This window comes from Pyxidicoccus sp. MSG2, assembly GCF_026626705.1.
In the GTDB taxonomy this organism is placed as follows: domain Bacteria; phylum Myxococcota; class Myxococcia; order Myxococcales; family Myxococcaceae; genus Myxococcus.
Map to the genome: position 1 here is coordinate 3,156,760 of NZ_JAPNKC010000001.1, position 57,671 is coordinate 3,214,430.

Genomic DNA, 57,671 nt, shown 5'->3' on the forward strand with positions numbered 1-57,671 from the left:
ACAAGTGGGGCCTGGAGCCGGCGACGCTGTCGGTGCTGGAGGCCAAGGGCCACAAGGTGCGCCGGGTGGACCAGTGGGGCGACGCGGAGGCGGTGTTCGTGGACCCGAAGACGGGCCTGCGCTACTCCGCGAGCGACCCGCGCAACGAGGGCGTGGCCCTGGGGCAGGACTGAAGCCTTGCCAGAGCCCGTTCCCATCTTCGACGCGCACCTGCACCCCGAGGGCCTGACGGACCAGGACCTGGAGTCGATGCGTTTCTTCGGAGTGGAGCGGGCGCTGGTGGTGGCGCACCACTTCCCGGAGCCCACGTCCAAGGCGCTCTTGCGCCACTTCGACGACCTGGTGGAGCGCCAGCTCCCCCGGCTGGAGCGCGTGGGCATCCGCGCCTATGCCGCGCTCGGCGTGCACCCGCGCTGCATCCCCCGGCGCGGGCTGTCGGAAGTCCTCTCCGCCCTGCCCGACTACTTCCAGGGCGGCCGCGTGGTGGCCCTGGGCGAGACGGGGCTGCACGTGGGCGGCGAGGAGGAGGAAGAGGCCTTCCTGGAGCAGCTCGCGCTGGCCCGGAGCCTCAAGCTGCGCGTGGTGGTGCACACGCCCACCGTGGACAAGGAGCGCCACACGCGGCGCATCCTCACGCTCTTGCGCCAGTCCGGCGTGCTGGCCTCGCGCGTGCTGGTGGACCACGCCAACGCGCGCACGGTGCGCACCATCCTCGAGGTGGGCCACTGGGCGGGGCTGACGCTGCACCCGGAAGCGCTCAAGGCCGAGCGCGCGGTGGCGGTGGTGCGGCGGCTGGGCAGCGAGCGGCTGGTGCTCAACTCCGACGCGGGCGACGGCGCGGGGGACATCCTCGGCCTGGCGCGCCTGGCCAACCTCCTGGCCAAGGCCAACCTCTCCGAGCGCATCGTCCACCGCATCGCCCGCGACAACGCCATCCGCTTCTTCCAGGTGAGCAGCTGAGCGCCTGCCTCCCTGCTCGCTGCAACTTCTCACAGCCAGAGAGCCGACCCGGGTAGCGGCGGCCCTGCCTGCGGATTTCTTCGACGAATTGGCGCGCTCGTCGTCATTCCAGGAGGACCTTGCAGCGGAAATACCCCACGCCCCCACCCGTTGCCCCAGCCCCTGTTCAGGGAGGGCATTTGCGTCTCACGCTCGTCATCATCGTCACCCTCGCGCTCGCGGGGTGCGCCGCTCGCCCCTCCTCCCTCAAGCCCGCCCCGCCCATTGGAGCCGCGCGGCTGGAGCCCGACGCGGGGCGCCATCTCGCCACCACCCCCGAGCGCTTCCTCGCGGCCTGCGCGGAGGACATCCAGCGGGCCCGGGCCCACGTGGAGGCGCTGTTGGCCCTGCGCCCGCCGCGGGACACGGTGGAGGCCCTCACCTCCTACGACGACGCCATCGCCCTGCTGGACGACGCCGTGGCGCGCTCCGGAATCGCCGCCAACGCCCACCCGGACGCCACCTTCCGGGAGGCGGGCCGCACGTGCGAGCAGGAGGTGGAGGCGGCGCGCACGGACCTCTCGCTGGACCACCGCCTGTACGAGGCGCTGGCGGCGCTGGAGCTGGACGGGCAGGACGCGGCCACGCGGCGCTGGGTGGCGCGGGTGCTGCGCGACTTCCGGCGCGCCGGCGTGGACCGGGACGCGGCCACGCGCCAGAAGCTGCGGGAGCTGCACGAGCAGCTCACCTGGCTGGGCCAGGAGTTCGGCCGCCACATCCTGGAGGACGTACGGCACGTGGACGTGGCGCCCCAGGCGCTGGAGGGGCTGCCCGAGGACTTCGTGCGCGCACACCCGCCCGGAGCGGATGGCCGCGTGCGCATCACCACCGAGACGCCGGACTACCTGCCCTTCATGGCGTACGCACGCGGCGACGCGGCCCGCGAGGCGCTCTGGCGCGTCAACCGGCTGCGCGGCCACCCGGAAAACCTCGAGACGCTGTCGCGCCTGCTCGAGACGCGCCACGCGCTGGCCACGCTTTTGGGCTACCCCAACTGGGCCGCCTATGCCTCCGAGGACAAGATGGTGCGCGGGCCCCAGGCCGCCGCGGACTTCATCGAGCGGCTGTCCACCGCCGCCGAAGCGCGCGCGCGCGACGACTACGCCGCGCTGCTCGCGCGCAAGCGGAAGGACACGCCGGGCGCCACCGGGGTGGAGCCCTGGGAGCAGGCCTTCCTTGAGGACCGCGTGCGCGACGAGCAGTACCACTACGACTCGCGAGAGGTGCGCTCGTACTTCGAATACACCCGGGTGAAGCAGGGCCTGCTGGACATCACCGCGCGCCTCTTCGGGCTCACCTACCGCCGCGTGCCGGACGCGCCCGTGTGGCACCCGGACGTGGAGGTCTGGGACGTCTACGAGGGCGGCACGCGGCTGGGTCGCTTCTACCTGGACATGCACTCGCGCCCGGACAAGTACACGCACTCGGCGCAGTGGGACCTGGCCACCGGCCGCGCCGGGAAGACGCTCCCGGAGGGCGTGCTGACGTGCAACTTCCCCCGGCCCGGCGCCCACCCCGCCCTGCTCCAGCACAGCGAGGTGCGCGCCTTCTTCCACGAGTTCGGCCACCTGCTGCACCACATCCTCGGCGGCCGCACGCGCTGGGCCGGCCTGTCCGGCTCCCGCACCGAGCGCGACTTCGTGGAGGCCCCCGCCCAGGTGCTGGAGGAGTGGGCCTGGCGCCCCGAGTCCCTCCAGCGCTTCGCCCGGCACGTCGTCACCGGCGAGCCGCTGCCCGCGGACACCATCGCCCGGATGCGGCGCGCGGATGCCTTCGGCAAGGGACTGTGGCTGCGCCAGCAGCTCTTCTACGCCGCCGTCAGCCTCCAGCTGCACACGGCCGACCCGGCGAACCTGGACACCACCACGCAGGTGAAGGCGCTGCAGGAGCGCTACCTGCCCTTCCGCACCGCGAGCGACGCCTACGTCCACCTCTCCTTCACCCAGCTCGACGGCTACTACTCCTCCGCCTACTACGCCTACCTCTGGTCGCTCGTCATCGCGCGGGACTTGCTCACGCCCTTCCAGCAGCACGGGCTGATGGACCCCGCCACCGCGCGGCGCTACCGGGACGCCGTGCTGGGGCCGGGCGGCTCCAAGGACGCGGCCGACCTGGTGAGGGACTTCCTCGGCCGCGACTACGGCTTCAGCGCCTACACCCGCTGGCTGGACGGCGCCTGACGCTCCACGCCAGAGGCTGTAAAAGCACGGGGCCCCGCGATGTGAATCGCGAGGCCCCATGTGTTGTGAATCGGTCAATCCCCGTCAGCTCCGCCAACGCGGAGTGAGGAGTCAGTGCACCGCGGGTGCGAGCGTGGACGTCTCCGGCTGCAGGGTGATGGCCTGCGCGTCGGGATCCAACCGCACCTGCACGGGCACGCCCTGGAACCGGTACTGGGCCAGGGAATCCGCCGCGCCGTCGAGCAGAAGCTGGTAGCGCTCCTCCAGCTCCACCGCGATCAGCATCATCGTCTCGCCCGCGTCCTCGACGCCCGGGCGGTACACCTGGCACCGCTGGAACCGCGCCCAGCGACCGTTCTGCATCTTCACCAGCTCGCCGTCGTAAGCCATGCGCAGCTCCTCTGCTGTAAATCCGACGGTTGGCAATGTAGGGATGAATTAACTTCGTGTCACCCCCCCTCTTGAAAATTCGTCAATCGCCTCGAAATCCAGTCGCTTACACGACGCTTCCAGGGGTAGCGGGCCCCTGTCCCAGCGACGACTGCCCAAAAGTGTAAATTTTCGGGCTTGTCAATCCAGTCAAGCAGCCTCGCGGGTGGGCTGGGCGATCATCCCCTCGGGGAGGCGGGAGAGCGCCTCGGCCAGGGGGGAGGTTGGCGGGCGCGGGGAGGGCGGTGGCATGTGGCCGGCGCGTCCCTTAAATTGGCCGGGATGAAGTTGCCCGGGCTGTTCCGCAAAGAGCGCACCACCATCCAGGCCGCGGACGCGCAGGACCACGCGGAGCGGTTGCTCGCCGAGTCCCTGCGCGTGCTCGGCCAGGTGTGCGCCAAGGTCGCGGACGCCATCGAGTCCCAGCGGCTGGCCCGCCAGGGTTATTCGCACAACACCTACCTGAGGCGGACGGACGGCGAGGCAGGGGACGGCGGCGCGAAGAAGGAGTAGGCCTTCCTTCCGTGCCGCCTCCCACCGACGCACCCGAGCCGTGCCTCGCCCACTCGCCCACGTGGCGTGACTCGGGCATCCGCATGCCCATGCCCGCGCTCTCCGACACGGAGGGTCCGCGCCTGCCCGAGGGGCTTCCCCCGGTGGTGGACGCGCACGTGCACGTCTTCCCGGACCGCGTCTTCGAGGCGGTGTGGCGCTGGTTCGACGAGTACGGCTGGCCCATCCGCTACAAGCTGCACACGCCCCAGGTGGTGTCCTTCCTCCTGTCGCGAGGGGTGAGCCGGGTGGTGGCGCTCCACTATGCCCACCGGCCGGGCATGGCCCGCGCCCTCAACGCGTACGTGGCGGAGGTGGCCCGCGCCGAGCCCCGCGTGCTGGGGCTGGCCACCGTGCTGCCCGGCGAGGAGGGGGCCGTGTCGATTCTCGAGGAGGCCTTCGCCCTCGGGCTGCGGGGGGTGAAGCTGCACTGCCATGTGCAGTGCTTCGCCCCGGACGCGCCCGAGCTCCAGGACATCTACGCCGCGTGCGCCCGGGCGGGGCGACCGCTCGTCATGCATGCCGGCCGGGAGCCCTCGAGCCCGAACTACAAATGCGACACGTATGCCCTCTGCGGCGCCGAGCGCGTGGAGCGCGTGCTGAAGGACTTCCCCACGCTGAAGCTGTGCATCCCCCACCTGGGGGCGGACGAGTTCGACGCCTACGCGCGCCTGCTCGAGCGACACGACAACCTCTGGCTGGACACCACCATGGCGGTGGCCGGCTACTTCCCCGTCCCCCCGCCCCGCGAGGCGCTGCAGGTGCGGCCCGAGCGCATCCTCTACGGGACGGACTTTCCCAACATCCCCTACGCGTGGGACCGCGAGCTCAAGGCGCTGCTCGGCATGAAGCTGCGTGACGAGGTCCTGGCGGGCATCCTGGGTCAGAACGCACTCCGGCTGTATGGGGAATGAGGAGGGGAAGCCGTGGCCGGCGGGGCGCGGAGCAAGTGCGGCGTGCGCGAGTCGTTGGCTGGTGAAAAGTGGCGGAGCCCCTTCCGGAATGGAATGGGAGTTCCCATCTTCCCCCCCATAGAATTTCGCGGTCTGAAGAGCCGCTGATCCCCTGAGGCCCTGCCATGTCCCACATCCTGGTCGTCGATGACGACGCGAGTCACCGCACGCTCATCTGCGATGCCCTCGAGGAGATGGGCTACCGAACGGTTCAAGCGGCCAATGGTCGCGAGGCGCTCGACCTGCTGGAGGGCGACATGCCCTCCGCCGTGCTGCTGGACCTTCGGATGCCCGTGATGAGCGGCTGGGGTTTGCTGGACGCGCTGAAGAAGATGCCTCGCGCGCGCGGCCTGCCCATCATCATCATCTCCGGCTACGGCTTCGAGTGGGAGGCGGAGCTGGTAGGCGCCGCCGGCTACATCTCCAAGCCCGTTGATTTGGACAAGGTGCGGATGACGGTGCAGCAGATCGCCGGCCCGCCGGAGATGGCGTTCGTCCACTGACGTGCGGCAGCCCATCCCCCCATCGTCCGATGGGGGCTGTACCAGGGTGCCGGGCTCGGGTCTGATGGCGGGCACTTCATGTCGCCCCCCTCTTCCGATGAATTGGCCGTCGACGCACGCGGGCTCGTCAAGCGCTTCGGCGGCTTCACCGCGCTCAATGGCCTGGACCTCCAGATTCCCCGTGGCGCCTTCTACGCGTACCTGGGGCCCAACGGGGCCGGCAAGTCCACCAGCATTGCCCTGCTGACGGGCGTGTATGGCCCGGACGCGGGCACCATCCGCATGCTGGGCGTGGACGCGGTGGCGAAGCCGCTGGAGGTGAAGCGGCGCGTGGGCGTGGTGCCGGAGGAGCTGAGCCTCTTCGAGCGGCTCACCGGCCGGCAGTACCTCACCTTCTGCGCGCGCATGTACGGGCTGGACGGCGACGAGGCCGCCGCGCGCGCCACGGAGCTCCTGGAGCTGACGGAGCTGACGTACAAGGCCGGCGCGCTGGTGGCGGAGTACTCCAAGGGCATGCGGCGGCGGCTGGCCATCGCCGCGGCGCTCATCCACGCACCGGAGCTGGTGCTGCTGGACGAGCCCTTCGAGGGCATCGACGTGCTGGCGGCGGGTGTCATCCGCGAGCTGTTGCGCGAGCTGAGCCGGCGCGGGGTGACGCTGCTCCTGACGACGCACGTGTTGGAAATCGCGGAGCGGCTGGCCACGCACGCGGGCATCCTGCGCGGCGGGCAGATGCTGGACCAGGGGCCGGTGGGGTCTCTGCTGCAGCGGTACGACTGTCCCTCGCTGGAGGCGGTGTTCGAGAAGCTCATCGCCGTGCCGTCCTCGCGCAACGCGCGCCTGTCCTTCTACGGGGAAGCGGTGCCGGAGCCCGCGCCGGCGCCCGTGCCGCGCCGGGAGTCCGCATGAGCCGCCCGGCCATGCCCGGCTTCCTGCGGCACCTGTGGCTGTTGTGGGGGCTGCGCTTCGACATCGGGCTCAACCGGGGGCCGGGGAAGAGCCGGCTCATGGCGGTGGCCGTGTTCCTGGCGTCGAGCGCACCCGGCCTCTTCCTGGGTCTGTTCTTCTTCGCGCTGATGCGGCTGAAGCCCGTCGCGCACAGCGGCGTGTGGCCGTACTTCATCCTGAACCTGCTGTGCTTCGTCACCTTCTCGGTGTGGGTGACGTGGCCGTTGTTGTCGGCGGGCGTGGATGACCACTCGGAGCTGAGCCGGTACGCGGCGTTCCCCATTTCCCCGTACCGGCTGCTCATCGCCTCCACGGTGGCGAGCCTCTTCGAGCCGCGCGCGCTGGTGTTCTACGCGCCGCTCACCGGGGCGGCGCTGGGCTTCGCGTCGGTGCACCGGCTGAGGGCACCGTGGCTGGCGGTGGGGCTGTACGTGCTGTTCGCGCTGCTGTGCGCGGCGTGGAGCCGGGTGGCGCTGTACGCGGTCATCAACGTGCTGCGCGCGAAGCACAGCGCGCGAATCATGGGCGGGGGCATGGTGGCGTTCCTCGTCGCCGCGTCGTTCATCCCGCCCATCGACACCTCGTGGCTGACGGAGGTGGGCGAGGCGGGGGTGAGCGCGCTGGACATGACGCTCATCATCAACGCGGCGGTGGCGCTGGGGCAGGTGCCACCGGGCTTCTTCGGAGACGGGCTGGGGCAGCTCGCGCTGGGGCGCCTGCGCATCGCCCTGATGGAGGCGGGCGGGCTGTTCTTCTTCGCGGCGACGGGCATGGCGGTGGCGTACGCGCTGCTGATGCGCTTCCACCGGCAGGCGGGACGCGCGGGCGCGCGGGCGGCGGAGTCGGGGGACACCAATCCCTTCGCGCGGACGCGGACGCGGTTCTCCACGCTGGTGATGCGCGAGGCGCTGGACCTGTGGCGCAACCCGCGCGCGCGGCTGCTCGCGTCGGTGCCCTTCATCCTGGCGATTCTGCTGCAGCTGCTGTCCGGGCGGGACTTGTTCGTCTTCCTGCTGGGCCACTCCGCGGACGCGTGGCTGATGGGCAGCCTTTGCATCTACGGCGCGGTGGTGATTGCGTCGACCTTCTCGCAGAACACGTTCGGCTACGACGGGCAGGGCTTCGCCGTGTTCCTGGCGGCGCCCGTGGACCTGGCGGACGTGCTGCGGGCGAAGAACGGGGTGCAGGGCGCGGGAGCGCTCGGCATGGCGGTGCTGGTGGCGCTGTTCTACCGGGTGTACTTCGGCTTCGGGACGGCGGTGGACGTGCTGTGCGCCATGGCGGCGGTGGCGGCGGTGGTGCCGATGCTGCTGGCGGCGGGCAACTTCCTGTCGCTGCTCTTCCCGGTGAAGTTCCACGCGAGCCTGAAGCGGCGGGACAAGGTGCCGCTGACGGCGTCGATGCTCGGCATCTTCGCGGCCAGCGCCGGGTGCATGCCCTTCGGCTGGGCCCTGCGGCTGGCGGGGAAGGATGGGCCCACGTGGCAGACGGCGGCGATGATTGCGCTGTGCGCCGGGCTCAACGTGGCCCTGTACCGGGGCGTGCTGCCCCTGGCGCTGCGGCTCCTGGACCAGCGGCGGGAGCGGGTGCTGCACGCGGTGACGCGGGAGTAGCGGCTTCAACGATTGAGGCCGCGGCCCCGTGCTCTTGGGACCGCGGCCTCTCGAGTCAATCTGATGCGCGGTTCAGTAGGCGATGCCGTGCTTCGCGGCCTGCGCCTTCACGCCCTTCATCACGTTGGCGTCGAAGGTGTCCTCCTTCTCGGACACGTTCTTGGTGAGCCACGTGTCCCGGTCCGCGGCCAGCTTCGCGGCCTTCGCCTCCAGCACCTTCTTCTCCTCCGCGAGCTGCTTCACCTTCGCGGTCTGCGCCTCCTTGCTCAGGCCCTTCAGCTCCGCCGGCAGCTCTTCCCCCTTCACGCTCGCCAGGGCCGCCGGGGCCGCCACCAGGTCCACCGCGCCGCCCACCGCCTCCGGGGCGCTGCTCTCCATCGCGGCCGAGGCAGCCCCGGCGGAGGGCTTCGCAGCAGCGCGCGTCTTCTTCATGTAGCTGATGCGCTCCGCCGCGGCCTCGGGAGCCAGGCCCGCCATGGCATCGGCGCGGGCGCGGTTCGCGGCCTGCACCTCGGCGCGGCCGGTGTAGAGCGTCTTCGTCGCCAGCTCGGAGTTCACCTTCGCCAGCTCGGCGTCGAACGGCGTGGCGACGGCGACCATGCCGCCGGACTGGTCGATGCTGTCGAAGGTACCGTCCGTGAGCTTCGCCACGTGGCGCCAGGCCACCTCCGTCTCGCCGTCCGAGCCGCAGCGCACCGTGTTCACCACGATGTGCTTGTCCTTCGCGCGCTTCGCCCAGTGCTTGAAGTTCCAGTCGTCGTTGCGCTCGGCCGGGGGCGCGTCGCCCACGAGGAAGATGACCTTCATCACCTCGCGGTTCTGGCTCCAGGACAGCTTGGACACGGCCTCACCGAGACCGCGGCCCACGTGCTCCGGCGCGTCACCGCCGCCGCCCGCCTCGAACCGGCGCAGGTTGGCGAAGACGGTGTCCAGGTCGTCGCTCAGCTCGAAGCGCTTCGTCACGTAGTCGTCGCCCACGTCGCGGTACGCCACGAGGCCGACCTTGAGGTGCGGCGTCGGCCGGCCCTGCGCGATGCGGGAGGCGATGGAGTAGATCTTCCGCTTCGCCCCCTCCAGCAGCCCGCCCATGGAGCCGGTGGTGTCGAGCACGAAGACGACCTCGATTTCCGGACGAGCGCCCTGGACCTGATTCGGCGAGACCTGCGCCTGCGGCGCGGCGGGCTTCGTGGGCTCAACGGGCTTCGTGGCCTCGACCGGCTTCTTGGCGTCGGCGGGAGGGGCTTCGGCAAGGGCCGGAGCGGAAACCAGGGTGGTGGCAAGCGCGGCCGACAGCACGGCCCGCGACAGGGACTTGAGGTCCATGGCGTTCTCCAAGGGGGCGGAAACAGCGGTTTTCGGATGGGTCCTGCGCGCGCGTTCGAATCGTAAACGGACGACCCCGCCGGAAGTTCTACGCCCTGGGTTCGGTGGACCTGCGCGTGCTCGCGAGTGAATTCATCTGATAGAGCTGGCACTACAAGGTTGGAAGACTTCCTTCCACCTTGCTAGGTTCTACGGCCACCATGCGGCTCCCCCTTCTTCGCTGGTCTGTGCCTGTGCTCGTCCTGCTGTCCGCAGTGGCCATGGCAAGGGAGCGCGAACCCGCCGTGCGCAACATCTACGTCCCAGACGACCCCACCGCCACGGCGCACCGGGTGTACGTCGCCGGCGGTGTCGGAACCCTGCTCCGGTTCGAGCAGCCCTGCGACCCGACCCGGACGAAGATGATGGGCTGGGAGGGCCGCTTCGAGCCCTTGTTGGTGAGCGACAAGTCCGTCGTGCTGATGCCACTCCAGGACCTCACGCCCGAGGACCGATTCCTGTTGTTGGTAACCCTGAAGAACGGCCTGGAGCTGCCGTTCGTCGTGACCGCCGAGGAGGAGCGTTCCGACCAACAGGTGAACGTGTACCTGAGCGCTCAAAGCGTGGATGCGATGCGAGCGGCCCTGGCCGATGCGCGTGTGCGCGAACGGACCCTCAGCGACGAGAACCAGCGGCACAAGGCGGAGGAGACCTCCATCGACCACGCCCTTGCCGCGCTCCTGGTGAAAGGGGCCGTTCAGCAGACCCGATTCCGCCGGAGTCGAGCATGGCTGCTCAAGGGCGACGACGCGGACATCACGGTCCGCAGCTATTCCAACGTCGACAAGGCAGCGGTCGTCTTCGAGGTGACGAACCACCACGGAACGCAACCCTGGAGGCTCATGGAAGCCCGCGTGTCGGTTGCATCGACCGGCGAAGCCAGACCGTTTGCACTTCGAATGAGCGAGGAAGAGATTTCTCCGGGCACTTCGGGAGCAATCGCCATCGTCGCGGACGAGAGCGCCTTCAAGGCGAAGAGCGGCAGCGGGACGGAGAAACTCGTCATCGACATCTTCCGTTCCGACGGACTGCAACACGCCCAGGCCGTCCTGGAATGGAAGGTCCAGCGCGAGTAGATCCGCTGACCATGACTCGCATCCAAGTCCTGGCCCTCGGATCGCTCCTGCTGCACAGCGCGCTCCTGGGCTGCTCGACAGCCGGTGGAGTGTCCCTGCGTGCAGACGGAAGTCCCGGCCCTCAGGAATGCCCGGAAGAGACACTCAAGCTGATGCGCTATCTGCGCCTGGATATCGGCGAAGGCGCGGACGTGGAGTTGGACCTCAATCAGGCCGACACCAGTCCCATCACCCTCTACGACGGCCCCATCGAGAGTGAGCTGACCAGCCGTCTGGGACCTTTCGAGGCAGGCACACGACTCTATGGCCGGGTCTGGACGGGGGGCCCGCAGGTCATCATCCGGTACTCCGAGGCTCGACCTCCCAACGGCGAAATCACTCCCGTCTGCGCGGTGGCCCGGCTCGCGCGTGGCCAGATGAAGAAGCTGCCCGGCTCCAAGCCCGGAACCGCCATCGTCGAGTTCTCTAGCGCCGGAGTCTGGGTCGTCGACGCGTTCCGCTGAAGCCCCGCCCCACCCATGCGCGTCTTCCACTCGGACAGCTACGAGGTACCGCTGCCGCCCGGGCACCGCTTCCCCATGGAGAAGTACCGCCTCGTGCGCGAGGCCCTCGTGGGACGCGGCGTCCTCCACCCCGGCTCGCTCACCGAGTCTCGCCCCTGCAACCGCGAGGACCTGGAGCACGTCCACACGCCGCGCTACCTCGACGCCTTCTTCCAGGGAACCCTCACCGAGGCCGAGGTCCGCAGGCTCGGGTTCCCCTGGTCCCCCGGCCTCGTCGCACGCTCATGCGCCGCCGTGGGCGGCACGCTCGAGGCCGCTCGCGCCGCGCTCCGGGACGGCATCTCCGGCAACCTCGCCGGCGGCACCCACCACGGCTTCCCCGACCATGGGGAAGGCTTCTGTGTCTTCAACGACATCGCCGTGGCCATCCGCGCCCTCCAGGCGGGCGGCCTCATCCGCCGCGCCGTCGTCGTCGACCTCGACGTGCACCAGGGCAACGGCACCGCCGCCATCTTCGCGGGCGACGACTCCGTCTTCACCTTCTCCATGCACGGCGAGCACAACTTCCCCTTCCGCAAGCAGCCCTCCACCCGCGACGTGGGCCTGCCCGACGACACCGGGGATGCCGGCTACCTCGACGCGCTCGCCCTCCACCTCCCCGAGGTGCTGGACATCGCCGGCGCCGACCTCCTCTTCTTCCAGGCAGGCGTGGACCCGCTCGCCGAGGATGCACTCGGCCGGCTCTCCCTCACCCATGCCGGGCTGCGCGAAAGAGACCGCATCGTGCTGGAGGCCGCCCGTCGCCGGGGACTTCCCGCGGTGCTCACCCTCGGCGGCGGGTATGCGAAACCACTCTCCGCCACCATCGACGCGCATGTGGGCACGTACGAAGTAGCCCTCACGGTGTTTCGCTGAGCACGCCTGCTCTCGGGTCGCCTTGCTCGCGCGGCGCGACGGACGGATGCTGGGCCCTGATATGAAACCCACGAACCTGAAGTCAGCCCTCCGCTGGAGCCTTCTCATCCTGGGTAGCGCGCTGGCCGCGTCGTGCGGCGGCGACACGCCCTACTACAGCGTCCAGGTCGATGCTCCCGACACCGTCAGCATCACCCCCGGAGAGAACACCCCCGTGGAGCTGACGCTCACCCGCATCGCCGACAACCGCGGGAACATCCGCCTCTCCCTCGCCCAAGCCCCCGAGGGCATCACCCTCCTGCCCGAGGTCCTCCTCCCCGCCGAGGAGGAGAGCATCACCGCCACCCCGACGCTCGCGGTGGCCTCGAACACGACGACCACGGGCCTCGTCCAGACGCTGCTCCTGGCGGAGGACCCCACCAACGAGTTCGCCGCGGGCGCCACCTTCTTCATCGTCGTGCTCCCCAAGCCCGCGCCCCAGCCGGACTTCTCCATTGCCGTGGAGCCCCGCCAGGTGAACCTCTACGCGGGCCAGAGCACCCAGGTCCCGGTGACGGTGACGCGGGCGGAGGGCTTCACCGGGAAGCTGACGCTGACGTTCGAGGCCGCCACGTCCCGCGTGAGGGTGGACCCGCTGACCATCGAAGCGGGCGAGACCACCCGGCAGCTCTACCTCTACACGGACCGCTCCACCACGCGGCTGCCGCTGGCCGCCACCCTCGTCGCCACCAGCGAGGACGGACGGAAGGCCACCACCGGCCTCACCCTCAACATCCGCTGACCCGCAAAGCCCCGCGGAGCGCGGCGTGTCTCCACGCGCGCTCCGCGAGTCCTCAGGCGAGGTCGAACAGCAGCGCCTCGATGGGCTCCTGTGCGGCGAGCACCACCCGCGCCTCCTCGGAGACGGCCACGCCGTCACCGGCCTTGACCTTCACTCCGTTCAGCGTGCCCGAGCCCCGCGCCAGCTGCACCCAGGCGTGCCGGCCCGGCGCCAGCGCGTACTCCGCCTGCTCGCCACGGCCCAGCAGCGTGCCGTGCAGCACCACGTCCTGGTGCACCGTCAGCGAACCCTCCCGCCCGTCCGGAGACGCCACCACCCGGAAGCGCCCCTGGCGCTCCCGCGCGTCGAACGCCTTCTGCTCGTAGCCCGGCTTCAGCCCCGCCTCGTTGGGCAGAATCCAGATCTGCAACAGGTGCAGCGGCTCCTCGGAGGGATTCATCTCGCTGTGCAGCACGCCCGTGCCCGCCGTCATCCGCTGCACCTCACCCGGCTTGATGATGGCGCGCGTCCCCATGCTGTCGCGGTGCTCCACCGCTCCGCCCAGCACGTAGGTGATGATTTCCATGTCCCGGTGCGGGTGCATGCCGAAGCCCCGCCGCCCCGCCACGGTGTCCTCGTTGATGACCCGCAGCGTGCGGAACCCCATGAAGTCGGGGTCGTGGTAGTCCGCGAAGGAGAACGTGTGGTGCGAGTCCAGCCAACCGTGGTTGGCATGGCCCCGCTCTTCACCGGAGCGAACGTAGATCATGGCCTGCCCCTCTTCCTTTCCTTGTTGCAACTGAGATGCGGCAGGAGTCGCCTGCGTTGCGGGGCGGCGGGACAGCAGCGCACCGCCCGCGAGGCCGGACGCGCCGGCCACCAGCCCCGCCGCCACCTGCCGCCGGCTGAGCGGGCGGCCCGGCGCGTTCCCGCTCACGCCGCCTTCTCGGTCGCGGGCACCGCCACCGCCTGCACGTCCACGGAGATGTCCACGCGCTCACCCACCAGCAGGCCGCCCGTCTCCAGCGCCTGGTTCCACATCAGCCCGAAGTCCTTCCGGTCGATGCTCGTCGACGCCTGGAAGGCGAGGCGCTCGTTGCCCCACGGGTCCTTCATCCGGCCCAGCAGCTCCACGTTCAGCACCACCTCGCGCGTCACGTCGCGAATCGTCAGGTCGCCCGTCACGCGGTAGTGGCCCTTGCCCGCCGCCTCCACGCGCTTGCTGCGGAAGATGAGCTTGGGGAAGGCCGCCACGTCGAAGAAGTCCGGCGAGCGCAGGTGGTTGTCGCGCTGCTCCACGCCGGTGTCGAGGCTCGCCGCTTCAATCTTCACCTCCGCCGAGCCGCGCGTGAGGTCCTCCCCGTCCAGCACCACCTTGCCTTCGAAGCGGGTGAAGCGGCCGTGCACCTTCGCCACCACCATGTGGCGAACCATGAAGCCGAGGGTGGAGTGCGTCGTGTCGAGGTTCCAGGTCTGGATGGCCATGTTCGTCTCTCCTGTGTTCAGCGTGTCCTGCCCCTTCCTTGAGCAACCCCCGGGCCACAACCCAAACCACTGGAATCATTGGAGAGCCCCACGCAAACACGGAAGAATGCTCTCATATTGATACTCCCAGCCTCCCAATAGGAGAGTCCGCACCAGGAGCCGGGCGGCCGCGGGGGCGGGGCCGCCGCAAGACAGCGCTCCACGATGACGGCCGCGAGGGCTAGGTTGAGAGGTGCCATGAGCACCTCACCCGCCCGCCGACAGGCCGCGCACGCTGCCCTCGCCCTGGATGACGAGGCGCTGCTGAAGGCCTGCGAGGTGGACTACTTCATCGCCTCCGGCCCCGGCGGACAGCACCGCAACACCACCGCCAGCGGCGTGCGCCTCACCCACCCGCCCACCGAGCTGTCCGTCAGCGCCACCGAGCGCCGCAGCCAGGTGCAGAACAAGGGCGTCGCCCTGGACCGCCTGCGCGAGGGCCTGCGCGCCCTCACCTTCGTCCCCAAGGTGCGCAGGGCCACCAAGCCCAGCGCCGGCTCCAAGCGGCGGAGGCTGGAGGGCAAGAAGCGCACGTCCGAGAAGAAGTCCCTGCGCAACACCAAGACGCTCTGGTGACCTGTTGCCGGGTCAACACCCGGCTGCCTTCAGGGGAGGCGTGCGCTACGCAACCGTTTGCGGCCTCGCAAAGTTTGCGTAGCAAGAACCCGCACCGGCTTACAGGGACACCGCGAATTTCTGACTGCCCCAGGGAAGGGCAGACAGGTTCACAAGGGCACAGGGCGTGCACTGTGGTGGTGTGAGGCCGACCCGGGCAGGGTCGGCACACCCCCACGGTACGGAGCTCCCCCCATGCCCTCCACGCCGCTCCCTTCCTTGTTCCGTCGCGCCGTGCTGGCGCTTGCGCTGCTCAGCGCGCTGCCGGCCTCGGCGACGGACATCGTCACCTTCAGCCGCGGCTCGCTCATCATCCCGGAGAACGCCACCTTCCAGCAGGGCTGCGGCGCGCTGTCGGCCTACGGGCTGGTGTGGCGCATCCTCCAGTCCAACCAGTCGGGCGGGCCCAACGCGGCCAACCCCATCACGGTGTACCTGGCCATCAACGACCAGAAGCAGTCGCCCAACCGGTGCGTGCCCTCCAACCGGCACGTCGCCCCGACCCCGTCCGCCGACTCGAAGTGGAACGACGGCTGCGACTTCACCATCACCAACGCCACCGAGCAGCCGGTGGTGCAGGTGGACTACGGCACCCCGCTCCCCGGCAGCGGCATCTACCCGTACGGGGACGTGCAGGACTTCGCCACGAACAGCGACGACGCGCGCCCGTACTTCGCTGACAAGACGCTGGACAACACCGTCAGCGCCCCGCGCTTCTCCACGGTGCGCTACAGCGGCGGCGCGTTCATCTTCGCCGCGGAGGACGCCCGGCGCGTCATCGACTTCATCCGCGCGGGCAGCGGCGCGCAGTCCCCGGAGAAGTTCCGGACCTCCTGCGGCTGCGGCAACTTCACCAACAACAGCGGCTGCCACTACGTGCGCATGCACCAGGCGACCATCGAGTTCACCGCGCCCATCGCCCGCCGCATCAACCGCACGCCGCCCAAGATTGCGCTGCTGGACCTGGACGAGACGTCTGACGACTCCAGGCCCGGCAACGGCGCCTCGTACGTCAAGGGCGGCATGCTGGACGACTACCTGCGCAACGCGGGCCTGGACTTCCCGGGCGCGGGCGGCTGCCCCGAGGGCACCAGCTCCTACTGCTCGCTCAACGGCGGCCAGCCGGGCCTCATCTACGACGCGCTCCACGCCAACGCGGACCTCATCTCCACCGCCGCGTTTCCCCACGGCCTGCTCAACGCGGTGGACCCCGCCACCCGCAAGCCCCGCTACAAGGTCTTCTGGGCGCCGCACTGGGAGCTCGGCGACAGCAACTACGGCGAGTACCTGGCCAACGGCGACGGCGCCACCACGCAGCGCGAGAACCTGCTGAACAACATCTCCTACTTCGGCAACCAGCGCGGCAACGGCGTCTTCGCCGAGTGCGCGAGCATCAACTCCTACGAGACGACGAAGCGCCCGGACAACACGCCAGTGCTGTCCTCGCGCTTCCAGGGGGCGGGCAACTTCCAGCGCAACCCGCTCGGCGGCCAGAACGACACCTGGGAAGGGCGCAACTGCACGGACCCGGACTACCTGGCCCAGGCCGTGAACCGCCGCGAGGCGTGCATGCTCTACCCGAACCCGGGCGACCCGTTCTCCCAGGTGGGCAACTTCAAGTTCGACAGCGTGGTGGGCCACACGACGAACTACACCGCCACGTACAAGGCGGGCGTCCGGCGGCTCGCGGTGAGCTGGTACAAGTTCCAGAACGGCGAGCGCTACGACAACGCCACGGACGTCGCGGCGAACTCCTCGCGCGGCTCCGACTTCTTCTCCTTCAACCAGAAGGACAATGACCCGGAGAAGGCGACCGTCATCTACCTCGCGGGCCATGACTTCAAGAGCGACGTCGCCGGCACGCGCATCGTGCTCAACACGCTGCTCAACCTGGGCTCCGAGCCGGTGGGCAGCGAGCGCGCGCTGGCGGCGCCGATTGCCTTCGACGACACCAACGGCACCGACGCCAACGGCACGCGGGCCCTGGTGTTCGCGGCCACCTACGACGCGGTGTCGGGCTACCCGCCCGGCGTGGACACGTATGACCCCATCCAGGGCTCGAGCTGGGTGTACCCGTACTTCCCCGGCCACCTGCGCGCGCACTCGCTCATCGGTGGCACCGCGCTGCGCGCGGGGGAGAGCGCCCTGGAGGACGCCACCCTGTGGGACGCGGACGCGATGCTGCCGCTGCCGCGCGCTCGCAACCTCTTCACCTACTTCGGCGGCGAGGTGACGCTGAACCCGAACCTCGGTCCCGGACGGCGCGCGCCGCGCGGGGTGATGCAGGTGGGCTGGAAGCCGCAGGCGGTGGCGGGCACCGCCATCAACAACGCCTACGGCGCGGCGCCCAACCCGAACTGCGTGGACGAAATCAAGCTGGGCCAGGCCACCGCGAAGGACGGCTCGCAGCACTTCGACTTCGTGAAGGGTGCTGACGGCGTGTGTGACTTGCAGCAGGCGGTGCAGTTCACCGCGCAATTGGCGGGCGCGGACTATGGCGTGAGCACGGCGGCCCTCAACAAGGCCGCGCTCACGGCGGACTTCAACAAGGTGGCGCAGCTGCTCCAGCGCGTGCGCGGCTTCTGCTTCGCCACCACCACCGGCACCGACGGCACGGGCGCGCCCATCCTCGAGCCCACCGACAGCCAGTGCAACGACCCGGATGCGGACAACCGCGCGCACCTGGGCGGCTTCGCCAACTCCACGCCCACGGTGGTTCCGCCCAGCCCGGACATTCCGGACCGGGGCACGCCGCGGCCCACGGTGGTCTACGCGGCGGGCCTGGACGGGCAGTTGCACGCCTTCTACGTGTCGGGCGGCAGTGGCTATCAGGGAACCTCGAATCCCCCGGTCGTGCTCAACCCCTCCGCCGACGCGGCATTCTCCACGGACTGGGCCCAGGCCTTCAGCCGCGGCACCCCGCCCCCCGCGGGCACGGAGCTGTGGAGCTTCATGCCGGCCACGCAGCTGCCCTGGCTGCGCAGCAACAACGCGCGCGTGGACAGCGCGCCCATCGTCCGGGACGTCTTCGCGGACTTCGCGGGCACGGGCCGGCGCGAGTGGCGCACGGTGCTGGTGGCCAACGTGGGGAAGACGGGACGCGACTTGTTCGCGCTGGACGTCACCAACCCGCTGAAGCCGGCGCTGCTGTGGCACCTGGTGGGCAGCCACGCCCAGACGGGCGCCTTCCCGCCGCACGCCCCCGTGGGGCTGACGGACCGGGACACCGGCGGCACGCAGTGGACGGTGAAGTGGCACGAGCCCACCTCGGTCTTCAAGCTGGCGCCCCAGGCGGACGTGGGCCGCCTGCCCACCGGCCTCTATGACTACAGCGAGCTGGGCGGCGCGCGCGGCCTGTCCATGGGCCGGGTGCGGCAGGGCATGGAGCCCGCCTACGTCGTCTTCGCCGCGTCCAACAGCTCGGGGGCCTCGGGCTCGCCGGCCAAGGGCATCGAGGTCTTCGCCATCGACGTCGCCAACGGCCAGAAGCTCTGGCAGTGGGAGCAGCCGTACGCGCAGGCCTGGGTGGACAACACCTCGCCCATCGCCCCCACGGTGCTGTCGGATACCGGCGGCGCGGCCCGCGTGTACGTGGGTGACATGGAGGGCCGCGTCTGGGAGCTGGAGGGCGCCACCGGGATGAATGTGAATGTGGCGCGGCTGGGCCCCTCCTGCTCGGACACCTCGCCGTGCAAGTACGCCGCGCTGGACACCGGCTCCACCATGATTGAGCCCCGCCCCATCACCACCAACGTGGCCGTGGCGCAGATGCCCGCGACGATGACGGGCGGCAGCGCGTTCGCCGCCTACCCGGGCGAGTCGCTCGCACTGGTGGGCACCGGCGGCGTCCCGTGGGTTCCCGCCACCACGGCCGGCCAGCTCCACGTCGCGCTGCTGAGCGGCAACCGGCGGCTGCCCATGGGCGTGGGGGGCAACCTGCTGAATGGGACGGCGGTGACGGCGGGCGCGGCCCACAACCTGGCCCTGAGCCAGGGCGTGCTGCAGGAGCCGCCGCCCTTCCCGCTGAGCTTCGCGGGGCCGAAGCACCTCTATGGCGGCATCACCGTGGCGGGCCGCACCGCGTACTTCAGCACCGCCAACGGCGCGGTGAGTGACTTGATGTCGCTGGGCGCGCTCACCACCGGCTCCACCTACCGTTTGGACCTGGGGAACACCTCGACGTCGGCGGCGGCCGCGGCGGTGACGCTGCCCGGTGTGACGCTGGCCAACTACGGCGGCATCGCCGTGTACCACCGCGACACGGGCGCGACGTCCACCGACTACGTGGTGGGCCTGGGCGTGAGCCGCATCTCCAACACCCTCATCAGCAACACCACCAACGCGGGCCCGTCGAGCCCCGACGCCTCCCTGCGCGTCAACGGCCGCGACGGCTGGGTGTTCCGGCTCCTCAACTGGAGCCAGAGGTTCTTCGAATGAGCACGCCCCTGTTCGTCCGGACGCGCCGCGCTCCCGCGCGCGGCTCCAGCATCCTCGAGGTCCTCATCTCCATGGCGGTGCTGGCGATGGTCGCCGCCGGCGCGGTGGGCGGCATGCTGTCCGCCTCGCGCCACGTGCGCGACGGGCAGCTCTTCCAGGGCAAGCGGCTGCTGGCGGAGGCCCGCACCCAGCGACTGTGGCTGGTCAACAAGACGGAATTGGTGCGGCAGGCGGTGCCCTACCCCGGCCAGGACCCGCACACCATCCCGCTCGGCACCGCGCCCTGGCAGGTGGACGTGACGGCCGCGGTGGCCAACGACCCGGGCTCGGGCGCGTACTTCGAGGTGACCGCCACCGGTGAGGTGAAGCCCGCCACCGGGATTCCGTTCGGCACGGCGTGCACCGACACCGCCGTGCCCGCGGGCACCTTCTGCCGGGAAGTGCTCATCACCCGGGGGCTCCGGAGCGGCGCGACGCCGGGCCCCAACTCGGTCCTTCCCACGGGCGCGACGGCCGTCACGGTGTGGACGCGCGTGTGGCGCAAGGGCGAGGACGCCTCGGGCGCCGTCGTGCACAGCGAGGTCTTCGTCCAATGAGCTTCCGCAACCCCTGGCGGGTGTCCGCCTCCCGGCGTGGAATGACGCTGCTGGAAACGCTGATTGTCGTGGTGCTGGCGGCCATCGTCATCGCGGCCGCGACGGCGCTGCTGCTGGCCGGCGGGCGCGTGGTGCACAACACCGAGCACGCGGCGGACAGCCACGACAACTCCCGCATCGCGGCGGAGAGCATCATGAACCTGGTGCGGCAGGCCGGCGCGGGCGCTCCCGGCGGCCTGTGGGTGGCCCAGGGCGGCATTCCCGTGCGCACCAACCCCATCTTCGGGCGCGACGGCACCACCGGCAACGGCACCACCGGCAACGTCACCAACCCCGACGGCAGCGATGACCTGTGGCTCGTGCTGCCGGACCCCAACTACATGGGCGAGCCCTGCTCCATGGTGGGTGGCCAGCCCTCCGGCGCCGCGGTGCCGGTGACACGGGCCGGCACGGGCGCGCTGAGCGTCAACTGCACCGCCAGCCTGCGCGAAGGAGCCCTCCACGTGGCCAGCAACATGACCACGGGCGCGCTGCTGTCCAACGTCCAACTGGTGCCGGAGAACCCCAGCAACCCGGGCGTGGTGAGCTACGCCGAGCAGGGCGTGACGGGCTTCTCCAACGCGCCGGAGAAGGGTGGCTTCCAGAGCGGTGACTGGGTCTACCCGGTGCGGCTGGTGCACTTCTTCCTCGCCACCAACCCGGCGACGGGGCGCTCGGCGCTGTACCGCACGGAGGGACTGGTGGCGCAGGACGCGCTGGGCCGGCCCTACTCGGACGTCGCCACGGAGCCGCAGGTGGTGCAGGACTTCGTGGAGGACTTCCAGGTGGCGTTCGGCTTCGACCTCAGCAACACCGGGGACGCCAAGGACTACACCTGGCAGCACGGCCTGGCGCCCACGTTCGCCGCGGGCCTGCGCACGGTGCGCGTCAGCGTGGTGGCCACCGGCCGCAACCCCCGCCGGGACAGCCAGAGCACCGCCGTGCTGTCCGCCGACAAGCCCATCGACGTGGAGAACCACGTGCGCCCGCCCGCGGTGGTCGCGGACGGCTTCTACCGCAGCCTCTACACGCGCCGCCTGGAGCTGCCCAACCTGGCCGCGGCCAGCCTGTGAGCCCCGCCATGCGCTCTTCCACCTCCCGTCACGCCCGTGGTTCCACCCTGCTCATGGTCATCATCCTGGTGACGGTGCTGATGGGGCTCATCGCCAGCATCCTGGTGTACGCTGGCAAGGAGCGCATCCGCGCCGTGGCCGCCGGCCGCAACGGCCAGCGCCAGAGCTGCGCGGAGAGCGGCCTCCAACTGGCGCGCAGCTACTACGGGCGCAACTTCCAGAACTGGAACGGCTACCTCGCCGCCCCGGCCACGTATGACCCGGTGCGCTCCAGCACCAACGCGAACCCGGCCGACCCGAACACCCCCGCGCTCCAGACGGCGCACCCGGAGCTCTTCGCGGACCTGGACGGCGACGGCAAGCCCGATGTGTTCCTCTACATCCGCGACAACGACGACGAGCTCTACCCGCTGCCCGCCGAGCGCAACCGCGACAATGACCACAACGTGGTGGTGGGCGCCGTCTGCATCTCCAGCACGCTGACGCCCCGCAGTGAGAACACCATTTCCCCCACCCTGCTCGCGCACGAGGGGTTGCTCAGCTACAACGGTGAGAATGCCAACTGCCTCACCTCCAACGGGGGCAACGGCACTGGCAACTGCAACTGAATGACCGGGGCCCCTCCCCGGGGAGACCCTGATGCCCACCGTCGAAGACGCCCTCGCCCTCGCGGTGGAAGCGCACCGCGGCCAGCGGGACAAGGCCGGCCAGCCGTACATCCTCCATCCGCTGCGAGTCATGATGCGGCTGGAGACGGACGCCGAGCGCACCGTGGCCCTCCTCCACGACGTGGTGGAGGACACGCCCTGGACGCTGGAGCGGCTGCGCGAGGCCGGCTATCCGGACGCGGTGCTGCGCGCGCTGGACGCGCTCACCCGCCGCGACGGTGAGACGTACGAGGCCTTCGTCGAGCGCCTGCGGCCGGACGCGCTGGCCCGGCGGGTGAAGCTGGCGGACCTGGAGGACAACATGGACGTGCGCCGCCTCACCGCGGTGACGCCGAAGGACGCCGAGCGCCTGGCGCGCTACCGCGCCGCCTGGAGCCGCCTGCGCGAGCCGTGAGCGCCCCCGCTCGCGAGCCACCGCGTCCCAGCGCCCCGAAACACGACGGCCCGGCGGGTGCCTTTCCAGGCAACCCACCGGGCCGCGTTGCTACGGGTGGCTGACGCCGCTCAGGCCTTGGCCAGCTGGCGCAGCACGAACTGCAGGATGCCGCCGTGGCGGTAGTAGTCGAGCTCGTTCGGCGTGTCGATGCGGCACAGCGCGGTGAACTCCTTGGTGCCGCCCTCGCCCGTGGCCTTCACGGTGAGCTTCTTCTGCGGCGCCAGGTTCTCCGCGATGCCCGTAATCTCGAACTTCTCGTGGCCGGTGAGACCCAGCGACTGCGCGTCCTGGCCCGCCTCGAACTGGAGCGGGAGCACGCCCATGCCCACGAGGTTGGAGCGGTGGATGCGCTCGAAGCTCTTGGCGATGACGGCCTTCACGCCGAGCAGCTGCGTGCCCTTGGCGGCCCAGTCACGGCTGGAGCCGGTGCCGTACTCCGCGCCGGCCAGCACCACCAGCGGCGTGCCCTCCGCCTGGTACTTCATGGAGGCGTCGTAGATGCTCGTCCGCTCGCGGGTGGGGATGTGGACGGTGACGCCGCCCTCCACGCCGGGCACCAGCAGATTCTTCAGGCGGATGTTGGCGAAGGTGCCGCGCACCATCACCTCGTGGTTGCCGCGCCGCGCGCCGTAGGAGTTGAAGTCCTTGGGCTCCACGCCCTCGGCCATGAGGTACTTCGCCGCGGGGCTCGTCTTCGCGATGTTGCCCGCGGGCGAGATGTGGTCCGTGGTGACGGAGTCACCCAGCAGCGCCAGCACGTGCGCGCCCTTGATGTCCTGCGGCGCCTTCGGCTCCTTCGGCAGGTTCTCGAAGAAGGGCGGCTTGCGCACGTAGGTGGACTTCGGCTCCCACTTGAAGGTGGAGCCCTTGGTCACCTGGAGCTGCTGCCAGAGCGCGTCGCCCTCCATGGCGTTGGCGTACTGGCTGCGGAACTGCTCCGGCTTCACGGCGGCGCGGATGGTGTTGCGAATCTCCTCGTCCGAGGGCCAGATGTCCTTGAGGAACACCGGGCGGCCGTTGGGGTCCGTGCCCAGCGGCTCCTTGTCCAGGTCCAACCCCACCTCGCCGGCCAGCGCGTAGGCCACCACCAGCGGCGGGCTGGCCAGGTAGTTCATGCGCACGTGCGGGTTGATGCGGCCCTCGAAGTTGCGGTTGCCGGACAGCACCGCGGCCACCACGAGGTCCGCCTCGGTGACGGCGTTGGCGACGGGCTCGGGCAGCGGACCGGAGTTGCCGATGCAGGTGGTGCAGCCGTAGCCCACCACGTGGAAGCCGACGGCCTCCAGGTAGGGCAGCAGACCCGCGTCACGCAGGTACTCGGTGACGACGCGACTGCCCGGGGCGAGGCTCGTCTTCACCCACGGCTTGGGGTTGAGGCCGCGCTCCACGGCGTTCTTCGCGAGGATGCCCGCCGCCACCAGCACCGCCGGGTTGGAGGTGTTGGTGCAGGAGGTAATCGACGCAATCACCACCGCGCCGTGGCCGAGCTGGTAGCTGGAGCGACCCGCCTTCACGGTGGACGTCTGGGCCAGGCGCTCCGGCGGGACTTCGGCCGCGGGGGCCTTGGCCTTGCCGCCGCCCTCGTCGTCCTCGCCCTTGCTCTTGCCGGCGGCGAGCATCTCCACGAGCGACTTCTCGTAGCCGGACTTCATGTCCTTGAGGGGCACGCGGTCCTGCGGGCGCTTGGGGCCGGCGAGGCTGGGCACCACGGTGGCCAGGTCCAGTTCCAGCGTGTCGCTGAAGAGCGGGTCCGCCGCGCCGTCCTTGCGCCACAGGCCCTGCTCCTTGGCGTAGGCCTCGGTGAGGGCCACGACGTCATCCGGGCGGCCGGTGAAGCGCAGGTAGTTGAGGCTCTCCTCGTCCACGGGGAAGAAGCCGATGGTGGCGCCGTACTCGGGCGCCATGTTGGCGATGGTGGCGCGGTCCGGCAGCGACAGGCTCTTCAGGCCGTTGCCGAAGAACTCCACGAACTTGCCGACCACGCCCTTCTTGCGGAGCATCTGCGTGACGGTGAGCACCAGGTCCGTCGCGGTGGCGCCCGCGGGCAGCTGGCCCGTCAGCTTGAAGCCCACCACCTGGGGAATCAGCATCGTAATCGGCTGGCCGAGCAGCGCGGCCTCGGCTTCGATTCCGCCCACGCCCCAGCCCACCACGCCCAGGCCGTTGATCATCGTGGTGTGGCTGTCGGTGCCCACCAGCGTGTCCGGGTACACGGTGCTGCCCTCGCGGAACGTCACGCGGGCGAGGAACTCCAGGTTCACCTGGTGGCAGATGCCGATGTCCGGCGGGACGACGCCGAAGCCCTTGAACGCGCTCTGGCCCCAGCGCAGGAAGGCATAGCGCTCACGGTTGCGCTCGAACTCCAGCTCCGCGTTCTCCTTGAAGGCCGCCGTGGTGGCGAAGGAGTCGATCTGCACCGAGTGGTCGATGACCAGGTCGGCCGGGTTGCGCGGGTTGATTTTGGCCGGGTCGCCGCCCATGGAGGCGAGCGCCTCGCGCATGGCGGCCATGTCCACCACCGCGGGCACGCCGGTGAAGTCCTGGAGGAGGACGCGGGCGGGGTGGAAGGAGATTTCCACGTCCGGGGTGGCCTTGGGGTCCCAGGCCAGCATCTTCTCCACGTGCTCGCGCTTGACGACGCGGCCGTCCTCGTTGCGCAGCAGGTTCTCCAGCAGCACCTTGAGCGAGAACGGGAGGCGCTCCACCGCGGGGTGGGCCTTCGCCAGTTTGGCCAGGCTGTAGTAGTCGTACGTGGCCGAGCCCACCTTGAGCTGGGACTTCGTGCCGAAACTGTCGGTCATGTGCGTTGCCATCCTTCCGTGCGCGGGATGCGCCGACTTGTAGGCCCGCCTTTGACGCGTTGCAAAGGGTTCCTGCGCGGTCATCCAGGGCCGGACGGTTCCCCCCCGAGGCGTCCAGTCCCGCTCATCGGAACCATGCGCCCCGCTGGGGGAATGACCTCAAAGCATCTTGCGGAAGGCGTACAGCACGCGCTCCAGGGCCCGCTGCCAGAGGGGCCGGCGGCGGAACTCCTCCAGCGTCACCTCGCGGCAATTCCCGCAGTCGGTGCGGAAGGACTCCTCCAGCTGCCGGCCCAGGCGGGGGTCCGCGAAGACGGCGTTGACTTCGTGGTTGAAGGCCAGGCTGAGGCGCTCCAGGTTGAACGAGCCGATGGTGCCCCACACCCCGTCCACCACGGCCGTCTTCGCGTGCAGCACGCCGCGCTGCCACTCGAAGATGCGGATGCCCGAGGCCAGCAGCTTCTCGTAGAAGGCGCGGGTGGCGAACTCCAGGAAGGGGTGGTCGCTGCGGGCGTTGAGGAGCAGGTGCACCTCCACGCCCCGCTTCGAGGCCTCGCGCAGCGCCGCCACCATGCGCCGGTCGGGAATGAAGTACGCGGCGGCAATGAGCACGCTGCTGCGCGCCCGGTGAATCGCATGCAGGTAGGCCCGGTGGATGCTCCGCCGGCTGGACAGCACCGCCAGGCCCACCTGCCCCCGCTGGGGCGCCCGGGGCTTGAAGTGGCGCAGCCCCCTGGCGAGCCGGTGGAAGCGGTCCTGGAACATCATCCGCCACGTGGCCAGGAAGCGCCGCTCCAGCTCGTGCACCGCCGGGCCCTCAATCCGCAGCACGTCGTCCCGCCACGCCGAGCCCTGTCCTTCGGGGGCCCAGTGCGCGGAGATGTTCACCCCACCCGTGAAGGCGACCTCGCCGTCCACCACCAGAATCTTCCGGTGGTCGCGGCGCAGCAGGTGGCGCAGCCCCCGGGCCAGGCTGAAGGGCTTGAAGGCGCGGATGTCCACGCCGCGCGCGCGCAGCCCCTCGAAGAAGCTGCGGCGGCTCGTCCAGGAGCCCACCGCGTCGTAGAGCACCTTCACGTGCACGCCGCGCTCGGCCGCCTCCGCCAGGGCCTGGCCGAACAGCTCACCGACGGCGTCGGTGATGAACATGTACGTCTCGAGCCGGATGTAGCGGCGCGCCCGGCGGATGGCCTCCAGCATGGCCGGATAGGCCTCCACGCCGTCGCGCAACAACTGGCAGGCATTGCCCCGCTGCACGGCGTGGCCGCGCGGCAGGTAGTACCGCGACAGGAGCAGCCCGGAGACGTTCGGGCTCCACACGGGCGGGTGCTCCGGCACCACGCCGTGGGAGTGGGCGCGTACGAGCTCCGCCTCACCGTCGCTCGAAACGCCTGACTGCTCTCTCATCACCTCCGGGTCGCGCATGGCCACCCAACGGTGAGGATGCCCCAGCGACGCGGCAACCCGAGGCCCCAACGCATGCCCGCTCGGCGGGTGACAGCGTTCGTTGGCGGACGGAGCAAGCCCCCGTCATACCGGGCGGGGGCGTTTTCCGCCAACGGGGGACGGGAGACGGTGCGCCGGGGGCGACGGCCCCAGCTCCACTCCCGACGCTACAACCCGTACTCGGAGCGCTTGTTCTCCGCGCGCGTGGCACACGGCTGGTCGTACTCGGGGAAGTACTCCTTCACGTGGTCCAGCGTGGCGGAGGCGGCCTTGTAGTTGCCCTGGTTGTAGTAGCCCTCGACCTCCAGGAGCAGCTTGGCGCAGGTGCGGTCCAGCTCCTGCTGCGCCGTCTTCATGCGCTCCTGCGCGTCGAAGTAGAGGTCCGGCTTGGGCTCCGGGTGGGCCTCCAGCATCAGCCAGGACTCGCGGAAGGCCTTCCAGGCCTCGTAGCGGTTGCGCGCGCCGATGTCCGGCGTGTCGAAGTACTTCCGGCCGCGCTTGAAGGACTCGGTGGCCTTCTGCGCCAGTTCCTCCGGCAGCAGGTCCGGCAGCAGCGCGCGCTCCACCCACACGTTCCAGATGACCCAGGGCTCCTCGCCCGGCGGGTTCTTGGTGTTGTCGAAGATGATGCGGTTGGGCTCGCCCTTCTTGAGGTTCGGGGCGGGAATCATCAGCTCCAGCGGACGGTCCTGGCTGGCCAGCGTGTCGGGCGGCACCTTGCCCACGTCCACGCCGTTGACGCTCACCACCACCTCGTCCTTGGAGATGCCCTGCGCCTGGTAGTGGAGGATGACCACCGCCTTGGTGGCGGCGGTGTATTCCCAGGAGAAGACCTTCATGTCCGCGCGCTCCCACGTCACGCCCGGCCCCAGGCCGAACGAGTCGCGGATGGGCTGCGAGCCGAGCATGGCGGGCTCCTCGCCCTTGTGCTGCGTCTCGCCGTCGCTGAGCACCAGCCAGTAGAGCAGGCCGAAGATGCCGAGCACCATCGCCGCGCCACCGCCGAGGATGCCGCTGCGGATGGCCGGAGTCGCATCCGCCCAGAAGAGCTTCGCGCTGGCGATGACGCCGGGGGACTCGCGGCGGATGCGGGCACGGTCGGCCGCGGACAGGCCACCGGCCGCGGGCTGGGGGCCCGTCGCGCGGGCCCGCACGGGGACGTTCGTGGACGAGGGCGGACGGCGCGGGGCAGGCGCCGACGGGGCCGCGCGCTCGATGGCGGCCTTGGGGCCCGAGGCGCGGGGCGGGGCCTGCGGCGCGACGGCGGGGCGCGAGCCGGACTGAGTCCCCGAGACGGGGCGCAGCGCCCGGAGGTTGTGGCGGGTGGCGCCCTGGCGCAGCTCCTCCAGCTCCTCCTCGTCCGCGCCCTCCGGCGCCAGCGCCACGCCCTTGTTGCGCTGACGCTTCACCGCGTCCACGGAGACGATGCGGGTGCTGTTGGCGCCTTCCTGCGCGCCAGCGGGAATCTCCTCCTCACCCGTGGACGGCTCGTCCGTCATCATCACGAAGACGAACGTCACCGGCCCGAGCGTCAGCTTGTCGCTGTCCTCCAGCACCTGCGTGGTGACCGGCGAGCCGTTGACGAGTGTCCCGTTGGCACTGCCCTGGTCCTCGACGGAGTAGGTCTCTCCATCGAGGAAGATGCGGCAGTGCTTGCGGGAGACACCCGGGTCGAACAGTGCGACGTCGCAGTCCGTCGAACGGCCGATGAGGACGGAGTCCTGATCGAAGACGAACTCCTTGCCGGCTTCTCTACCCTCGGAGATCGTCAGCTGGAAAGGCATGGGGGCCTATTATCCTACCGAGGCACGCGCCGCCCGGGCAACGGCGGCCCGCGCGCTGGCCGGTTCCATGACCTGGGCCTCGCCGCCGAAAGACAGCACCCACTGGGTAAGCCAGCGCTCGCTGTCGCCTGCCACCAGCACCTCCACGCCCCCGTCCGCGAGCGGGCGGGCGTCCCGGCCGAAGCGCTCCTTCACATAGGGGGCGGCCACCGGGGAGAAGCGCACGCGCACGGACACCTCCGTGCGGCTGCGCGCCGGGTTGGGCACGTCCGCCCGGGCGTCCGGCGGGGGGAGGAAGGCGGTATCCGTGACGGCGATGTCCTCCATCCGGTCCAGCCGGAACAGGCGCGCGTCCTGGCGCATGTGGTCGAAGCCCTGGAGGTACCACTGGCCGCGGTGGCTCAGCAGCTCGTATGGCCGCACCCGGCGTGACTCGGGCGCGCGGCCCGGGGTGGCATAGGCGAAGGTCACCTCCAGCCGCTCGATGATGGCGCGGGTGAGGGGCGCCAGCGCCTGGGGCGCCTCCGCCGAGGCGTCGATCTTCCGGTACATCTCCCGGTAGCGCTCGCGGGTGGAGGGCGGGAGGATGCGCTCGAGCTTCTGGAGGGCGCTCTGCAGCGCGTCCCCCGCGGCCGGGCGGAGCAGCTCCGCCGAGGCGGCCAGGGCCGCGGCCTCGCCGGGGGTCAGCCGGGGCGGCGCGAAGAGGCGCTGATCCAGGTCCACGTAGACGCGGTCATTGTCCACGTAGATGTCGATGTAGTCGTCCGGGTTGAAGGGCGGCCGGCCCACGCAGGTGAGCAGGTCCAGCTCCTCCAGCAGGTCCTCCCGGCTGATGTTGAGCGCCTTCGCGAGCGCCTCCACCGTGACGCCGGGGTGCTTGGAGACGTAGGGGACGAGGAACAGCAGGCGGCGGAGCCGCTCATGGACGTTGCTCATGCGCTCACCGTTTCCTGCGGGTCCTCGTGGCGCACCAGGATGCGCGTGGCCATGTCCTTCAGCCGCGCCTGGGCGCTCTCCGGGCCCTCCACGCGGCAGTCCGGCCCCAGCGCCAGGCAGAAGCGCACCAGGCCGTCCAGGAACGACACCCGCAGGCGGGCGCGCACCACGCCCTCCTCCGCCGGCTCCAGCATGGCGCCGGGCAACAGGCTGCCGGCGCGCGAGGCGAGCGCGCCCGACAGGCGCAGCACCACCTCCACCGGCTCGTGGAAGCGGTGCTGCCACGGGAAGTACGCCACGTGGGCATCCAGCGTGAAGTCCTCCGGCACCTGGAAGTCCGGCGTGCGCGGGCGGGCGGTGTTCACCTTCAGCTCGCGGACGCGGTGCACGTGGAAGGTCCGCAGGCCGCCGCGCAGGTGGCAGTGGCCCACCAGCGTCCACACGCCACGGCGCAGGGCCAGGCCATACGGGTCCACCTTGCGCTGCGTGGTGGTGGGCTGCTTCGGGCTGGCGTACGTCAGCTCCACCCACTTGCGCGAGGCGCACGCGTCCCAGAGCTGCTCCAGGCGGGCGGAGACCTCCTTCTCCTCGCCCTCCTGCACGGCGCCCAGCTCCATCCGCACGCGGGGCGTGGGCAACGACTCGCCGGCGAAGAAGCCAATCTTGCGCAGCGCATGCGCCAGGTCGTCCCGGCCGGGGAAGGCCCCCGAGGCGAGCGCGGCGGAGCCGGCGGCGTACAGCACGGCCAGCTCCTCCTTGGTGAGGTCCGCCTCCGGCAGGTAGTAGGCGTCGCGGTCGACGATGTAGCCGTCCCTCCGCTCGTCGTCGCCCTGCACGTAGGTCAGCGGGAAGCCCAGCTCCACCAGCTCCGCCTTGTCGCGCTCGAACTTGCGCTCGGCGGCGTCGTCAGAGCCGCCGTAATCAGCGGGGAAGTGCTCGCGCAGCTCGGCCCAGGAGATGGGCTCACGCGCGTCGAGCAGAAGGGCCACGAGGTCGAGGATGCGTTCGGTGCGTTCCATTCGGAAGGTCGGCCACGATGCCGGGCGGACCCGGGCAGGTCAATTCGCTGGACGTGATGAGGGGAAACAGGCGGCGCGTCCGCCCGCGTCCGGTCGGATATCCGGACTTAACTGAACAGACAAGCAGGTAATCGTCTGTATGCCTGAAGGTCCTCAGCCCGGAAGAAGACAACCCGGGACGGGGGGCTCGCACTCGGGGCGCGACTGGGATATTCCTGGGACGTCTGAAGATGTGAGAAGCACCGGTGGCAGGCGGTGGCCGGCCGGTCGCTGCGCGGCCGACGCAGCGAGGGTGCTTCGAAGGGACCTCACCATGGGCCGCACCTCCATCGTCCGTAACATGGTTGCCGGACTGGCGCTGCTGGTGGGGCTGTGCTCCGTTGTGAGTCCCGCCGCAGCCAGGGCCGAGCCGCTCTACTTCGCGGTCGAGGTCCGCCGTGAGGGCCGCGTGGTGGCCACCCCGAAGCTGCTGGGCGAGACGGGCCGCACCCTGCGCGCCGAGCGCCGCCGCCCGGGTGCGCCGCTTCCCGACTACCGCCTGGTCCTCACCCCGAAGGCCGCGGGCGACTCCTTCCTCCTCCAGCTGGACCTGCAGCTGCCGGAGGCCACGGGGCACTCCGAGCTGGCCCTCCTCCACGGGCAGGAGCGCAAGCTCCAGCTCGGCCGGGTGCCGGGCGAGCTCGAAGTCCACCTGCTCCTGATGAAGGTGGACTCGCCTGAGTTCCGCGCGCTGATGCAGCTGGGCGAGGACTCCGACAAGGGCTCCTCCACCTCCTCCATCTAGCGAAGGCGCCCTGCCCCGCCGTCGCCTAGAGCACCGCCAGATCGTCACGGTGCACCGCCTCGTCCAGGTAGCGGTAGCCCAGCACCGCCTCGATGTCCCCCGTGCGCCGGCCCGCGATGCGTCGCAACTCATTCGCGTCGTAGGCGGCGAGGCCCCGGGCGAACACGTCGCCGGACTCGTCGGACAGGTCCACCGGGTCTCCCCGGCCGAAGTCTCCCTCCACGCCGCGCACGCCACTGGGCAGCAGGCTGCGCTTGCCGGTGACGATGGCCTCGCGTGCTCCCGCGTCCACGGTGATCCTCCCCCGGGGCCGCAGGGCATGCGCAATCCAGGCGGCCCGGGCGCTGCGACGGCTGCCCATGGGCTCGAAGAGGGTGCCCACCGGCTCGCCCTCCAGCACCTGCCGCAGGCGGCCGGGCACGGCGCCGGACGTAATCACGCAGCGGATGCCGGACTCGGTGGCCCGCGCGGCGGCGCGCACCTTGGTGGCCATGCCGCCGGTGCCCACGCCGCTGGTGGTGCCTCCGGCCAGGGCCAGCACCTCGGGCGTCACCTGCTCCACCGCGAGCATCAACTCCGCGCCTTCGTCCTGGCGCGGGTCGCCGGTGTAGAGCCCCTCCACGTCCGAGAGGAGGACGAGCGCCTCGGCCTCCACCACGCCGGCCACCAGCCCGGCGAGCGTGTCGTTGTCGCCGAACTTCAGCTCGTCCACGGACACGGTGTCGTTCTCGTTGATGACGGGCACCACGCCCGCGGCCAGCAGCCGCTCCAGGGCGTGCTTCACGTTGAGGTACCTGCGCCTGTCTTGAACGTCCTCGTGCGTGAGCAGCACCTGCGCCACCGCGCGCCCCGCCCCGCTGAAGGTCTCCTCGTACGCCTGAATCAGCCGGCTCTGCCCCACCGCCGCGCAGGCCTGCTTGCCGGGAATATCCTTGGGGCGCGCCGGCAGCCCCAGCCGCTCCACGCCCAGTGCAATCGCGCCGCTGGAGACGACCACCAGCTCGCGTCCCTTCGCGGCCCACAACAAATCCCGGCCCAGCGCATCGAAATGGTCGCGGTTGAAGCGCCCGGTGGCGTTCGTCAGCGCGTTGGTGCCGATCTTCACCACCACGCGACGGGCGGCTCGCAGGGCGGTGCGGCCAGCGGAAATCGGACTCACGTCCGGCAGCGTAGGTCAGAAATGGAAGAAACGCGCGTCAGCCGTGCGTTCACACCAGTCACGGTTTTCGGAACGAACCGCGACATGAAACCCACCGCACGGGTGGCCATATAGAGTTCCGGATGCGTGGGGGCCCGGAGGCCTCCGCCAGGAGAGACGGTTTGAAGGAAATCTACGGCAACACCCTGGGCCTGAAGTCGAGCGAGCAGCACCGGCTGCGAAACACCTTCCGGCGGCGTGTGTCGCCGCACGAAATCGTGTCGCCCGAGCTTGCCCGCCACCTCACCGAGCTGTCGCGTGAGACGAACCGGCAGGTGGGTGTGCTCATCAACCGCAAGGGCGAAATCGAGCATGTGGTGGTGGGCAACGCGCACAAGCTGGAGCTGCCGGACATCGGCCGCGCCCGCGCGGGCCAGATTCGTCTGCGTGGCCTTCGCCTGGTCCACACGCACCTCAAGAGCGAGCCCCTGACGAAGGACGACCTGACGGACCTCGCGCTCCTGCGCCTGGACTGCGTGGCCGCCATCGGCGTGGGCGAGGAGGGCCTGCCCGGCGTGCTCCACTACGCGTACCTCGTGCCGGAGAACGGCACCGGGGAGTTCTGGCACGTCAGCACGCTGCCCTCCGTCCACGGGGAGCAGCCGGACCTGACAGACACGCTGGGCGCGCTGGAGGAGGAGTTCAACCGCAAGGCGGCCGCCCGCACCGTCGGGGGCCGGGAGAAGGCCATCCTCGTGGCGGTGTGCCTGGACGGCAACCGCGGCAAGGCGGAGGCCAGCCTCGCGGAGCTGAAGGAGCTGGCGCGCACCGCGGGCGTGGAGGTCATCGACAGCGTGCTCCAGGTGCGCCGCGAGGCGGACCCGCGCTACCTCATCGGCCGCGGCAAGCTGGAGGACCTGAACCTGCGCTCCATGCAGTCCATGGTGGACCTGCTCATCTTCGACAAGGACCTCACCCCGTCGCAGGGGCGCCACATCGGCGAGGCCACCAGCCTCAAGGTGCTGGACCGCTCGCAGCTCATCCTCGACATCTTCGCGCAGCGCGCGCAGAGCGCCGAGGGCAAGCTCCAGGTGGAGCTGGCGCAGCTGAAGTACCGGCTGCCCCGGCTGGTGCAGAGCGACGACTCGCTCAGCCGGCTCGCGGGCGGCATCGGCGGACGAGGCCCTGGCGAGACGAAGCTCGAAATCGACCGACGCCGGGTGCGCGACAGGATTACGAATCTGGAGAAGCGCATCGACGCCGTCAGCCGCGAGCGCAGCGTGCGGCGGGCCCAGCGCAACCGGCGAGAGCTGCCGGTCATCTCCATCGTCGGCTACACCAACGCGGGCAAGTCCACGCTGCTCAACGCGATTACCAACGCGGAGGTGCTGGCGGAGGACAAGCTGTTCGCCACGCTGGACCCCACCAGCCGGCGGCTGCGCTTCCCGCAGGAGCGCGAGGTCATCATCACCGACACGGTGGGCTTCATCCGCGATCTGCCCAAGGACCTGGTCGCGGCCTTCCGCGCCACGCTGGAGGAGCTGTACGACGCCAGCCTGCTGTTGCACGTGGTGGACGCGGCGGACCCGAGCCAGGACGACCAGGTGGAGGCGGTGGAGAACATCCTCGAGTCGCTGGGGTTGATGGAGAAGCCGCGCCTCATGGTGTGGAACAAGGCGGACAAGCTGTCGCCGGAAGAGGTGGAGTCGCTCTTGCGGACCCGGGGTGGCGTGGCCATCAGCGCGGCGACGCGCGAGGGCCTGGCGTCACTGCTGGCCAAGGCGGACACCACGCTGTTCGCCGAGGGTGCCACCGAGGCCATCGGCGCCGTCTGACGCGGCCTTCACGGTATCGAGTCGACCGCGGCCCCGGTGCTCCTCCCACGAGAGGGCGCCGGGGCCGCGGCGCGTGTCGCGGCGGGTTGCGGCAGAGGTGGGCTCCCCCTAGAGTCCGGGCCGTGGCGATGACCTCTCCGTCGATGATGCTGTTGAACGTCCTGCTCTCGCAGCAGCCCGCTTCGGACTACGCGAAGCCGGACTCCTCCCTGTCCCCGAGCTACTTCGAGGTGCTGGAGCAGAACAGCCACATCGTCTACCCCGCGCTGGCGGTGCTGACGCTGGTCATCATCGCCGCGGGCATCCTCCAGGCGTGGCGGACGCAGGACCTGGACGGCCTCCAGAAGAACGAGTTCAAGCGCGCCATCGTCAACGAATTGCGCCGCAACATCAGCGGCATGCCCGGTGACATGCTGGCGAAGTCCGTGGGGCTGGACCGGTTGAAGACGAACCGGCTGCTGGAGCAGATGCAGCAGGAGGGCCTGGTGGTGAGCCACACCAACTCCCAGCGGCTCACCGTCTGGCGCATCCGTGGCGCGGCGCCCGAGCCGAGCGTGCGGAAGTACTGACCACGCCTCAGGTGGCTCCCGCTTCACCCCGTGCGCGTGCATTTCGGCACTCCGTGTCCCGGTGGCGTTCTTGCCCGTCACACCGTCAGCCTCCGGTGTGTTCACGGAGGATGGCTTTCAAAGCTCACGAGCTAGTCACGTTTAGCCCGTATAACCACGTATGCTCTAATCAGGCGCATGCACGAGACCGCGCTCGACGCGTCGCCCGACGAGGGTGCCATCGCCGTCGTAGGTATCTCCCTTCGCCTGCCGGGTGCCTCGAACGTCCGCCGCTTCTGGTCCAACGTCGCCTCGGGCGTGGACTCCGTCACCATCCTCGACGCCGAGCAGCGCGCGAAGGCGGGGATGCCCTCCGAAGAGGGCTGGGTGGCGGCGGCCGGCATCATCGAGAGCCCGGAGCTCTTCGACGCCGCCTTCTTCGGCTACTCGCCGCGCGAGGCCGAGCAGCTCGACCCGCAGCATCGGCTCTTCATGGAGTGCGCGTGGGAGGCGCTCGAGTCCGCCGGCTACGCGGTGCGCTCCAGCGCGCTGCACGCGGGGGTGTACGCGGGTGCCACGCTCAGCACGTACCTGCTCCGCAACGTGTTGCCGAACATGGAGGAGCGCTCCAGCGACTTGATGGAGAGCGCGCTCGGGACGAACCCCGACTTCCTCGCGACGCGTGTTGCCTACAAGCTCAACCTCACCGGCCCCGCGATGACCGTGCAGACGGCGTGCTCCACGTCGCTCACCGCCGTCCACCTCGCCTGTCAGTCGCTGCTCGCGGGAGAGTGCAACCTCGCGCTCGCGGGGGGTGCGGCCGTGCGCTCACCGCAACTCCATCCGTATCGCGCGCAACTGGGAGGCCTCTCCTCCACCGACGGCCGCTGCAGGGCCTTCGACGAGAAGGCCAGCGGGACGGTGCCCGGCAACGGCGTCGCGGTGGTGGCGCTCAAGCGGCTCGCCGATGCGCTCGCGGATGGCGACCCCATCCGCGCCGTCATCCGCGGCACGGCCATCAACAACGACGGCAGCAACAAGCCGGGCTTCGGTGCCCCCTCGGTGTCCGGACAGATTGCCGCCATCACCGACGCCCAGGCCCTGGCCGGCGTCGAGCCCAGGACGCTCTCGTACATCGAGGCCCACGGCACCGGCACCCCGCTGGGAGACCCCGTCGAGGTCTCCGCGCTCAAGCAGGTGTTCCGGGGCGTGGCGCCGGGCTCCGTGGGCCTGGGCTCGGTGAAGACCAACATCGGTCACCTCGATGCGGCGGCCGGTGTCACCGGGCTCATCAAGGCGGTGCTCGCGCTCGAGAACAAGCTGCTGCCGCCCACCCTGCACTTCACCCGGCCCAATCCCCTGCTGGAGCTGGAGGGCAGCCCCTTCTACGTCGTCAGCCAGCCGCGTCCCTGGAACGGGCCGCTGCCCCGGCGCGCGGGCGTGAGTGCGTTCGGCATCGGCGGCACCAATGCGCACGCCGTGCTCGAAGAAGCGCCGGCCCTGCCACCGGCCGACCCGCCGCGCCGCGACGAGGAATTGCTGCTCCTGTCGGCCCGCTCCGAGGAGGCGCTGGAGCGGATGAGCTCCGAGCTGGCCGAGCACCTCGGCCACGCCCCCGAGTCCCTGCCCGACGTGGCCCACACGCTCCAGGTCGGCCGCAACCGCTTCGGCTGGCGGCGCTTCGTCACCGCGAGCCGCAAGGACGACGCCGTCGCGCGGCTCACCGCCAGCGACAGCGACAAGGCCCCCACCGCCTTCGACGACACCGAGCGGCGGAGCGCCGTCTTCCTCTTCCCCGGCATGGGTCCCCAGCGGGTGAACATGGGCGCCGAGCTGCTGAAGGAGCCCGCCTTCCGCGACGCCGTGGACCAGTGCGCGGAGGTGGTCCGCCGTCACCTCGGAAGCGACCCGCGCGAGCTGATGTTCGCGGGCCCCGAGCGCTTCGATGCCGCGAGCCGTGAGCTGGACCGGCCCCTGTGGGCACAGCCCACGCTGTTCACCTGCGAGTGGGCGCTGGCGCAGCTGTGGCGCTCGTGGGGTGTCGAGCCGGAAGCCCTGCTTGGCCACTCGATGGGAGAGTACGCGGCGGCGTGCGTCGCGGGAGTCTTCACGCTCGAGGAGGCGCTGGAGCTCGTCGTGGCGCGCGGCCGCATCCTGGAGCAACTCCCTCCGGGAGGCATGACGGCGGCGCTCGCACCGGTGGCGCAGGTGGAGCCGCTGCTCGGCCCGGAGCTGTCGGTGGCCGCCATCAACACGCCGTCGGCGTGTGTCGTCTCCGGCCCGCTGGACGCGTTGGCGGCGTTCGAGGCGGCGCTCACGGGACGGGGCCTCGAATCGAAGCGGCTGCGCAACGCGCGGGCAGGACACTCGGCCATGCTCGAGCCGCACCTGGCGGACTTCGCGCGACTGGTCTCCCGCTTCTCGCCGCGCGCTCCGTCGGTGCCGCTGCTGTCGGGCCTCACCGGCCGCTGGCTCACCGAGCGCGAGGCCGTGGACCCCGCGTACTGGAGCCGGCACCTGCGAGAGACGGTGCGGTTCTCCGACGCGCTGTCCCTGGTGCTCGCGTCCGGAGAGCGGGCGCTCATCGAGATGGGGCCGGGCAACACCCTCACCTCGCTGGCGCGCCAGCATCCGGCGCTTGCGTCCCAGCCGGTCATCGCCGCGCTGCCGGGCACGGCCTCGCGGCCGGGCGGGCTGCTCGCACCGCTCGGCGAGGCCTGGCTCGCGGGAGTCCCCATCGACTGGGAGCGCTTCCGCGACGGGGAGCGCCGCCGCCGGGTGCCGCTGCCGACGTACAGCTTCGACCGCGAGCGGTACTGGATTGAGGCGGCGACTCCGGCGGCATCGAGCCCGCGCGCCACCGAGCACCGCCCCGTGGCCTCCTCTCCGGCCACCCGGAGAGCGAGGAAGGGCGCCGCGCCCGTGCCGCCGCGCGACGCCACCGAGGCGCAGCTCATCGAGTGCTTCCAGCAGGTGTTCCACTTCGACGAGGTGGGCATCCACGATGACTTCTTCGCGTTGGGCGGCGACTCGCTCATCGCGCTGCGGCTGACGGCGCGCATCGAGGAGCGCTTCGGCGTCCGGCTCTCGTTGAGAGCGGTCCTGGAGGGGCCGACGGTGGCGCAGCTCGCGGAGCGGGTGGGTGCCTCCCGTGACGCAACTCCAGCACGGGAAACGCAGCCAGACTGCCTCGTGAAGCTCCAGGCGGGCTCTCGCGGGACGCCCGTCTTCATCGTGCACGGGGGCGCCGGTCAGGTGCTCTTCTACCGCGACCTCGCGCGGAGCATCTCTCCCGAGCGGCCCATCTACGGCATCGAGTCCGTGGGGCTGACCGAGGGCCGCCCGTGCCAGACCTCGGTGGAGGAGATGGCGGCGCACTACCTCGACGTCATCCGGAAGGTATACCCCACCGGCCCGTACCTGCTCGTGGGTGCCTCGTTCGGCGGCATGATTGTCTACGAGATGGCCCACCGGCTCTCGGCCGACGGGCAGTCGGTGCCCCTGTGCGCGATGGTCGACACGCCCGCGCCGAGCCAGCTCGGCTCCTGGACCTTTGACGGCGCGGAGCTGCTGTCGTCCCTCGTGCGCCGTGCCATCTCCGCCGAGCAGCTGCGCGGACTGCCGCTGGAGGAGCAATTCCGGTTGCTCCACGAGCACGCCAGGAAGACGGGCACCGAGCCCGTGTTCCCGAGCCTCGAACAGGCGCGGCGTCAGATTGACGTGTGGCTCGCGAACGGCCAGGCCATGAGCCGGTACGCGCCGCCGCGCTGGGAGGGCGGCGAGGTGCAGTACTTCCTCGCCGACGAGACCACCCCGGAGAAGCCAGACCACGCGGAGCGGGGCTGGATGCGACTCGGCGCGGCGGTCCGGGTGGAGGTCGTCCCCGGAGACCACACCAGCATGCTGCTGCCCCCCCATGCGGAGGGGCTCGGCGCGCGGCTGGCGCGACTGATTCGCTAGTCCGAGCCCGGACGCAGGCGCCGCTGTCGCGAGAGGCGGCGCCGTCCCTCCGCCCTGTCCTCGGCGGAGGCCGCCGGTGCCGGAGGCTGCTCCGCCGGCCCGGAGCCCTTCGACAGGTGCGCGGCCAGCGCGCGCACGGTGGGGAACTGGAACAACTCCACCAGCGGCACCTTGCGGCCCACCCGCGCCTCCATGCGCGCGTGCACCGCCTGCAGGAGCAGTGAGTTGCCGCCCAGGTCGAAGAAGTTGTCTCCGGCGCCCACCTTGTCCAGCTTCAGCACCTCCGCCCAGAGCAGCGCCAGCGCCCTCTCCGGTCCTTCTCCGGCGCCTCGTAGCCACTGCTCAGCTCGGGCCGGCTCGCATCCGGCACGGGCAGCGCCTTCCAGTCTGGCTTCCCGTTCGGCGTCAGCGGAAGCGCGTCCATCACCACGAAGGCCGAGGGCACCGCAGGCTCCGGCAGCGAGCGCCGCAGCCACGCGCGCAGCACGTCGGCCGTCAGCGTCTCACCCTGCGAGGGCACGACGTACGCCACCAGGCGCGTCTCGCCGGGCACGTCCTCGCGCCCCATCACCACCACCGACTGCACGCCCGGGTGCTCCGCGAGCGCCTCGCGCGCTTCCGCCGGCTCCACGCGCACGCCGCGCACCTTCACCTGCGAGTCGGCGCGCCGCAGGTACTCCAGCCGGCCGTCGTCGCGGAACCGCACCACGTCTCCCGTCCGGTACAGCCGCTGTCCCTCGCGGAACGGGTCCGGCACGAAGCGCTCCGCCGTCAGGTCCGGACGGCCCAGGTACCCTCGCGCCTGCCCCACGCCGCCCAGACACAGCTCACCCCAGACGCCCGGTGGCACCAGGTGCCCCGCCTCGTCCATCACCCGCACCACGAGGTTGTCGACCGGCGTGCCAATGAGGGGCCGCTCACCCGGGCGGCACTCGCCCAGCGTGGTGCACACCGTGCTCTCCGTCGGGCCATAGCCGTTGATGAAGCGCCGGCCCCTGCCCCAGCGCGACACCAGGTCCGCCGTGCACGCCTCACCCGCGGACACCAGGACCTTCAGGTCCGGCAACTCCACGTCTGGCAACACCGCCAGCACCGACGGCGGCAGCGTCACCACGCTGATGCGCTCGCGTACCAGCAATTCGGCCAGTGGCTCGCCCGGAGCCACCTGCTCGCGGCGGGCCAGACACACCGTCCCGCCGGACAGCAGCGCCGGGTAGATTTCCCACACCGAGGCATCGAAGCTCATCGGCGCGAACTGCAACACCCGGCTTCCCGGCCCGAGCCCCAATTTCCCGCGAGCCACCTCGACGAGGTTGGCCACGCCGCGGTGCTCGAGCAGCGCGCCCTTGGGGCGTCCCGTGCTCCCCGAGGTGAAGATGACGTAGGCGAGGTTTCGCGGCGTGACTTCACGCACGGGCCGCCAGGGCTCCGCCGGGACAGGCACCACGCCGTCCTCCAGCAACAGCGTGGGCCCGCGATAGGACAGCCGGGACGCGTACCGCTCGCGAGTCACCAGCAGCGCCGCGCCCGCGTTCTCCAGCATGTACGCGAGCCGCTCGGGTGGATGGTCCGGGTCCATCGGCAGGTAGGCGCCGCCCGCCTTGAGGGTGGCGAACATGCCCACCACCAGGTCCATGCCCCGTTCCACGCACAGGCCCACCAGCACCTCGGGCCGCACGCCCCGCTGGCGCAGCACACCGGCCAGCGCGTTGGCGCGCGCGTCGAGCTGGGCGTAGGTGAGCGACTGGCCCTCCATCTCCAGCGCCACGGCGTCGGGCGTCTTCGCCACCTGCGCCTCGAACAGCCGGTGGATGCAGTCACCCTCGAAAGGCGCTTCGCTGCCACCCCACGCCAGCACCCGCGCCTGCTCCGCATCGCTCATCAGCGGCAGCTCGCGCAGTCCTCGCAGGGGCTCGGCCACCACGGCTTGCAGCAGGCGCTCCAGGTGCCGCGCCAGCCGCTCGATGGTGGCGACCTCGAAGAGGTCGGTGTTGAACTCGATGGCGCCGTCCAGGCCTTCGGGCGACTCGCGCAGCGACAGCGCGAGGTCGACCTTGGACGTCTTCGCGTCGATGTCCACCAGTCGCGACGTGAGCCCCGGCAGCGACAGCCCCGACGTCGGCGCATTCTGCAGCGCGAACACCACCTGGAAGATGGGCGAGCGGCTCAAGTCACGCCGCGGGCGCAGCGCATCCACCAGGCTCTCGAAGGGCACGTCCTGATGCGCGAAGGCGCCGAGCACCGTCTCACGGACCTGGTGCAGCAGCTCACGGAAGCTCATCGTGCCCGTCGCGCGGATGCGCAGCGCCAGCGTGTTGACGAAGAAGCCGATGAGGTCTTCCACTTCCTTCGCCGTGCGGCCCGAAATCGGCGAGCCGAGCACCATGTCCCACTGCCCGCTGTAGCGCGCCAGCAGCACCTGGAAGCCCGCCAGCAGCGTCATGTACAGCGTCACGCCCTCGCGTCGGCTCAGCTCCTGGAGGTCCGCCGTCAGCTCCGCGGGCAGGCGCACCCGGTGCCACGCGCCCTGGAACGTCTGCACCGCCGGCCGGGGCTTGTCGATGGGAAGCTCCAGCACGCCGGGCGCGCCTTCGAGCTGCTGGCGCCACCACGCGAGCTGCTCCTCCAGCACCTCGCCCTTCAGCCACGCGCGCTGCCACACCGCATAGTCCGCGTACTGCACGGGCGGCGCCGCCAGCCCCGCGTCCTCGCCCTTCACCTGGGCCGCGTAGAGCGCCCCCAGCTCCCGGGACAGCACTCCCATGGACCAGCCGTCCGCCACGATGTGGTGCACCACCAGCACCAGCACGTGGTCCTCGTCCTTCACCCGCAGCAGCGTGGCGCGCAGCAGCGGCCCCCGCTCCAGGTCGAAGGGACGGCGCGCGTCTTCATTGCACAGCCGCGCGACTTCCTGCTCGCGGAGCGCTTCGGGCACACCCCGCAGGTCCACCGCCGGCAGCGGCAGCGGCATGGGCGCGCCGATGCGCTGCACGCCGCCTCCCACGTCCTGATGGAACGTCGTCCGCAACGACTCGTGACGCCGCACCAGCTCGGCGAGGCTTCGCTCCAGCGCGGGCGCGTCCAGCGCGCCCTCCAGCCTCAGCGCCAGGGGGATGTTGTAGAGCGGACTCTGGGGCTGGAGTCGGTCGAAGAACCAGAGGCGCTGCTGCGCGAAAGACAGCGGCAGCGCCTCCTCCCCCACCGGCATGGGCATCAGCGGCCGCCGGCGCGACTCGGGCGAGCCCTTCACCAACTCCTGGAGCCGCTCGGCCAGCATGGCGACCGTGGGCGCCTCGAAGAGCAACCGCACGGGCACGTCGCGGCCCAGCGCGTCCTTCAGTCGCGACACCACCTGCATGACGAGCAGCGAGTGTCCGCCCCGCTCGAAGAAGTGGTCTTCCGCGCCCACGTGCCGCAGGCCCAGCAACGGCGCCCAGGTGGTGGCCACCAGGCGCTCCATCGCCGTCCGCGGCGCGACGTGTCCTTCCGGCGCCGACGCCGCGGCCTCGAGCCCTGACAGGGCCATGCGGCCGCCACCGGCGCGCGGGGCCCGCACCTTCACCGGCGTGTCGAGGCGCTCGCGGACCTCCAGCATTCCACCCGGCCTCCAGCGTCCGAAGACGCCGGTGCGGTACATCCTTCCTCCCGGCTCGCCCCACAACGAGTCCGGAACGAACCGCTCCACTTCGGACTGCACGCCCACGAGCCGCGCGCCCCCGAGCCACAGCGCGCCCCACACGCCCACGGGCACCGGCTCCAGCGTCTCGTCCAGCACGTAGACGCGGGCCTCCGGCCTCGGCTCCTCCGGCACTTCGAGCCCCTCGGGGACGGGCACGTTCGGCGGGTACTCCGTCCGGTACGCGTTCCACTCCACGAGGACGAGGTGACGCTCCGCCTCGCTCAGCAGCGGCAGCGTGCCCGGCACGGCCTCCGGGCGCGCGACAATCGCCTCCAGCAGCCGTGCGAAATGCTCCGCCATGCGGGCGACCGTCACCTCGTCGAAGAGGGCGGTGTTGCGCTCCCACAGGCCCGTCAGTCCGTCCGCGTCTTCCCGTACCGAGAGCGCGAGGTCGAACTTCGCCATCCCAGGGTCGAAGTCCACCGTCCCCGTGGTCAGCTCGGGGAGGGCCGGCGTGGGCGCGGGCCCGTTGAGTGCGAAGGCCACCTGGAACAGGGGCGAGCGACTCAAGTCACGCGCCAGCCGCAGGTCCTCCACCAGCGTCTCGAAGGGCACGTCCTGGTGCGCGAAGGCCCCCAGCACCGTCTCGCGCGTGTGGCGCAGCAGCTCGCGGAAGCTCAGCTCCCGGGTGGCTCGGAGTCGCAGCGCCAGCGTGTTGACGAAGAAGCCGATGAGCCCCTCCGTCTCCTTCACCGTGCGGCCCGCCAGGGGCGAGCCCACGACCATGTCCCACTGCCCGCTGTAGCGCGCCAGCAGCACCTGGTAGCCGGCCAGCAGCGTCATGTACAGCGTCACGCCCTCGCGCCGGCTCAGCTCCTTGAGCCCCGAGCTCAGCTCCGGTGACAGCTTCGCCGTCAGCGTCGCCCCCCGGAACGTCTGCAGCGCGGGGCGGGGCCTGTCGATGGGGAGCTCCAGCACGGCCGGCGCGCCATCGAGCTGCTCGCGCCACCAGGCCAGTTGCTGCTCCAGCACCTCACCTTTCAGCCAGGCGCGCTGCCACACCGCGTAGTCCGCGTACTGCACCGGCGGGGCTTCCAGCACGGCATCCCCGCCCGTCACATGGGCCGTGTAGAGCACCTCCAGCTCACGGCACACCACGCCCATGGACCAGCCGTCCGCCACGATGTGGTGCAGCAGCACCACCAGCACGTGCTCGTCGGCCGTCACGCGCAACAACTCCGCGCGCAACAGGGGCCCGTGCTCCAGGTCGAAGGGCGTCTGCGTCGCGTCCACCACGCGCCGCCGCAGCGCGTCCTCCACCTCTTCCCCGTCCCGGACGTCCAGGTCCTCCACCGGCAGGGGCACCGCCAGCTCCGGGGCAATGCGCTGCACCGGCTGGCCCCGCACCTCGGCGAACGTCGTCCGCAGCGCCTCGTGCCGCCGCACCACCTGTGCCAGCGCGTACGCCAGTGCGGCCACCTCCAGTCGTCCCTTCAGCCGCAGGACGAAGGGCACGTTGTACGCATAGCCCTCCGTGTCGAGCTGCCGCAGGAACCACAGCCGCTGCTGCGCGAACGACAGCGGCAGCGCGCCCTGTCTCGACGCCGGCACCAGGGGTGGCGCCTTGAAGTCCTGCTCCCCTCGCAGCCCCTCCAGCCGCTCGGCCAGCGCGGCCACGGTGGGCGCCTCGAACAGCAGGCGCACCGGCACGGCGCGGCCGAGCACCTCGCGCAGCCGCGACACCACCCGCGTCGCCAGCAGCGAGTGGCCGCCCAGCGTGAAGAAGTTGTCGTCCGCGCCCACGCGCTCCAGGCCGAGCAGCGGTGCCCAGATGCCCGCCACCACCTCTTCCATCGCCGTCCGGGGCGCCGATGCACCACCCTCGCTCGCGCTCTCCGCCTCCGGCGCGGGCAGCGCCTTGCGGTCCACCTTCCCGTTCGCCGTCAGCGGCAGCGCGGGCAGCCCCACGAAGGCCGAGGGCACCATGAACTCCGGCAGCGCCCCCTTCATCGCCTCCCGCACCTGCGACGCGCTCAGGGACTGTCCCGGCGACTCGACGTAGTACGCGACCAGCCGCTTGCCGCCGACACCGTCGCGCACCACCACCAGCCCCTCCTTCACACCGGGGCAGCGCAGCAGCGCGGCATCCACTTCCGCCAGCTCGATGCGGTAGCCGCGCACCTTCACCTGGCTGTCGCGTCGGCCGAGGAACTCCAGCACCCCGTCCCCGCGCCAGCGCGCCAGGTCTCCGGTGCGGTACAGCCGCTCTCCCGGCACCTGGCTGAAGAGATTGGGAACGAAGCGGTCGGCCGTCACGTCCGGCTGGCGCAGGTAGCCGCGCGCGAGCCCGTCTCCTCCGATGAAGAGCTCTCCAGCCACGCCTGGCGGCACCGGCTCGAAGCCGGCGTCCAGCACGTACACCTGCGTGTTGCCGATGGGCCGGCCGATGGGCACCGCCGCCCCCACGTCCTCCAGCCGCGTCATGCGGTGGGTGGATGTGAAGAGCGTCCCCTCCGTCGGGCCGTAGCAGGCCGTCACCGGAATCCGCAGCTCCTCCAGCGTCTTCCTCACGTGCGGCGCGGACACCACGTCTCCGCCCGTCAGCAACTGCCGCACGCCCCGCAGGCCCTCCATGCGCAGGTCCACCATCTGGCTGAACAGGCCCGCCGTCAGGTGCAGCAGCGTCACCCCGTGCCGCGTCAGCACCTCCGTCAGCAGGTCCAGGTCACTGGGCGAGCGCGGGGGGAAGACCACCAGCCTCCCTCCGAGGCACAGCGGTCCCCATACCTCCAGCGTGGAGGCGTCGAAGGAGATGGGCGCGATGAGCAGGAACGTCTCCTCCGGCCCCAGCCGCGCGTAGGGCGCGCCGAACAGGAGACGCAGCACGCCCCGGTGCTCCACGGCCACGCCCTTCGGGCGCCCCGTGCTTCCCGACGTGAAGTCCACGTACGCCAGGTTCCGCCCGCCCACCGCCGCGCTCGGTGCCTCTTCCGGCCGCGACGCCAGTCGCTCCTCCTCCACCAGCATCAACTCCGGCAGCGCCTGCGCCGGCAGTTGCCCGAGCAGCGCGCGCGTGGTGAGCAGCAGGCGCGGACGCGAGTCCTCCAGCATCTGCTCCAGCCGCTGCGCCGGATAGCTGGCCTCCAGGGGCACGTACGCGCCGCCCGCCTTGAGGATGGCGAGCAACGACACGATGAGCTCCACCGAGCGCTCCAGACACACCGCCACCAGCACGTCCGGGCCCACGCCCCGCTCCATCAGTGCCCAGGCGAGCTGGTTGGCGCGCGCCTCCAGCCGCGCATACGTCAGCCGCTCCTCACCGAACTCCAGCGCCACCGCGTCGGGCCGCCGCGCGGCTTCCGACTCGAAGAGGTGGTGGACGCAGGCGTCGCGCGGGAAGTCCACCTCCGTGGCGTTCCACGTCTCCAGGACGCGCTGACGCTCGGCGGCCGGCAGCAGCGGCAGCGCCCCCAGCCGCGCGTTGGGCTCGGCCACCAGCCCCCGCAGCAGTGCGAGGAAGCAGTCCGCCATCCGGCTCACGGTGGACGGTTCGAAGAGGTCCGCGTTGTAGATGAGCTGACCGGCGATGTCGTCCTGCGCGGCGTCGACGAGCAGCAACTCCAGGTCGAACTTGGCGACGGTGCTCGCGAAGTCCAGCGTCCGCGCGGTGACGCCCGGCAGCGTCACGGTGGGAGAGAACCCTTGCAGGGTGAAGAGCACCTGGAACAGCGGCGAGCGGCTCAAGTCACGCTCGGGGCGCAGGTCCTCCACCAGCTTCTCGAAGGGCAGGTCCTGGTGCGCGAAGGCGCCCAGCACCGTCTCCTTCACCTGGCGCAGCAGCACCCGGAAGGAAGAGCGCGCGTCCATGCGCGCGCGCAGGGCCAGCGTGTTGACGAAGAAGCCGACGAGCCCCTCCACCTCCTTCGAGGTGCGGCCGGATATCGGCGAGCCGATGACGACGTCCCACTGTCCGCTGTAGCGCGCCAGCAGTACCTGGAAGGCCGCGAGCAGCGTCATGTACAGCGTCACGCCCTCACGCCGGCTCAGCTCCCGCAGGGCCGCGCCGAGCTCGGGGGACAGCTTCACCGGGAGGCTCGCGCCCCGGAACGTCTGCACCGCCGGGCGCGGCCGGTCACCGGGCAGCTCCAGCACGGAGGGCGCCCCGTCGAGCTGCTCACGCCACCACGCCAGTTGCTGCTCCAGCACCTCGCCCTTCAGCCAGTCGCGCTGCCACACGGCGTAGTCCGCGTACTGCACCGCGGGCGGCTCCAGCGCCGGCGGCTGCCCCGTCACCTTCGCCGCGTACAGCGCTTCCAGGTCGCGGCACATCACATCCATGGACCAGCCGTCCGCCACGATGTGGTGCACCACCAGCACGAGCACGTGCTCTTCGGCAGCCACGCGCAGCAGCGCCGCGCGCAACAGCGGGCCGTGCTCCAGGTCGAAGGCTCCGTGGAACGCGTCCACCACGCGCCGCCGCAGCGCGTCCTCCACCGTCTCGCCGTCCCGCGCGTCCAGGTCCTCCACCGGCACGGGCACCAGCAGCTCCGGCACGATTCGCTGTACCGGCTGGCCTTGCACCTCCGTGAAGACCGTGCGCAGCGCCTCGTGCCGGCGCACCACCTGCGCGATGGCCTCCTCCAGCGCCGCCACGTCCAGCCGTCCCGTCAGCCGCAGGATGAAGGGCAGGTTGTACGAGGCCCCACCCGCGTTCAGCTGGCCCAGGAACCACAGGCGCTGCTGCGCGAAGGACAGCGGCAGCGCTTCCGGCCTCGGCGCGGGCACCAGCGGAGGCCGCTGCGGGGGCGGCGCGCTTCGAGCCAGCTCGCGCAGTCGCTCGGCCAGGGCGGCCACGGTGGGCGACTCGAACAGCAGGCGCACCGGCACCTCGCGGCCCAGCACCTCGCGCAGCCGTGACACCACGCGGGTCGCCAGCAGCGAGTGGCCGCCCATCGCGAAGAAGTCGTCCCTCACTCCGACGGGACGCACGCCCAGCACCTCTTCCCAGACTGGCACCAGCTGGTGCTCCAACGCGTCGCGAGGAGCCTCGTAGCCGCTCCCGAGGTCCTGGCGGCTGAGGTCCGGCGCCGGCAGCGCCTTGCGGTCCACCTTCCCGGTGGGCGCCAGCGGCAGTGCGTCCAGCCGCACCATCATGGAGGGCACCATGTACTCGGGCAGCGCGCGCCCGAGCTGCCGCTTGAGCGCCTCCGCATCCCACGCCTCGTGTGCGCCCTGCACCACGTAGCCCACGAGCCGCTTCGTCCCCACGTCCACCGCCGCCGCCGCATCCTTCACGCCCGGAAGCGCGCGGAGCGCCACCTCCACCTCGCCCAGCTCCACCCGGAAGCCGCGCACCTTCACCTGTCCATCCAGGCGGCCGAGGAACTCCAGGTTGCCGTCTCCCAGCCAGCGCGCCTTGTCGCCCGTGCGGTACAGCCGTCCTCCGAGCTGCGCACTCAGCGGGTCCGGGAGGAAGCGCTCCGCCGTCAGCTCCGGCCTGCCGTGGTAGCCATGCGCGACGCTTGCGCCGCCGACGTACACCTCGCCGGCCACACCCACCGGGCTCGGCTCACCGCGCTCGTCCAGCACGTAGATCTGCACGTTGTGGATGGGCACGCCCACCGGCGGCAACGCGGGCCACTTCGAGGGTGCGCCTCGCGCGCGCCACGCCGTCACCACGTGCGCTTCGGACGGGCCGTACTGGTTCTCCAGCACGCAGCCGGGCAGTCGCTCGAAGAAGGACACCAGCGCCTGAGTCACCTGGAGCTGCTCTCCCGCCGTCACCACCTCTCCCAGCGGGGGGAGCAATTCCTCCTGCCAGGCCGCTTCGCACAGTGCCTGCAACGCCACGAAGGGCAGGTAGAGCCGCCCGACGTGATGCGCGCGCATGTAGCGCAGCATCGCGAGCGGCTCCCGGCGCAGCTCCGCGGTGATGAGCAGCACGCGGCCGCCCAGGCTCCACGTGCCGAAGAGCTCCTGGAAGGACACGTCGAAGTTCAGCGAGGCGAACTGGAGCGTCGTCGCCTTCGGGTCCACCGTGCGCTCCAGCAGCCAGCGCAGCTGGTTGCCGATGGCCCGGTGGGACATGACGATGCCCTTCGGCCGGCCCGTGCTTCCGGACGTGTAGACGAAGTAGCAGGGCGTCTCCGGCGAGAGCGGCCTCGCGAGCGCGTGCGTGGGCCTCGCGCCAATCGCCTGCGCATCCTCCTCCAGTCGCACCACGCGCGCCTGGAGTCCGCGAGGCAGCGCCTCCTCCAGCCGCCCCTGCACCAGCACCACCGGCGCGCCCGTGTCCTCCAGCATCTGCGCCAGTCGCTCGGCCGGGTAGCTCGCATCCAGCGGGAGGAACGCCGCTCCCGCCTTGAGTGTCGCCAGCACCGCTACCGGCATCCGCAGGCTGCCGCGCTCCAGACACAGCCCCACCGTGCCGCCCGACTTCACGCCCAACGCCACCAGGTGGTGCGCGAGCTGGTTGGCCCGGGCCTCCAGCTGCGCGTACGTCAGTTCCTCGTGCCCGTCCGTCACCGCCACCGCGTCGGGCGTGCGCGCGACCTGCTCCTCCACCCACTCGTGCATCAGGCCCGGCCGGTAGGCCGCGTCGACGCACCCGCTCCACTCCCCCACGAGCCGCCTGCGCTCCTCGGCCCCCAGCAGCGGCAGCTCGGCGACGCGCGTGTCCGGCCTCGAGACCGCCGCGTCCAGCAGCCGCACGTAGTGCTCCGCGAGGCGGCGCACCGTCGCCTCGTCGAAGAGGACCGTGCTGTACTCCCAGACGCACACCCAGCCGTCCGCCGTCTCCCGCAGGAACAGCGTCAGGTCGAACTTCGAGACACCGGGCTCGAAGTCCACCTCCTCCGTCACCAGCCCGTCCAGCCGCACCAGGGGCGGCGCGCTCTGCAGGACGAACATCGCCTGGAACAGCGGCGAGCGGCTCAAGTCCCGCACGGGTTGCAGCGCGTCCACCAGCGTCTCGAAAGGCACGTCCTGGTGCGCGTACGCCCCCAGGCACGTCTGGCGCACCCGGCCCAGCAGGCTCCGAAAGCTCTCTCCCTCTTCCACGTCCACGCGCAGGGCCAGCGTGTTGGCGAAGAAGCCGATGAGCCCCTCCAGCTCGCCCCGATTGCGCCCCGAAATCGGAGTGCCCACCACCACGTCCCGCTGCCCGCTGTAGCGCGCCAGCAGCGCCTGGAAGCCCGCCAGCAGCAGCATGAAGGGCGTCACCGACTCCTGCCGGCTCCGCTCCAGCGCCGCGCGCATCAGCTCCGCGGGCATGGGCACGTGCAGCACCGCCCCCTGGATGGACTGCACCGGCGGCCTCGGCCGGTCCAGGGGAAGCTCCAGCATCGGCGACGCGCCCCCGAGCTTCTCCTTCCACCAGGCGAGCTGCGCCTCCAGCACGTCGCCCTTCAGCCACTCGCGCTGCCACAGCGTGTAATCCACGTACTGCACCGGCAGCGCCCGCGACGCGGACTCCGTGCTGTCATGGAAGGTGGCGTACAGCTCGCGCAGCTCCCGCTCCAGCACGCTGAGCGACCACCCGTCGCACGCGATGTGGTGCAGCGAGAGCAGCAGCACGTGCTCCTCCGCCTCCACGCGCAAGAGCCTCGCCCGCAGCAGCGGCCCCGCCTCCAGGTCGAACGGCCGCCGCGCTTCCTCCTCCGCGCGCCGCACCACCTCGCGCTCGCGCGCCTCCCGCGACAACCCTTCCAGCGACTCCACCGGGAGCGGCACCGCCACCTCCGGCGAAATCACCTGCACGGGCTGGCCTGCGACCTCCGTGAAAGTCGTGCGCAGCGCCTCGTGCCGGTGCACCACCCCGGCCAGTGCCCGCTCCAGCGCCGGCACGTCCAGCGGCCCCTTCAGCCGTGCGAAGAAGGGCGCGTTGTACGCGTAGCCCTCCGGGTCCAGCTGCGCGAGGAACCACATGCGCTGCTGCGCGAACGACAGCGGCAGCGCCCCCTCCCTGGGCACGGGTACCACCGGGGGCGGCCTGCGGCTCCGGGACGCCGGGGGCTTCGGCTCGCGCGCACTCATGTCGGGACCTCGTTGTCGTGGAGACTCAAACCGCCGGCACGGAACGGCCCTGCTCGCGAAGCTGCTCCTCGCAAAGCGCGGCCACGTGCTCCAGCGTGTTGAACAGGTCCACCATCGAAAGCTGGACGTCCAGGTCCTTCTCGATGCGGTTGGCGAGCATCGTCGCCATCAGCGAGTTGCCCCCCACCTCCAGGAAGTGGTCCTCCGGGCGGACGACCTCCACCCCGAGCAGCTCTCGCCAGTAGCCGGACAGCCGCTGCATCAGCGGGGTGCTGGGTGGGTCGTTGCTCACGTTGTCACTCCTCCTGGCACGGCGGGGGCCGGGCTCAGCTAGGCTTCGCTGCGGACAGCTCCTTCAGGCGCTCCCTCAACAGGTACTTGCGGATCTTCCCCGAGGGCGTCTTCGGCATCTCCGCGACGACCTCCAGGCGGTCCGGCCAGTACTGGTTGGACATGCCGAGCCCCTTCAGGTGGTTTCGCAGCTCGGCCAGCGTCGGCGCGTCCTCGCGAGGCACCACCACCGCGCACACCCGCTCGCCGCCAATGCGGTCGTCGGAGTGGCCGACGACGGCCACTTCCTTCACCTTCGGGTGGGAGTAGAGCGCTGACTCCACCTCGACGACGGGAATCTTCTGGCCGTAGCGGAAGATGACGTCCTTGAGCCGCCCGACGATGCGGATGCCGCCCCGCCCGTCATCCCGCGCGAGGTCTCCGGTGTCGAACCAGCCGTCCGCATCCACGCACGCGGAGTAGATGTCCTCGCGCTTGAAGTAGCCCAGGCACTGGCTGGCGCCGCGCACCAGCAGCCGGCCCGTCCCCTCCGGGTAGGGCGTGCCATCCTCGGCCAGTGCGGGGACGACCTTCACCTCCATCCACTCCACGGGTCGCCCGTCGCTGCTCGACGGCCACTCGGGCGGGTCCTCACGGCGCGTAATCGTCACCGCGCCGTTCTCCGTCATGCCCCAGAGCGTGTGCAATTGAACACCGAAGTCCTCACGCACCGCGGCGATGAGGTGCGGCGGGACGGGGATGGAGCCCGTGGCGAGCCGCCGGAGCGACGATGTGTCGCGCCCGTGTTTACGCTTCGCGGCAATCACATTCATGATGTACGTGGGAATCCCATACATGAACGTGACGCGCTGCTCCTCGATGAGCCGCAGCGTGAGCTCCGGGTCCCCCACGTCCATGTAGACGGCGGTGGCCCCCAGGAGGACGGGCATCAGGTAGAGATACGTGAAGCCGCTCGACGCGGTGAGCAACGACGGCAGGGACACCACGTCATCGTTCCCCAGACCCAGCGTGTCACTGAGTGCGCGGGTGATGCCGTAGTTCGTGTTGTGGGAGTGGATGACGCCCTTGGGCTCGCCCGTCGTCCCAGACGTGTAGAGCACGTTGCAGAGGTCGTCCGCGCGCGCCGACAGCGCGTCCAGCACACTCTTCGGGCGCTCGTCCTCCCAGTGCCGCTGGATGAAGTGCGTATCGAAATCCAGCTCGCCGTCTTCACGCGGTGTCTGGGTATCCAGTCCGATGAGGATGCGATGTTTCAGTGTCGGCAGCGCGCGCGCCAATTCCCGGGCCATGTCCCGGTGCGAGTGGCCCGTCCAGCTCGCCGGCCCGACGTAGACGGACGCCTCCGTCCTGCCGAGGATGAACTCCACCTCTCGGCGCCGGTAGTCCGGGGGAATGGGCGCGATGACGGCGCCGATGCGCGCACACGCCAGCGCCAGCGCTGTAAATTGCCACCAATTCGGAAGCTGCACCGCCACCAACTGCCCGCGCCCCACGCCCAACTCCAGCAGTGCGCCCGCGAAACGCTCCGTGTATCGGCCCAGCTCCGCGTATGTCAGCTTCGTGACATCCTTCGCGAAGTAGCGGGCAGCCACTATGGCCAGCTTGTCCGGATGGGCCTGGATGGCACGGCGCAAATCGTCGAGCACCGTCTCGTCACGCCACCAACCACGACTCCGATACAGCGTTCCCATCTCCTGCGCCGGGCCCCTGCCGATACCTCCCGCCATCTCGCGCACACTCCCTGGGATTTGGTGGGCCAACGCGGCCGCGCGCGACCATAGCTTTCACACGTTTTTCGTGCAAGGCTGCGATTCCTCACACTCCAGTGCTCTGTATCTCAATCACACACATTGACTTGCGCGCTTCAGGTTTCCTAGCTTGCGCGGCAAAGCCAGGAATCTTCGACAGAGACGATGACGTCCGACCCCTGCGGACGGAATGACACCCATGGCCCAGGCACCCCTCGAGGAGCGCGCGCGTCGCATCCGCCGGACCATCGTCCGGCTCGCGGCGACGTCCACCGGCTGCCACCTCGGCGGCTCGCTGTCCGTGGTGGACATCCTCGTGGCGTTGCTCGGCCGCGTCATGAAGGTGGACCCGAGCGCCCCGCGCGCCGAGGTGAGAGACCACCTCATCCTGTCCAAGGGCCATGCGGCCGCCGGGCTCTACGCCGCGCTGGCGGAGTTCGGCTTCATCGACGTCGAAGAGCTGGTGCGCAGCTACAACGCGGAGGGCAGCCACTTCACCGGCCACGTGAGCGCGAAGGTGCCGGGGGTGGACTTCCCCACGGGCAGCCTCGGGCACGGAATCGGCCTGGGCGTCGGGCTGGCGCTGGGCCACCGGATGCGGCAGCGGCCCAACCGCATCTACGTCGTCTGCGGTGACGGGGAGATGGGCGAGGGCTCGAACTGGGAGGCGCTGCAGATCGCGGCCCACCACCGGCTGCGGAACCTCACCGTCATCGTGGACCGCAACGGCGGGCAGAACGACGGGCCCACGGAATCCATCCTGTCGCAGAAGGCGCTCGGCGAGCGGCTGCGCGCCTTCGGCCTGCAGACGTCCGAGGTGGACGGGCACGACCTGAATGCGCTCTGTACCGCGCTGGAGACCCCTGGCGACGGGCCCCGCGCCCTCGTCGCCAACACGCAGAAGGGCGCGGGCGTGCCCATGCTGCGCGGCAAGGGCCCGCACTATGCCGTCTTCAGCGCGGACCACCTGAAGCGCGCGCTCGCATCCCTCGGCGAGGTGGCCTCGTGACGGCCCCCGCGCAGGGCGGCGCGGACCTGGCCGTGGCACCGGAGGCGTGGCTGAAGGAGAACCCCACCCTGTCCAACCGGCAGGTGTTCCGGCACGCGCTGGCGCGCTTCGCGGACGACGACGCGCGCATCGTCCTGCTGGAGGCGGACCTGGCGGGCGGAGGCGATGCATTCGAAGCGCGCCACCCCGACCGCTTCCTCAACCTGGGCATCTGCGAGGCGACGATGATCGACGCGGCGTGTGGCATGGCCGCCGCCGGACAGGTCGTCTTCGCCCACACCTTCGCGGCCTTCGGGGCGATGCGCGCGTGCGAGCAGGTGCGGCTCGGCATGGCCTACGGGCGAGCCAACGTGAAGCTCGTCTGCGACTACGGCGGGCTGTCCGGCGCGTTCTTCGGCCCCACGCACCACGCCATCGAAGACCTGGCCATTCTCCGGTCCATGCCGGGAATGACGGTGGTGTCCCCCGCGGACGCCCTGGAGACGGTGCAGGCCATCCGCGCGCTCGTGGACTTCGAGGGCCCGGTGTACCTGCGGCTCGGCCGCAACCGCGTGAGCCGGCTGGACGTGCCCCGCCCCGACTTCCAGATCGGCCGGGCCGCGTGCCTGCGCGAGGGCGACGACGTGGGCCTCGTCGCCCACGGCGACGTCGGCGTCTCCGTGGCGCTGGAGGCGGCCGGGCTGCTGGAGGCGCAGGGTGTATCGGCGCGCGTGCTCAACATGCACACCCTCAAGCCGCTCGATGAGGCGGCGCTCCGGGAGACGGTGGAGCGCACGCAGTGGCTCTTCACGGTGGAGGAGCACTCCGTCGTGGGAGGCCTTGGCGGAGCGGTATGCGAGAGTGTCTGCGCGCTGGGGCTGGGCGCGCGAGTGGTCCGCGTCGGCATCCAGGACCGCTACGACCCCACGGCCGGCTCGCACGAGGAATTGCTCAAGCGTCACGGGATTGATGGGGCCAGCCTGGCCGAACAGATTCTGCACGCACTGCCGCGCCCGCGCCGGGCGGCTCTGAAACCTGCCCTCAGGAGGGGATGAGAATGCAGCCGCAGAAGCTCGAGAGCGTCGGAGTCAACGAGTGCCCTACGTGCGCCGCCCCCATCACCGGGGACCGGTTCCAGGTGGGTGAAGTCGTCACGTGCGGAGGCTGCTCGGCCGAGCTGGAGGTGGTGGGCCTGGCCCCGCTGCGCTTCGCCGAAGCGCCGGAAGTGGAAGAAGACTGGGGCGAGTGAGCCCGGTCATGAAGGTCAACCTCGTCTACACGCGCCTGCGCACCGAGGAACGGATGATCGCCGACGCGCTGCGAGCGCGCGGCTGCGCCGTGGACTCGCACGCGGACGCGGGGCTGGTGCTGTCGCTGGACCGGGAGCGCTGGGGTGACGGCGCGCCCGTGCTCATGCGCAGCATGTCCTTCACACGCGCGCGCTACCTCGCCTCCATCCTGGAGGTGAAGGGCTCGCGCGTGCTGAACAGCGCGCACGCCATCGCCACGTGTGGAGACAAGGCGCTCACCACGCTGGCGCTGGCCGCGAAGGACGTGCCCATGCCCTGGTCCTTCCTCGGCTTCGAGGAGCAGGCCAGCGTGGCCGAGGTGGACCGCCGGGGCTACCCCTCGGTGACGAAGCCGGTGACGGGCTCGTGGGGCCGCATGGTGGCACGCATGGACAGCAAGAGCGCGGCCGAGGGGCTCATGTCCATGCGCTTCGAGATGGGCGGCGCGGCGGACCACGTCGCGCTCGTGCAGCAGTACATCGACAAGCCGGGCTATGACTTGCGCGTCTACGTCATGGGCAAGGCCGTGGGCGGCATCCGCCGCCGCTCGGAGCACTGGATTACCAACACCGCGCGCGGCGCCATGCCCGAGCGGTACGACGTTCCGCCCTCCCACGCGAAGCTCGCCGAGCGCGCGGCCCAGGCGGTGGGTGGCGACATCCTCGCCGTGGACCTGCTGGAGACGCGGGACGGCAAGGTGCTGGTGAATGAAATCAACCACTGCGTGGAGTTCGCGCGCAGCATCGAAGTCACGGGCATTCCCCTCCCGGAGCTGATGGCGGACTACGTCCTCGGGGTGCTGCGATGACGCGCGTCGCGGTGCTGGGGGCCAGCGGCTACACGGGCGGCGAGGTGCTGCGGCTCCTGCTGACCCACCCTGGCGTGGAGGTGGTGCAGGCCACGTCCGACCAGTTCGCGGGCAAGCGGCTGGACTATCCCCACCCGCACCTGCGCGGCCTGGGCGCGCTGCGCTTCGTGCCGCACGAGCAACTGGGGCCGTGCGACGTCCTGCTGAGCTGCATGCCGCAGGGCGGACTCTTGCAGCGCTGGCCGCGCGTGAGCGAGCTGGCGGGCCGCGTCGTGGACCTCAGCGCGGACTTCCGGCTGGAGGACGCCGAGCACGCGCGCTGGTACCGCAAGCACCCGCGCCCCGCCAACGCGCCGGAGTTCGTCTACGGCCTGCCGGAGTGGACGGCCGACACGCTCCCGAACGCGCGCCTCGTCGCGGTGCCCGGCTGCATGGCGCACGCGGCGCTGCTGGCCCTGCTGCCGCTGGTGCGCGCGGGGCTGGTAAAGCCAGACATCATCGTCGACGCGAAGACGGGCTCCTCGGGCGGCGGTGCCACGCCGGACCGCGCGTCCCACCATCCGGAGCGCGCCTCCGCGCTGCGCTGCTACAAGCCGGTGGGCCACCGTCACACGGGCGAGCTGGAGGGCATCACCGCGCGCCTCACCGGCCAGCGCCCCACCATCCACTTCAGCGCCACGGCCATCCCCAGCGTGCGCGGCGTGCTGGCCACGGTGCACGCCTTCGCCGCGCGCCCCCTGGACGAGTCCGAGCCGCTGCGCGCCCTGGCCTCCACCTACCGGGACAAGCCCTTCGTCCACGTGCTGCGGCCCAACGCGAGCGCATCCCCCTTCCCCGAGCCGGGCCCGCTGCTGGGCACCAACCACTGCGACCTGGCCGTGGACGTGGACACCGAGCGCGGCCGCATCGTCGTGAATGCCGCGCTGGACAACCTGGTGAAGGGCGCGGCCGGCACCGCCGTGCACGTCCTCAACCTGATGCTTGGCAGACCCGAGACGGAAGGCCTCGGCTTCCGCGGCCTCCACCCCCTCTGACGCGAGAGCGCGAAAGGCACACCATGAGCACGCTGTCCCCGGAGCCTACCCCCCTGTCGCCCGGCGCCGTCTTCGCCGCCGCCGTGAAGAAGGACGGCACGAAGGCGCGTGCCCAGTTCTCCACCACCATCACCGAGGACTTCCCGGGCTTCAAGCGCCGCCCCCGCGTGGCCGTGCGTGCCCTCTTCAAGGTGAAGCCGTCCGACAAGCCGCAGGCCCGCTACTGGTACGAGACGCACCCCACCGTCGCTCCCGGCGCCCACGTGCAGGACGTGACGCTGCGCCCGGAGGCCGGGTTCGAGTTCCACTTCGACCAGCAGCCGCTGCGGCCCACCACGGGCTGGATTCAGGTGCCGCCCAACCTGCTGGACGACCCGGAGGCGCTGGCGCAGTTCATCGACTTCCGCCTGCTGGTGCGCCTGTGCACGGCGGAGAACCAGGCGCTCACCATCGGCAAGGGTGGAGACCGCGTGCGCGGCATCCTGGAGACGCCGGGCGTCACCCGCCTGCCGGCGCGCAAGGACCCCGTGTCCTCGCTGCTCGCCGCGTGCGCCGAGGTAGAGCAGATGGGCGGCTCGGCGGACGGCATCCTCATCAACTCGGTGGACTACTACCAGTACCTCCTCGGGCAGAACGGCCTGCTGGCGGAGCTGTCCGCCATGGGCATCCGCATCTGCCGCACGCGCATGGTTTCGCAGGGCACCGTCGTGGTCGGTGACTTCACCGCGGGCGCCACCATCTACGACTCCGGCCGCTCCGAAATCCGCTTCGCGGAGCCGCCCCCGGGCATCTTCCCGCGCGAGGGCCTGGCGGTCTGCGGCGAAATCTACGAGGCGCTCGCCGTCCACCTGCCCACGCACTTCTTCCTCGCCGCGCTGCGCCCATGAGTCCGCTCACCGTCCTCTACGTCACCGGCTGGTGTCGCAGCGGCAGCACCATCATCGGCAACGTGCTCAATGAGGTGCCGGGGTGCTTCCACACCGGGGAGCTGAGCTTCCTGTGGAAGAACGCCCACGGGAACGGCTCCAACACGCTGTGCGGCTGCGGCGCGCAGTTGGTGGACTGCGCGCTCTGGTCCAAGGTGCTCCAGCAGGGCGTGGCATCCGGTGAGACGCCGCGAGAGCACGCCGAGCGCGTGGTGCGACGGCAGCAGGACACGGTGCGCACGCGCCACACGCTGCGCGTGCTGCGGCAGGACACACCCACGCCGGCCCTGCGCGAGCACGCGGAGCTGCTGGCGAAGACGTACCGCACCATCTCCGACGCCACGGGTGCGAGCGTCATCGTGGACAGCGGCAAGTTCCCCTCCGAGGCGGCGCTGCTGCCGCACGTGGAGGGCATCCGCCCGTACTACCTGCACCTGGTGAGGGACCCCCGCGCCGTCGCGCACTCGTGGACGAAGACGAAGCAGTACGTCGTCCCCATGTC

43 protein-coding genes (2 of these 43 only partly in view) are annotated in these 57,671 nt (G+C 70.8%); 29 read left to right on the forward strand and 14 right to left on the reverse strand.

What is annotated here, in order from left to right; translation table 11 throughout:
* From ggt to OV427_RS11795, 3 genes are all read left to right on the forward strand, one after another.
* Positions 1–173: the 3' end of a gamma-glutamyltransferase gene (ggt, locus tag OV427_RS11785; protein ID WP_420718355.1), read on the forward strand. The gene continues 1,582 nt to the left of window position 1, outside the view; only the last 173 of its 1,755 coding nucleotides appear in the window; its start codon lies beyond the left edge, outside the window; it ends in the stop codon at positions 171–173.
* Between the two features lie 4 nt (positions 174–177).
* Positions 178–960 carry a TatD family hydrolase gene (locus OV427_RS11790; RefSeq protein WP_267856177.1) on the forward strand — a complete coding sequence of 261 codons (783 nt, stop codon included), beginning with the start codon at positions 178–180 and terminating at the stop codon, positions 958–960.
* Positions 961–1,139: 179 nt separating this feature from the next.
* Positions 1,140–3,179, forward strand: coding sequence for a M3 family metallopeptidase (locus OV427_RS11795; RefSeq protein WP_267856178.1), 2,040 nt, complete (start codon positions 1,140–1,142; stop codon positions 3,177–3,179).
* A 111-nt stretch (positions 3,180–3,290) separates the two neighbouring features.
* On the opposite strand, the gene OV427_RS11800 is transcribed toward OV427_RS11795, so the two are convergent.
* The gene (locus tag OV427_RS11800; protein WP_267856179.1) at positions 3,291–3,569 is read right to left on the reverse strand and encodes a hypothetical protein; all 279 of its coding nucleotides are present in this window, start codon (positions 3,567–3,569) and stop codon (positions 3,291–3,293) included.
* 321 nt (positions 3,570–3,890) lie between these two features.
* On the opposite strand from OV427_RS11800, the gene OV427_RS11805 reads away from it, so the two are divergent.
* The 5 genes from OV427_RS11805 (at position 3,891) to OV427_RS11825 (ending at position 8,177) form a co-directional block, all read left to right on the forward strand.
* A complete protein-coding gene (locus OV427_RS11805) occupies positions 3,891–4,121 on the forward strand; it encodes a hypothetical protein (RefSeq protein ID WP_267856180.1) in 231 nt (76 codons plus the stop codon).
* Positions 4,122–4,204: 83 nt separating this feature from the next.
* Positions 4,205–5,074 carry an amidohydrolase family protein gene (locus tag OV427_RS11810; protein WP_324290057.1) on the forward strand — a complete coding sequence of 290 codons (870 nt, stop codon included), beginning with the start codon at positions 4,205–4,207 and terminating at the stop codon, positions 5,072–5,074.
* Positions 5,075–5,238: 164 nt separating this feature from the next.
* Positions 5,239–5,616, forward strand: coding sequence for a response regulator (locus tag OV427_RS11815; RefSeq protein WP_163996180.1), 378 nt, complete (start codon positions 5,239–5,241; stop codon positions 5,614–5,616).
* A gap of 78 nt (positions 5,617–5,694) precedes the next feature.
* The gene (locus OV427_RS11820; protein ID WP_267856182.1) at positions 5,695–6,525 is read left to right on the forward strand and encodes an ABC transporter ATP-binding protein; all 831 of its coding nucleotides are present in this window, start codon (positions 5,695–5,697) and stop codon (positions 6,523–6,525) included.
* Complete coding sequence (locus OV427_RS11825; RefSeq protein WP_267856183.1) at positions 6,522–8,177, forward strand: hypothetical protein; 1,656 nt, start codon at positions 6,522–6,524, stop codon at positions 8,175–8,177. Before OV427_RS11820 ends, OV427_RS11825 begins: the two co-directional genes overlap by 4 nt.
* Before the next feature lie 72 nt (positions 8,178–8,249).
* Here OV427_RS11825 and OV427_RS11830 read toward each other — a convergent pair whose 3' ends face one another.
* Positions 8,250–9,500, reverse strand: coding sequence for a vWA domain-containing protein (locus OV427_RS11830; protein ID WP_267856184.1), 1,251 nt, complete (start codon positions 9,498–9,500; stop codon positions 8,250–8,252).
* Between the two features lie 200 nt (positions 9,501–9,700).
* Between OV427_RS11830 and OV427_RS11835 the strand changes: the two genes are divergently transcribed.
* The 4 genes from OV427_RS11835 to OV427_RS11850 all read left to right on the forward strand — a co-directional run bounded on the left by OV427_RS11835 (position 9,701) and on the right by OV427_RS11850 (position 12,814).
* Positions 9,701–10,615: a DUF2381 family protein gene (locus OV427_RS11835; protein WP_267856185.1), complete on the forward strand. Its 915-nt coding sequence runs from the start codon at positions 9,701–9,703 to the stop codon at positions 10,613–10,615.
* 152 nt (positions 10,616–10,767) lie between these two features.
* Positions 10,768–11,118: a hypothetical protein gene (locus OV427_RS11840; protein WP_324289953.1), complete on the forward strand. Its 351-nt coding sequence runs from the start codon at positions 10,768–10,770 to the stop codon at positions 11,116–11,118.
* 15 nt (positions 11,119–11,133) lie between these two features.
* A complete protein-coding gene (locus tag OV427_RS11845; RefSeq protein ID WP_267856187.1) occupies positions 11,134–12,033 on the forward strand; it encodes a histone deacetylase in 900 nt (299 codons plus the stop codon).
* Positions 12,034–12,094: 61 nt separating this feature from the next.
* Positions 12,095–12,814 carry a hypothetical protein gene (locus OV427_RS11850; protein WP_267856188.1) on the forward strand — a complete coding sequence of 240 codons (720 nt, stop codon included), beginning with the start codon at positions 12,095–12,097 and terminating at the stop codon, positions 12,812–12,814.
* Positions 12,815–12,866: 52 nt separating this feature from the next.
* On the opposite strand, the gene OV427_RS11855 is transcribed toward OV427_RS11850, so the two are convergent.
* Positions 12,867–13,562, reverse strand: coding sequence for a pirin family protein (locus OV427_RS11855; protein ID WP_267863413.1), 696 nt, complete (start codon positions 13,560–13,562; stop codon positions 12,867–12,869).
* Between the two features lie 164 nt (positions 13,563–13,726).
* Positions 13,727–14,278: a YceI family protein gene (locus tag OV427_RS11860; RefSeq protein WP_267856189.1), complete on the reverse strand. Its 552-nt coding sequence runs from the start codon at positions 14,276–14,278 to the stop codon at positions 13,727–13,729.
* Positions 14,279–14,515: 237 nt separating this feature from the next.
* Between OV427_RS11860 and OV427_RS11865 the strand changes: the two genes are divergently transcribed.
* From OV427_RS11865 to OV427_RS11890, 6 genes are all read left to right on the forward strand, one after another.
* Positions 14,516–14,893 (forward strand): peptide chain release factor family protein, encoded by a 378-nt coding sequence (locus OV427_RS11865; RefSeq protein ID WP_267856190.1) that lies wholly within the window; start codon positions 14,516–14,518, stop codon positions 14,891–14,893.
* Positions 14,894–15,127: 234 nt separating this feature from the next.
* On the forward strand, positions 15,128–19,369 hold the full coding sequence (locus OV427_RS11870) for a hypothetical protein (RefSeq protein ID WP_267856191.1): 4,242 nt from the start codon (positions 15,128–15,130) through the stop codon (positions 19,367–19,369).
* Positions 19,366–19,965: a PulJ/GspJ family protein gene (locus OV427_RS11875; protein ID WP_267856192.1), complete on the forward strand. Its 600-nt coding sequence runs from the start codon at positions 19,366–19,368 to the stop codon at positions 19,963–19,965. Before OV427_RS11870 ends, OV427_RS11875 begins: the two co-directional genes overlap by 4 nt.
* On the forward strand, positions 19,962–21,077 hold the full coding sequence (locus OV427_RS11880) for a PilW family protein (protein WP_267856193.1): 1,116 nt from the start codon (positions 19,962–19,964) through the stop codon (positions 21,075–21,077). The genes OV427_RS11875 and OV427_RS11880 overlap by 4 nt, the downstream gene beginning before the upstream one ends.
* An 8-nt stretch (positions 21,078–21,085) precedes the next feature.
* Positions 21,086–21,685: a hypothetical protein gene (locus OV427_RS11885; RefSeq protein WP_267856194.1), complete on the forward strand. Its 600-nt coding sequence runs from the start codon at positions 21,086–21,088 to the stop codon at positions 21,683–21,685.
* A 31-nt stretch (positions 21,686–21,716) separates the two neighbouring features.
* Positions 21,717–22,139, forward strand: a complete 423-nt coding sequence (locus OV427_RS11890; RefSeq protein WP_267856195.1) for an HD domain-containing protein — start codon at positions 21,717–21,719, stop codon at positions 22,137–22,139.
* A 110-nt stretch (positions 22,140–22,249) separates the two neighbouring features.
* Here the strand turns inward: OV427_RS11890 and acnA are convergent, their stop codons facing one another.
* The 5 genes from acnA to OV427_RS11915 all read right to left on the reverse strand — a co-directional run bounded on the left by acnA (position 22,250) and on the right by OV427_RS11915 (position 30,167).
* Entirely contained in the window at positions 22,250–24,982 is a 2,733-nt protein-coding gene (gene acnA / locus OV427_RS11895) for an aconitate hydratase AcnA (protein ID WP_267856196.1), read from the reverse strand.
* 159 nt (positions 24,983–25,141) lie between these two features.
* Complete coding sequence (locus OV427_RS11900; protein ID WP_267856197.1) at positions 25,142–26,389, reverse strand: phospholipase D-like domain-containing protein; 1,248 nt, start codon at positions 26,387–26,389, stop codon at positions 25,142–25,144.
* 206 nt (positions 26,390–26,595) lie between these two features.
* Positions 26,596–28,212, reverse strand: a complete 1,617-nt coding sequence (locus tag OV427_RS11905; RefSeq protein ID WP_267856198.1) for an FHA domain-containing protein — start codon at positions 28,210–28,212, stop codon at positions 26,596–26,598.
* A 9-nt stretch (positions 28,213–28,221) separates the two neighbouring features.
* Positions 28,222–29,148 carry a helix-turn-helix transcriptional regulator gene (locus tag OV427_RS11910; protein WP_267856199.1) on the reverse strand — a complete coding sequence of 309 codons (927 nt, stop codon included), beginning with the start codon at positions 29,146–29,148 and terminating at the stop codon, positions 28,222–28,224.
* A complete protein-coding gene (locus OV427_RS11915; RefSeq protein ID WP_267856200.1) occupies positions 29,145–30,167 on the reverse strand; it encodes a helix-turn-helix transcriptional regulator in 1,023 nt (340 codons plus the stop codon). Before OV427_RS11915 ends, OV427_RS11910 begins: the two co-directional genes overlap by 4 nt.
* A 313-nt stretch (positions 30,168–30,480) precedes the next feature.
* On the opposite strand from OV427_RS11915, the gene OV427_RS11920 reads away from it, so the two are divergent.
* Positions 30,481–30,951, forward strand: a complete 471-nt coding sequence (locus OV427_RS11920; protein ID WP_267856201.1) for a hypothetical protein — start codon at positions 30,481–30,483, stop codon at positions 30,949–30,951.
* A 25-nt stretch (positions 30,952–30,976) separates the two neighbouring features.
* Here OV427_RS11920 and proB read toward each other — a convergent pair whose 3' ends face one another.
* Positions 30,977–32,110 carry a glutamate 5-kinase gene (gene proB / locus OV427_RS11925; RefSeq protein WP_267856202.1) on the reverse strand — a complete coding sequence of 378 codons (1,134 nt, stop codon included), beginning with the start codon at positions 32,108–32,110 and terminating at the stop codon, positions 30,977–30,979.
* Between the two features lie 161 nt (positions 32,111–32,271).
* Here proB and hflX point away from each other — a divergent pair, with 161 nt between their 5' ends.
* The 3 genes from hflX (at position 32,272) to OV427_RS11940 (ending at position 38,432) form a co-directional block, all read left to right on the forward strand.
* Positions 32,272–33,924 carry a GTPase HflX gene (gene hflX / locus OV427_RS11930; RefSeq protein WP_267856203.1) on the forward strand — a complete coding sequence of 551 codons (1,653 nt, stop codon included), beginning with the start codon at positions 32,272–32,274 and terminating at the stop codon, positions 33,922–33,924.
* Positions 33,925–34,052: 128 nt separating this feature from the next.
* Positions 34,053–34,493 carry a hypothetical protein gene (locus tag OV427_RS11935; protein ID WP_267863414.1) on the forward strand — a complete coding sequence of 147 codons (441 nt, stop codon included), beginning with the start codon at positions 34,053–34,055 and terminating at the stop codon, positions 34,491–34,493.
* Positions 34,494–34,670: 177 nt separating this feature from the next.
* Positions 34,671–38,432 carry a type I polyketide synthase gene (locus tag OV427_RS11940; RefSeq protein WP_267856204.1) on the forward strand — a complete coding sequence of 1,254 codons (3,762 nt, stop codon included), beginning with the start codon at positions 34,671–34,673 and terminating at the stop codon, positions 38,430–38,432.
* Here OV427_RS11940 and OV427_RS11945 read toward each other — a convergent pair.
* From OV427_RS11945 to OV427_RS11960, 4 genes are read right to left on the reverse strand one after another with little or no spacing between them, the layout of a single operon-like run.
* On the reverse strand, positions 38,429–38,713 hold the full coding sequence (locus tag OV427_RS11945; RefSeq protein WP_267856205.1) for a phosphopantetheine-binding protein: 285 nt from the start codon (positions 38,711–38,713) through the stop codon (positions 38,429–38,431). The genes OV427_RS11940 and OV427_RS11945 overlap by 4 nt on opposite strands.
* The gene (locus tag OV427_RS11950) at positions 38,707–50,085 is read right to left on the reverse strand and encodes a non-ribosomal peptide synthetase (RefSeq protein WP_267856206.1); all 11,379 of its coding nucleotides are present in this window, start codon (positions 50,083–50,085) and stop codon (positions 38,707–38,709) included. Before OV427_RS11950 ends, OV427_RS11945 begins: the two co-directional genes overlap by 7 nt.
* A 25-nt stretch (positions 50,086–50,110) precedes the next feature.
* Positions 50,111–50,377: a phosphopantetheine-binding protein gene (locus OV427_RS11955; protein ID WP_267856207.1), complete on the reverse strand. Its 267-nt coding sequence runs from the start codon at positions 50,375–50,377 to the stop codon at positions 50,111–50,113.
* Between the two features lie 34 nt (positions 50,378–50,411).
* The gene (locus OV427_RS11960; protein WP_267856208.1) at positions 50,412–52,103 is read right to left on the reverse strand and encodes an AMP-binding protein; all 1,692 of its coding nucleotides are present in this window, start codon (positions 52,101–52,103) and stop codon (positions 50,412–50,414) included.
* Positions 52,104–52,323: 220 nt separating this feature from the next.
* Between OV427_RS11960 and OV427_RS11965 the strand changes: the two genes are divergently transcribed.
* The 7 genes in view from OV427_RS11965 to OV427_RS11995 are tightly spaced (at most 23 nt apart) and all read left to right on the forward strand, a layout consistent with a single transcriptional unit that may run on beyond the window.
* The gene (locus tag OV427_RS11965) at positions 52,324–53,133 is read left to right on the forward strand and encodes a transketolase (RefSeq protein ID WP_267856209.1); all 810 of its coding nucleotides are present in this window, start codon (positions 52,324–52,326) and stop codon (positions 53,131–53,133) included.
* Positions 53,130–54,167 carry a transketolase family protein gene (locus tag OV427_RS11970; RefSeq protein ID WP_267856210.1) on the forward strand — a complete coding sequence of 346 codons (1,038 nt, stop codon included), beginning with the start codon at positions 53,130–53,132 and terminating at the stop codon, positions 54,165–54,167. The genes OV427_RS11965 and OV427_RS11970 overlap by 4 nt, the downstream gene beginning before the upstream one ends.
* 2 nt (positions 54,168–54,169) lie before the next feature.
* Entirely contained in the window at positions 54,170–54,361 is a 192-nt protein-coding gene (lysW, locus tag OV427_RS11975; protein WP_267856211.1) for a lysine biosynthesis protein LysW, read from the forward strand.
* On the forward strand, positions 54,358–55,209 hold the full coding sequence (locus OV427_RS11980; RefSeq protein WP_267856212.1) for a RimK family alpha-L-glutamate ligase: 852 nt from the start codon (positions 54,358–54,360) through the stop codon (positions 55,207–55,209). Before lysW ends, OV427_RS11980 begins: the two co-directional genes overlap by 4 nt.
* Positions 55,206–56,243: an N-acetyl-gamma-glutamyl-phosphate reductase gene (argC, locus tag OV427_RS11985; RefSeq protein WP_267856213.1), complete on the forward strand. Its 1,038-nt coding sequence runs from the start codon at positions 55,206–55,208 to the stop codon at positions 56,241–56,243. Before OV427_RS11980 ends, argC begins: the two co-directional genes overlap by 4 nt.
* A gap of 23 nt (positions 56,244–56,266) precedes the next feature.
* Positions 56,267–57,130 (forward strand): family 3 encapsulin nanocompartment shell protein, encoded by an 864-nt coding sequence (locus OV427_RS11990; protein WP_267856214.1) that lies wholly within the window; start codon positions 56,267–56,269, stop codon positions 57,128–57,130.
* Positions 57,127–57,671 carry the 5' portion of a sulfotransferase gene (locus OV427_RS11995; protein WP_267856215.1) on the forward strand. 454 nt of this gene lie beyond the right edge of the window, so only the first 545 of its 999 coding nucleotides appear in the window; its start codon is at positions 57,127–57,129; the stop codon falls past the right edge of the window. Before OV427_RS11990 ends, OV427_RS11995 begins: the two co-directional genes overlap by 4 nt.

Coding starts and splice junctions, on each gene's coding strand:
- OV427_RS11800 (WP_267856179.1), bottom strand. CDS start 3,569: ATGGCTTACGACGGCGAGCTGGTGAAGATGCAGAACGGTCGCTGGGCG.
- OV427_RS11805 (WP_267856180.1), top strand. CDS start 3,891: ATGAAGTTGCCCGGGCTGTTCCGCAAAGAGCGCACCACCATCCAGGCC.
- OV427_RS11810 (WP_324290057.1), top strand. CDS start 4,205: ATGCCCATGCCCGCGCTCTCCGACACGGAGGGTCCGCGCCTGCCCGAG.
- OV427_RS11815 (WP_163996180.1), top strand. CDS start 5,239: ATGTCCCACATCCTGGTCGTCGATGACGACGCGAGTCACCGCACGCTC.
- OV427_RS11820 (WP_267856182.1), top strand. CDS start 5,695: ATGTCGCCCCCCTCTTCCGATGAATTGGCCGTCGACGCACGCGGGCTC.
- OV427_RS11825 (WP_267856183.1), top strand. CDS start 6,522: ATGAGCCGCCCGGCCATGCCCGGCTTCCTGCGGCACCTGTGGCTGTTG.
- OV427_RS11830 (WP_267856184.1), bottom strand. CDS start 9,500: ATGGACCTCAAGTCCCTGTCGCGGGCCGTGCTGTCGGCCGCGCTTGCC.
- OV427_RS11835 (WP_267856185.1), top strand. CDS start 9,701: ATGCGGCTCCCCCTTCTTCGCTGGTCTGTGCCTGTGCTCGTCCTGCTG.
- OV427_RS11840 (WP_324289953.1), top strand. CDS start 10,768: ATGCGCTATCTGCGCCTGGATATCGGCGAAGGCGCGGACGTGGAGTTG.
- OV427_RS11845 (WP_267856187.1), top strand. CDS start 11,134: ATGCGCGTCTTCCACTCGGACAGCTACGAGGTACCGCTGCCGCCCGGG.
- OV427_RS11850 (WP_267856188.1), top strand. CDS start 12,095: ATGAAACCCACGAACCTGAAGTCAGCCCTCCGCTGGAGCCTTCTCATC.
- OV427_RS11855 (WP_267863413.1), bottom strand. CDS start 13,562: ATGATCTACGTTCGCTCCGGTGAAGAGCGGGGCCATGCCAACCACGGT.
- OV427_RS11860 (WP_267856189.1), bottom strand. CDS start 14,278: ATGGCCATCCAGACCTGGAACCTCGACACGACGCACTCCACCCTCGGC.
- OV427_RS11865 (WP_267856190.1), top strand. CDS start 14,516: ATGAGCACCTCACCCGCCCGCCGACAGGCCGCGCACGCTGCCCTCGCC.
- OV427_RS11870 (WP_267856191.1), top strand. CDS start 15,128: ATGCCCTCCACGCCGCTCCCTTCCTTGTTCCGTCGCGCCGTGCTGGCG.
- OV427_RS11875 (WP_267856192.1), top strand. CDS start 19,366: ATGAGCACGCCCCTGTTCGTCCGGACGCGCCGCGCTCCCGCGCGCGGC.
- OV427_RS11880 (WP_267856193.1), top strand. CDS start 19,962: ATGAGCTTCCGCAACCCCTGGCGGGTGTCCGCCTCCCGGCGTGGAATG.
- OV427_RS11885 (WP_267856194.1), top strand. CDS start 21,086: ATGCGCTCTTCCACCTCCCGTCACGCCCGTGGTTCCACCCTGCTCATG.
- OV427_RS11890 (WP_267856195.1), top strand. CDS start 21,717: ATGCCCACCGTCGAAGACGCCCTCGCCCTCGCGGTGGAAGCGCACCGC.
- acnA (WP_267856196.1), bottom strand. CDS start 24,982: ATGACCGACAGTTTCGGCACGAAGTCCCAGCTCAAGGTGGGCTCGGCC.
- OV427_RS11900 (WP_267856197.1), bottom strand. CDS start 26,389: ATGAGAGAGCAGTCAGGCGTTTCGAGCGACGGTGAGGCGGAGCTCGTA.
- OV427_RS11905 (WP_267856198.1), bottom strand. CDS start 28,212: ATGCCTTTCCAGCTGACGATCTCCGAGGGTAGAGAAGCCGGCAAGGAG.
- OV427_RS11910 (WP_267856199.1), bottom strand. CDS start 29,148: ATGAGCAACGTCCATGAGCGGCTCCGCCGCCTGCTGTTCCTCGTCCCC.
- OV427_RS11915 (WP_267856200.1), bottom strand. CDS start 30,167: ATGGAACGCACCGAACGCATCCTCGACCTCGTGGCCCTTCTGCTCGAC.
- OV427_RS11920 (WP_267856201.1), top strand. CDS start 30,481: ATGGGCCGCACCTCCATCGTCCGTAACATGGTTGCCGGACTGGCGCTG.
- OV427_RS11935 (WP_267863414.1), top strand. CDS start 34,053: ATGACCTCTCCGTCGATGATGCTGTTGAACGTCCTGCTCTCGCAGCAG.
- OV427_RS11940 (WP_267856204.1), top strand. CDS start 34,671: ATGCACGAGACCGCGCTCGACGCGTCGCCCGACGAGGGTGCCATCGCC.
- OV427_RS11950 (WP_267856206.1), bottom strand. CDS start 50,085: ATGAGTGCGCGCGAGCCGAAGCCCCCGGCGTCCCGGAGCCGCAGGCCG.
- OV427_RS11960 (WP_267856208.1), bottom strand. CDS start 52,103: ATGGCGGGAGGTATCGGCAGGGGCCCGGCGCAGGAGATGGGAACGCTG.
- OV427_RS11965 (WP_267856209.1), top strand. CDS start 52,324: ATGGCCCAGGCACCCCTCGAGGAGCGCGCGCGTCGCATCCGCCGGACC.
- lysW (WP_267856211.1), top strand. CDS start 54,170: ATGCAGCCGCAGAAGCTCGAGAGCGTCGGAGTCAACGAGTGCCCTACG.
- argC (WP_267856213.1), top strand. CDS start 55,206: ATGACGCGCGTCGCGGTGCTGGGGGCCAGCGGCTACACGGGCGGCGAG.
- OV427_RS11990 (WP_267856214.1), top strand. CDS start 56,267: ATGAGCACGCTGTCCCCGGAGCCTACCCCCCTGTCGCCCGGCGCCGTC.